This window comes from Pseudidiomarina aestuarii (assembly GCF_048263735.1).
GTDB lineage: Bacteria > Pseudomonadota > Gammaproteobacteria > Enterobacterales > Alteromonadaceae > Pseudidiomarina > Pseudidiomarina aestuarii_B.
Genome location: NZ_JBLXDX010000003.1, coordinates 171,751 through 229,421 on the forward strand (window position 1 = coordinate 171,751; position 57,671 = coordinate 229,421).

57 protein-coding genes and 1 tRNA gene (1 of these 58 running past the window's edge) are annotated in these 57,671 nt (G+C 46.1%); 30 read left to right on the plus strand and 28 right to left on the minus strand.

Annotation, left to right across the window (positions count from 1 at the left end; all coding sequences use genetic code 11):
* A tRNA-Arg gene (locus tag ACN0S4_RS07930) sits at positions 1-77 on the plus strand.
* A 56-nt stretch (positions 78-133) separates the two neighbouring features.
* On the opposite strand, the gene ACN0S4_RS07935 is transcribed toward ACN0S4_RS07930, so the two are convergent.
* From ACN0S4_RS07935 to ACN0S4_RS07950, 4 genes are all read right to left on the minus strand, one after another.
* Positions 134-364 carry a hypothetical protein gene (locus ACN0S4_RS07935; RefSeq protein WP_417657146.1) on the minus strand — a complete coding sequence of 77 codons (231 nt, stop codon included), beginning with the start codon at positions 362-364 and terminating at the stop codon, positions 134-136.
* A gap of 227 nt (positions 365-591) precedes the next feature.
* Positions 592-2,775, minus strand: coding sequence for a S41 family peptidase (locus tag ACN0S4_RS07940; RefSeq protein WP_417657147.1), 2,184 nt, complete (start codon positions 2,773-2,775; stop codon positions 592-594).
* Between the two features lie 103 nt (positions 2,776-2,878).
* On the minus strand, positions 2,879-3,778 hold the full coding sequence (locus ACN0S4_RS07945; RefSeq protein ID WP_417657148.1) for a nucleotidyl transferase AbiEii/AbiGii toxin family protein: 900 nt from the start codon (positions 3,776-3,778) through the stop codon (positions 2,879-2,881).
* Positions 3,775-4,545 carry a type IV toxin-antitoxin system AbiEi family antitoxin domain-containing protein gene (locus ACN0S4_RS07950; RefSeq protein ID WP_417657149.1) on the minus strand — a complete coding sequence of 257 codons (771 nt, stop codon included), beginning with the start codon at positions 4,543-4,545 and terminating at the stop codon, positions 3,775-3,777. Before ACN0S4_RS07950 ends, ACN0S4_RS07945 begins: the two co-directional genes overlap by 4 nt.
* Positions 4,546-5,169: 624 nt before the next feature.
* Between ACN0S4_RS07950 and ACN0S4_RS07955 the strand changes: the two genes are divergently transcribed.
* The 5 genes from ACN0S4_RS07955 to ACN0S4_RS07975 are packed head-to-tail and all read left to right on the plus strand — an operon-like array spanning position 5,170 to position 10,239.
* Positions 5,170-6,357 (plus strand): hypothetical protein, encoded by a 1,188-nt coding sequence (locus tag ACN0S4_RS07955; RefSeq protein WP_417657150.1) that lies wholly within the window; start codon positions 5,170-5,172, stop codon positions 6,355-6,357.
* Between the two features lie 33 nt (positions 6,358-6,390).
* Entirely contained in the window at positions 6,391-7,473 is a 1,083-nt protein-coding gene (locus ACN0S4_RS07960) for a hypothetical protein (RefSeq protein WP_417657151.1), read from the plus strand.
* A 24-nt stretch (positions 7,474-7,497) separates the two neighbouring features.
* Positions 7,498-8,157 carry a hypothetical protein gene (locus ACN0S4_RS07965; protein WP_417657152.1) on the plus strand — a complete coding sequence of 220 codons (660 nt, stop codon included), beginning with the start codon at positions 7,498-7,500 and terminating at the stop codon, positions 8,155-8,157.
* A gap of 8 nt (positions 8,158-8,165) precedes the next feature.
* The gene (locus tag ACN0S4_RS07970) at positions 8,166-9,671 is read left to right on the plus strand and encodes a CsgG/HfaB family protein (RefSeq protein ID WP_417657153.1); all 1,506 of its coding nucleotides are present in this window, start codon (positions 8,166-8,168) and stop codon (positions 9,669-9,671) included.
* A complete protein-coding gene (locus ACN0S4_RS07975) occupies positions 9,655-10,239 on the plus strand; it encodes a hypothetical protein (RefSeq protein WP_417657154.1) in 585 nt (194 codons plus the stop codon). Before ACN0S4_RS07970 ends, ACN0S4_RS07975 begins: the two co-directional genes overlap by 17 nt.
* 305 nt (positions 10,240-10,544) lie before the next feature.
* On the opposite strand, the gene ACN0S4_RS07980 is transcribed toward ACN0S4_RS07975, so the two are convergent.
* Both ACN0S4_RS07980 and ACN0S4_RS07985 read right to left on the minus strand, forming a co-directional pair.
* The gene (locus ACN0S4_RS07980; RefSeq protein WP_417657155.1) at positions 10,545-11,531 is read right to left on the minus strand and encodes a hypothetical protein; all 987 of its coding nucleotides are present in this window, start codon (positions 11,529-11,531) and stop codon (positions 10,545-10,547) included.
* A gap of 111 nt (positions 11,532-11,642) precedes the next feature.
* Positions 11,643-12,512, minus strand: coding sequence for a LysR family transcriptional regulator (locus tag ACN0S4_RS07985; protein ID WP_417657156.1), 870 nt, complete (start codon positions 12,510-12,512; stop codon positions 11,643-11,645).
* Positions 12,513-12,651: 139 nt separating this feature from the next.
* Here ACN0S4_RS07985 and ACN0S4_RS07990 point away from each other — a divergent pair, with 139 nt between their 5' ends.
* From ACN0S4_RS07990 to ACN0S4_RS08030, 9 genes are all read left to right on the plus strand, one after another.
* Positions 12,652-13,290, plus strand: coding sequence for a class I SAM-dependent methyltransferase (locus ACN0S4_RS07990; protein ID WP_417657157.1), 639 nt, complete (start codon positions 12,652-12,654; stop codon positions 13,288-13,290).
* A gap of 24 nt (positions 13,291-13,314) precedes the next feature.
* Positions 13,315-14,178, plus strand: coding sequence for a DMT family transporter (locus tag ACN0S4_RS07995; protein WP_417657158.1), 864 nt, complete (start codon positions 13,315-13,317; stop codon positions 14,176-14,178).
* Positions 14,138-14,929: a PhzF family phenazine biosynthesis protein gene (locus ACN0S4_RS08000; protein ID WP_417657159.1), complete on the plus strand. Its 792-nt coding sequence runs from the start codon at positions 14,138-14,140 to the stop codon at positions 14,927-14,929. Before ACN0S4_RS07995 ends, ACN0S4_RS08000 begins: the two co-directional genes overlap by 41 nt.
* A 1-nt stretch (position 14,930) precedes the next feature.
* A complete protein-coding gene (locus tag ACN0S4_RS08005; RefSeq protein ID WP_417657160.1) occupies positions 14,931-15,956 on the plus strand; it encodes an alpha/beta hydrolase-fold protein in 1,026 nt (341 codons plus the stop codon).
* 28 nt (positions 15,957-15,984) lie between these two features.
* Positions 15,985-16,842: a hypothetical protein gene (locus tag ACN0S4_RS08010; RefSeq protein WP_417657161.1), complete on the plus strand. Its 858-nt coding sequence runs from the start codon at positions 15,985-15,987 to the stop codon at positions 16,840-16,842.
* Positions 16,843-16,926: 84 nt separating this feature from the next.
* Complete coding sequence (locus ACN0S4_RS08015; RefSeq protein WP_417657162.1) at positions 16,927-17,274, plus strand: DUF6249 domain-containing protein; 348 nt, start codon at positions 16,927-16,929, stop codon at positions 17,272-17,274.
* Complete coding sequence (locus ACN0S4_RS08020; RefSeq protein ID WP_417657163.1) at positions 17,267-17,803, plus strand: RNA polymerase sigma factor; 537 nt, start codon at positions 17,267-17,269, stop codon at positions 17,801-17,803. Before ACN0S4_RS08015 ends, ACN0S4_RS08020 begins: the two co-directional genes overlap by 8 nt.
* Complete coding sequence (locus ACN0S4_RS08025) at positions 17,800-18,099, plus strand: hypothetical protein (protein ID WP_417657164.1); 300 nt, start codon at positions 17,800-17,802, stop codon at positions 18,097-18,099. The genes ACN0S4_RS08020 and ACN0S4_RS08025 overlap by 4 nt, the downstream gene beginning before the upstream one ends.
* A 70-nt stretch (positions 18,100-18,169) precedes the next feature.
* Positions 18,170-19,663: a serine hydrolase domain-containing protein gene (locus ACN0S4_RS08030; RefSeq protein WP_417657165.1), complete on the plus strand. Its 1,494-nt coding sequence runs from the start codon at positions 18,170-18,172 to the stop codon at positions 19,661-19,663.
* A 70-nt stretch (positions 19,664-19,733) separates the two neighbouring features.
* Here ACN0S4_RS08030 and ACN0S4_RS08035 read toward each other — a convergent pair whose 3' ends face one another.
* From ACN0S4_RS08035 to ACN0S4_RS08095, 13 genes are all read right to left on the minus strand, one after another.
* Positions 19,734-20,804: a type 1 glutamine amidotransferase domain-containing protein gene (locus ACN0S4_RS08035; protein WP_417657166.1), complete on the minus strand. Its 1,071-nt coding sequence runs from the start codon at positions 20,802-20,804 to the stop codon at positions 19,734-19,736.
* 63 nt (positions 20,805-20,867) lie between these two features.
* Positions 20,868-22,094, minus strand: coding sequence for an aspartyl protease family protein (locus tag ACN0S4_RS08040; RefSeq protein ID WP_417657167.1), 1,227 nt, complete (start codon positions 22,092-22,094; stop codon positions 20,868-20,870).
* Positions 22,095-22,185: 91 nt separating this feature from the next.
* Positions 22,186-23,415 (minus strand): sensor histidine kinase, encoded by a 1,230-nt coding sequence (locus ACN0S4_RS08045; protein ID WP_417657168.1) that lies wholly within the window; start codon positions 23,413-23,415, stop codon positions 22,186-22,188.
* Entirely contained in the window at positions 23,405-24,091 is a 687-nt protein-coding gene (locus ACN0S4_RS08050; RefSeq protein WP_417657169.1) for a response regulator transcription factor, read from the minus strand. Before ACN0S4_RS08050 ends, ACN0S4_RS08045 begins: the two co-directional genes overlap by 11 nt.
* Positions 24,092-24,115: 24 nt before the next feature.
* Positions 24,116-24,676 (minus strand): flavodoxin family protein, encoded by a 561-nt coding sequence (locus tag ACN0S4_RS08055; protein ID WP_417657170.1) that lies wholly within the window; start codon positions 24,674-24,676, stop codon positions 24,116-24,118.
* A complete protein-coding gene (locus ACN0S4_RS08060; RefSeq protein ID WP_417657171.1) occupies positions 24,669-24,797 on the minus strand; it encodes a hypothetical protein in 129 nt (42 codons plus the stop codon). The genes ACN0S4_RS08055 and ACN0S4_RS08060 overlap by 8 nt, the downstream gene beginning before the upstream one ends.
* Positions 24,790-25,668, minus strand: a complete 879-nt coding sequence (locus ACN0S4_RS08065; RefSeq protein ID WP_417657172.1) for a LysR family transcriptional regulator — start codon at positions 25,666-25,668, stop codon at positions 24,790-24,792. Before ACN0S4_RS08065 ends, ACN0S4_RS08060 begins: the two co-directional genes overlap by 8 nt.
* Positions 25,668-26,357 (minus strand): GNAT family N-acetyltransferase, encoded by a 690-nt coding sequence (locus tag ACN0S4_RS08070; protein WP_417657173.1) that lies wholly within the window; start codon positions 26,355-26,357, stop codon positions 25,668-25,670. Before ACN0S4_RS08070 ends, ACN0S4_RS08065 begins: the two co-directional genes overlap by 1 nt.
* A 4-nt stretch (positions 26,358-26,361) precedes the next feature.
* Complete coding sequence (locus tag ACN0S4_RS08075) at positions 26,362-26,793, minus strand: DMT family transporter (protein ID WP_417657174.1); 432 nt, start codon at positions 26,791-26,793, stop codon at positions 26,362-26,364.
* A gap of 3 nt (positions 26,794-26,796) precedes the next feature.
* Positions 26,797-27,423, minus strand: a complete 627-nt coding sequence (locus tag ACN0S4_RS08080) for an NAD(P)H-dependent oxidoreductase (RefSeq protein ID WP_417657175.1) — start codon at positions 27,421-27,423, stop codon at positions 26,797-26,799.
* 3 nt (positions 27,424-27,426) lie between these two features.
* Positions 27,427-28,419 (minus strand): cyclase family protein, encoded by a 993-nt coding sequence (locus ACN0S4_RS08085; protein WP_417657176.1) that lies wholly within the window; start codon positions 28,417-28,419, stop codon positions 27,427-27,429.
* A gap of 17 nt (positions 28,420-28,436) precedes the next feature.
* Positions 28,437-29,075 (minus strand): DsbA family oxidoreductase, encoded by a 639-nt coding sequence (locus ACN0S4_RS08090; RefSeq protein ID WP_417657177.1) that lies wholly within the window; start codon positions 29,073-29,075, stop codon positions 28,437-28,439.
* Positions 29,076-29,244: 169 nt separating this feature from the next.
* Positions 29,245-30,162: a LysR substrate-binding domain-containing protein gene (locus ACN0S4_RS08095; protein WP_417657178.1), complete on the minus strand. Its 918-nt coding sequence runs from the start codon at positions 30,160-30,162 to the stop codon at positions 29,245-29,247.
* A 121-nt stretch (positions 30,163-30,283) separates the two neighbouring features.
* Between ACN0S4_RS08095 and ACN0S4_RS08100 the strand changes: the two genes are divergently transcribed.
* The 4 genes from ACN0S4_RS08100 to ACN0S4_RS08115 are packed head-to-tail and all read left to right on the plus strand — an operon-like array spanning position 30,284 to position 33,259.
* Positions 30,284-31,177: a pirin family protein gene (locus tag ACN0S4_RS08100; RefSeq protein ID WP_417657179.1), complete on the plus strand. Its 894-nt coding sequence runs from the start codon at positions 30,284-30,286 to the stop codon at positions 31,175-31,177.
* A 43-nt stretch (positions 31,178-31,220) separates the two neighbouring features.
* Positions 31,221-31,466: a DUF2798 domain-containing protein gene (locus tag ACN0S4_RS08105; RefSeq protein ID WP_417657180.1), complete on the plus strand. Its 246-nt coding sequence runs from the start codon at positions 31,221-31,223 to the stop codon at positions 31,464-31,466.
* A gap of 18 nt (positions 31,467-31,484) precedes the next feature.
* The gene (locus ACN0S4_RS08110; protein WP_417657181.1) at positions 31,485-32,111 is read left to right on the plus strand and encodes a hypothetical protein; all 627 of its coding nucleotides are present in this window, start codon (positions 31,485-31,487) and stop codon (positions 32,109-32,111) included.
* Positions 32,108-33,259 carry an alpha/beta hydrolase-fold protein gene (locus ACN0S4_RS08115; RefSeq protein WP_417657182.1) on the plus strand — a complete coding sequence of 384 codons (1,152 nt, stop codon included), beginning with the start codon at positions 32,108-32,110 and terminating at the stop codon, positions 33,257-33,259. The genes ACN0S4_RS08110 and ACN0S4_RS08115 overlap by 4 nt, the downstream gene beginning before the upstream one ends.
* A gap of 169 nt (positions 33,260-33,428) precedes the next feature.
* Here the strand turns inward: ACN0S4_RS08115 and ACN0S4_RS08120 are convergent, their stop codons facing one another.
* The 4 genes from ACN0S4_RS08120 to ACN0S4_RS08135 all read right to left on the minus strand — a co-directional run bounded on the left by ACN0S4_RS08120 (position 33,429) and on the right by ACN0S4_RS08135 (position 40,396).
* Positions 33,429-35,210: a S9 family peptidase gene (locus ACN0S4_RS08120; protein ID WP_417657183.1), complete on the minus strand. Its 1,782-nt coding sequence runs from the start codon at positions 35,208-35,210 to the stop codon at positions 33,429-33,431.
* Between the two features lie 215 nt (positions 35,211-35,425).
* Positions 35,426-36,181, minus strand: a complete 756-nt coding sequence (locus ACN0S4_RS08125) for a type 1 glutamine amidotransferase domain-containing protein (RefSeq protein ID WP_417657184.1) — start codon at positions 36,179-36,181, stop codon at positions 35,426-35,428.
* Between the two features lie 142 nt (positions 36,182-36,323).
* Positions 36,324-39,524: a hypothetical protein gene (locus tag ACN0S4_RS08130; protein ID WP_417657185.1), complete on the minus strand. Its 3,201-nt coding sequence runs from the start codon at positions 39,522-39,524 to the stop codon at positions 36,324-36,326.
* Positions 39,524-40,396, minus strand: a complete 873-nt coding sequence (locus ACN0S4_RS08135; RefSeq protein WP_417657186.1) for an ATP-binding cassette domain-containing protein — start codon at positions 40,394-40,396, stop codon at positions 39,524-39,526. The genes ACN0S4_RS08130 and ACN0S4_RS08135 overlap by 1 nt, the downstream gene beginning before the upstream one ends.
* 190 nt (positions 40,397-40,586) lie before the next feature.
* Between ACN0S4_RS08135 and ACN0S4_RS08140 the strand changes: the two genes are divergently transcribed.
* Together ACN0S4_RS08140 and ACN0S4_RS08145 are read left to right on the plus strand one after the other, a co-directional pair.
* A complete protein-coding gene (locus tag ACN0S4_RS08140) occupies positions 40,587-41,906 on the plus strand; it encodes a sensor histidine kinase (RefSeq protein ID WP_417657187.1) in 1,320 nt (439 codons plus the stop codon).
* Positions 41,903-42,580 (plus strand): LytR/AlgR family response regulator transcription factor, encoded by a 678-nt coding sequence (locus ACN0S4_RS08145; RefSeq protein WP_417657188.1) that lies wholly within the window; start codon positions 41,903-41,905, stop codon positions 42,578-42,580. Before ACN0S4_RS08140 ends, ACN0S4_RS08145 begins: the two co-directional genes overlap by 4 nt.
* A 119-nt stretch (positions 42,581-42,699) precedes the next feature.
* On the opposite strand, the gene ACN0S4_RS08150 is transcribed toward ACN0S4_RS08145, so the two are convergent.
* Entirely contained in the window at positions 42,700-44,157 is a 1,458-nt protein-coding gene (locus tag ACN0S4_RS08150; protein WP_417657189.1) for a M1 family aminopeptidase, read from the minus strand.
* A gap of 143 nt (positions 44,158-44,300) precedes the next feature.
* Between ACN0S4_RS08150 and ACN0S4_RS08155 the strand changes: the two genes are divergently transcribed.
* Positions 44,301-45,668 carry a serine hydrolase domain-containing protein gene (locus ACN0S4_RS08155; protein WP_417657190.1) on the plus strand — a complete coding sequence of 456 codons (1,368 nt, stop codon included), beginning with the start codon at positions 44,301-44,303 and terminating at the stop codon, positions 45,666-45,668.
* A 172-nt stretch (positions 45,669-45,840) separates the two neighbouring features.
* On the opposite strand, the gene ACN0S4_RS08160 is transcribed toward ACN0S4_RS08155, so the two are convergent.
* The 4 genes from ACN0S4_RS08160 to ACN0S4_RS08175 form a co-directional block, all read right to left on the minus strand.
* Positions 45,841-45,978: a hypothetical protein gene (locus ACN0S4_RS08160; protein WP_417657191.1), complete on the minus strand. Its 138-nt coding sequence runs from the start codon at positions 45,976-45,978 to the stop codon at positions 45,841-45,843.
* A 93-nt stretch (positions 45,979-46,071) separates the two neighbouring features.
* Positions 46,072-47,418 carry an ankyrin repeat domain-containing protein gene (locus ACN0S4_RS08165; RefSeq protein ID WP_417657192.1) on the minus strand — a complete coding sequence of 449 codons (1,347 nt, stop codon included), beginning with the start codon at positions 47,416-47,418 and terminating at the stop codon, positions 46,072-46,074.
* A 75-nt stretch (positions 47,419-47,493) separates the two neighbouring features.
* Positions 47,494-48,141, minus strand: a complete 648-nt coding sequence (locus ACN0S4_RS08170) for a hypothetical protein (protein WP_417657193.1) — start codon at positions 48,139-48,141, stop codon at positions 47,494-47,496.
* A 2-nt stretch (positions 48,142-48,143) separates the two neighbouring features.
* On the minus strand, positions 48,144-48,827 hold the full coding sequence (locus ACN0S4_RS08175; protein WP_417657194.1) for a hypothetical protein: 684 nt from the start codon (positions 48,825-48,827) through the stop codon (positions 48,144-48,146).
* Positions 48,828-49,246: 419 nt separating this feature from the next.
* Between ACN0S4_RS08175 and ACN0S4_RS08180 the strand changes: the two genes are divergently transcribed.
* The 8 genes from ACN0S4_RS08180 to ACN0S4_RS08215 all read left to right on the plus strand — a co-directional run.
* Positions 49,247-50,104, plus strand: coding sequence for a helix-turn-helix transcriptional regulator (locus ACN0S4_RS08180; RefSeq protein WP_417657195.1), 858 nt, complete (start codon positions 49,247-49,249; stop codon positions 50,102-50,104).
* 136 nt (positions 50,105-50,240) lie between these two features.
* Entirely contained in the window at positions 50,241-51,713 is a 1,473-nt protein-coding gene (locus ACN0S4_RS08185) for a hypothetical protein (protein ID WP_417657196.1), read from the plus strand.
* A 22-nt stretch (positions 51,714-51,735) separates the two neighbouring features.
* The gene (locus tag ACN0S4_RS08190) at positions 51,736-52,374 is read left to right on the plus strand and encodes a glutathione S-transferase N-terminal domain-containing protein (RefSeq protein ID WP_417657197.1); all 639 of its coding nucleotides are present in this window, start codon (positions 51,736-51,738) and stop codon (positions 52,372-52,374) included.
* Between the two features lie 117 nt (positions 52,375-52,491).
* Positions 52,492-53,178 (plus strand): hypothetical protein, encoded by a 687-nt coding sequence (locus tag ACN0S4_RS08195; protein ID WP_417657198.1) that lies wholly within the window; start codon positions 52,492-52,494, stop codon positions 53,176-53,178.
* Between the two features lie 90 nt (positions 53,179-53,268).
* Positions 53,269-54,222 (plus strand): alpha/beta hydrolase, encoded by a 954-nt coding sequence (locus ACN0S4_RS08200; RefSeq protein ID WP_417657199.1) that lies wholly within the window; start codon positions 53,269-53,271, stop codon positions 54,220-54,222.
* A complete protein-coding gene (locus ACN0S4_RS08205; protein ID WP_417657200.1) occupies positions 54,219-55,253 on the plus strand; it encodes a helix-turn-helix domain-containing protein in 1,035 nt (344 codons plus the stop codon). The genes ACN0S4_RS08200 and ACN0S4_RS08205 overlap by 4 nt, the downstream gene beginning before the upstream one ends.
* Positions 55,254-55,323: 70 nt before the next feature.
* Entirely contained in the window at positions 55,324-56,766 is a 1,443-nt protein-coding gene (locus ACN0S4_RS08210) for an amidohydrolase family protein (protein WP_417657201.1), read from the plus strand.
* A gap of 225 nt (positions 56,767-56,991) precedes the next feature.
* Positions 56,992-57,671 carry the start of a winged helix-turn-helix domain-containing protein gene (locus ACN0S4_RS08215; protein ID WP_417657202.1) on the plus strand. 832 nt of this gene lie beyond the right edge of the window, so 680 of the gene's 1,512 nt are visible here — the first part of the coding sequence; it begins with the start codon at positions 56,992-56,994; its stop codon lies off the right edge, out of view.

Below are 57,671 nucleotides of genomic sequence, written 5' to 3' on the forward strand. Positions count from 1 at the left end.
GCACCCGTAGCTCAGCTGGATAGAGCGCTGCCCTCCGGAGGCAGAGGTCACAGGTTCGACTCCTGTCGGGTGCGCCATTTAAAGCAAGCCACTCAAAGATAGAAGTCATTATCATATTTTTTATTAGGACCACTTATTTAGGTATGTGCTGCTGAGTGTCTTCCTTTTTTATTAAAAAAGCCCATATTACATAAAGCGTTACGGTAATTTCTATCGCAACAATAGCTAGAAAGGATAAAGGTTCTACATCGAAGCTTATAGTTTCGCCTCCTTTAAGCATGAGTTCACCACTAATGATTCCTAAAAATGCATGCCCCATGAGAACAAGTGAAGCGATTAGTGAAACCCATTTTTTTGAATCCATAATTATTCGATCCTTTCTTGTTCATCGTTTTGAATTATATCGACTCCTCAGCTAACCACGGGGTCACTCATAAAATCTGAAATCTCGTTGAAAATATAGTGTTATTTCATGGGAGAGGTCACAGTTAATAGACCTAAGCCACTTCCTCTCAAGTATCTTATTATTAAATTTCATTATTCTTAATCAGTAAGAATTGATTTAATTAAAAGTTGTTTTGAAATAAGAACTTACTTCCCTTTCATATGTAACCATTCGATAGCGGTGTCAATGACAACATCACGTCCGCTTTGTAAGTCAGCGATCGTTGGTTTTGTAAAAATATCGGGAACAATACCTCTATGCTGAACATCTTGACCCGTATTATCGAGAACTCTCAACCCGGTAAAGAACACATGCATGCCATTAGGTAATGGCACGCTGCTTACATTTCCAATAGCTCCTGCTGTGGTGCTACCAATTACGATTGAATTCGGCAGCTCTCGCCAGGCCAGTGCACTAAATTCAGACTGACTAAGCGTCGCTTCATCAACGAGAATAGCGATACCGCCGAGCGTGATAATAGGCTCGGATGGTTCAATAGTTGGCGTATGGTCGATCAGAACAACGTTACCAGGAGAGTTTGGATGCACCCGTGCTAACTGCGCGAACGGTAGTGGCTTTTCAGTAAGTCGGCTAGCTAAGTAATAGAGAATAAATTCACTGGGATACCCTCGCACGTCGATAATGAGCTTACCCGACTGCTGAGCTTTTTCGAGGGCTTCGTCAACAGCGTCAAAGTCAACACCCACAACTTTGAGGTAGGTTACGTCATCTTCTAAGGTCTGCACAACATCACCCGGCAAGGCATGGTTTGCGTTGGCGATTGTCTCATATTCAGAAACGCTAACGTCAAATTGTTTAGACTGGCGGCCTATTGTCACGACTGTGGGCTCGTTACAGCTTCGAAAGAGCAAGTTGTTTGCCAATCCATAAAAGCGCGCTTGTTCATTACTTGCAGAATATAGTGGTAACCAGCGTTCGAATAAGTCCTCAAAACTCTCGCCGTCGAGCGCTATAATCTTATCGCCAATTTTTATGTCATGTTGCGGTATATCTTTGTAAATGCGGTTAATGACAACATGCCCCTCTAAATAGCGAACAGTAAACGGCAACTGACACGGTCCTTGGCGAAAAATAGATTCGGTCATGTTGGCGTGGCTATCGTTCACTTGACCTAGAAGAGTTTGAAGGGTGATCAAAAAATCAGAACGGTCGCTGCTCTTAACAACCTGTTTGGTCAAATCTTGTAATGTCGCATACCAACTTTCATTCGACTCATAGGGAAACCAGTACTCAAAAACATTCCATAAGCGAGCTAAAGCGAGCAGTCTCAACTCGTGCTCTAAATAGTTCACTTGAAAATATCCTTCACCAGTAAAAGAAGCCATTTCTAATTCATTTGAAATCGCATATCTACTTTCTGTGAAGGAATGCCTGTTTGACGCTAGATCACTTAGAAGATTAATGACTTTGGGACTAAAAACATCGTCGTTGAGATACCATTGAGAGCTTAGCGATGCGATTAAGTTTTGTTGTATTGCATCCACCTTAACTTCTTCTGTAGCTGGTACACCGATTTTATCTAGCAGAGGTATCAATACGTTATCGAGTTCAGTGCCTGTCACAATCTCGTGCGTTGCTTTGATAAACTCTAGGTCCCAATCTTGCTCTCCTTGTGCAACGCCTGGATGAAAATATTTCAAAAACCCCCAAACTTGAATAAATGCGCTGAGGTCTCGAATCGTCTCATCTTCTAGGCTGCCCCAGTCAATATCAATGGCTACAATATGATCTCTGGCGTTATCGGCCGGCTTCGTCGCTGTTTGATCTGCATCAGCAAATGAGGTCAGTAACTCACCATCAACCCATAGCTCCAAATCGTTAACCCAGGCTTCACCAGGCCCTCCTAATACGGCACCAATTACCAATGACTCAGTTTGCGGGTTTACTTTTTGTGAAATACGAACGCTCTGCCAGTCAGTGTCGCTGGCCCCTGTAATAAATGGTTGGCTGTTACTAAACTCTATCGCCTTCTCGTCTTTATCCTGTCTAAGCAGAATATTTGCACCAGCCCAGGGACCTGTTGCTTTTGCTCTAAGAACGGCACGTAACTCGATGACCTGAGCACCAGGTATGAGAGGGACTCTTCGAATAATAAAACTACCGGAACTCGTACTAATATCACGGCGGTCAAACTTTACGCTAGGTCGTCCGTTATAGAGCACTTCTGTATCGAGAAAAATCGCACCATCAGGTGATGCTGTCCATTCCACCAGCTTGCCTTCGGTATCAGCTTTAAAGTCTAAAAGCTTGTCTTGCGCATTTGCGCAGACGCTTAAAGCAAACAGCAAGATCAGGAGGCAATTTTTCATTATTCTGAGTCTCTCAATATTAATAACTAATTATATTACGCGAAGAAAAGGGTGATGTTAGTGTAATCCCCCCGAAAAACCGGAGCAGTCATAAGTAGAATTCTCAACTCGCCAACAAAGCCGAAAGCTTTTCCAACTGCAGTTGATAAACCTCAGGGTTTTCGTTTTTAAACTTCGCCAAATTCATCAACTTCCATTTTACCGATGGAAATTGATGATAATCATAAACAGACCAGTCCGGTTCTAATTGATTGAAACTAAGCAGAAATTGTTTATCTGTCTCGTTCAAACTCCGACGTATGGCATCCATCAGCTTGTTTCGTGTTGCTTCAAAATCAGCATAACTAAATACAATATTACTCATGCCTTCAAACTGGTTTTCAAAAGCTTTCCTTTGGTCAAGTAAGTTCGGGGCAAGCATTTCATGTGTTGGTCGATTGCTATTAATCAGTGCGAATATGAAGCCCCGTTTGATTTCATCAGTAAACCCTATGTTTTCCAACAATAACTTTGTGTCGAAAAGGTCTCGCGGATGCTGTCTATCCAACGCGGCACAAATTTTCCCACCGTAAAGCTGACCCAATGGCACCACCGGCATCGCACAGAACACGTTGTATTGCTCTTGTGCTGCTGAACAAAGTGGCAGCTTTTTTGCAGGGCCAAGTAAGCCGCGTCCAACCATATTCACTTCAACTTTTATCTGAACGCCTTGCTCACTCATTTGAAGCTTACACACATTTGGCTTGTGCTGAGCCCTCATCGTTACTCGCAACTTATCGACACGATCTTTTATTCGCAGTAGCGCAGCATTGATTGCTGCGAGTGCTTCCGCGCGCACTTCTAACCCAACATAAGTCAAATCAATATCTACAGAAAGCCTTGGCATGTCCTGCAAGAATAAATTGATCGCGGTACCGCCATGCATCGCAAAGCAATCCTCTTTCGCGATTTCCGGCAAAACATCGAGTAGCAGCTTTACCTGTTTTCTGTAAGCTTCATTCATTCCATTGACTCCAGTTCCTTTGGTACAGTGATTTGATATTTCGGAATGTAAACACCGCTCGCTACTATCGCACGCTTACCCAAGCCTAGGTTTATTCTGTTTAAATCAAGGTATTTCATCCAGTCGTGACTTGCTTTCTCGGCCAGATATAAAAATAAACGTTTAACTTTTATTGAGTTGCAGGCTTCTAATAACTTTTGCACGGATGCGGGCCGCAGATTATTAAGGCCCTCCATGAGCTCATAAGCTTCCAATAAGGATTGTGATTTAGGTGCAAGATACAGACACTCCATGATGGCTCGCGCTGGCTCTGATACTTTAACCGTGAACTGTTTATGCGGTATTTCGGTTAAACCGATTTCCGCCGGCAGAAAGCTAGAAAGAGTGCACTTGACGTTAACGCTCCAGTCTTGTTTTTTAAACCACAGAGGCACATGCTCGCCATGAGTGCCAAATAGCTGCACATGCTTTGGGGAGAGCTCTAAATAATGCGCCTTCCCTTGCAATCCTAGGGCAGTTTTTCCGCCAGGATGTAGCGATAAGCCGAGCTGGGCTTGCATCGCATACACCCCACCGAGGTAATCCACGCGGTCGCCATAGCGTATTAAAGCACCCGCTCCGATGCTCTCAAACCACTGGCTTTTTTTATAGCGTTGCTGCAAGTCCAGGCTGTAGCCATTTTCAACAAGCCAAGATGAACAGAGCACGACGCCCAGTGGTTGAAAGCTCAGCAACCGGTTTAATTTTGATGATATATCCGAACTCATAGTACTAACCTGTTGATGATTTCAAACTACAGATTAGTTTATATTTTCAATTATGTCAGTACTAATGGTACTAATTTTTCTAAACTTTCAAACCCAAAAGTCTATCGAGGAGTTAAGGAAATTGTCACCCTACTAAAAATCAGGCCTTACCAATCTCTCATTTTTCGATGAAAGCACATTCCAGATATCAGCTTAAAAACACTTAATCTGTAATCGAAAAATAAATTCTATGAATAATCTTTTACGGAGCACTAAAAGTAAAACGATGACATTGATAATATTCTAGTTCTTATCAGTCTCACAAAAATACGTTATCTCACAGTCCACCCCATCACACGTTCTAGCTCCTCTAACCGCATCTACATTTAATTGAGAGCAATATTTCGATGCATAATTCGCTATTGACGATTCTCGGTCACTATCAAGCTCATAACTAAAACGAATTAGTGTATCGCTTGCTGTAAGTACCTGAATATCAGAATCCAAAAGGTCTTGAGAAGAAGAACAACTTGCCAAAGAGGTCAGCAATAACAAATACACTAAGAGATCTATAATTTTAAAGTTGTCCATCAATAATCCTTAGTCTATGCTGAACATTGTTTACATGGACTTTACAAACTCGTTATGGAAATAACAACAATAATCCGATTCATATTGGGCCTTGCAGTAATATTTAATGTCTCAGTATCGAACGCTGCTGCGGTGCAACCTATTGTAACTTGGGCCGGAGTTGGATTTTCAGGTGACTGGGCAAGCCGAATGGAAACATACCCAATAACCAGTGGTTTTTTTTGTGGCGATACCACCTGTAATGATGATAATTCAATTGAGGTTTGGGCTCGCGAACACATATTAAGATCAGAAAAGCTTCCGAATTACAGCTTTGACTTGCGTGCAGGTTTTGTAGATGAGGATTCCGTTGACCAGATTGGAATTGCTATTGCGATAGCAAATGAGTCGGTGGCTATTGAGGAGTTGAGCATTGATGGAAAACCCTCCTATTTGACCAACTATGTCATTTCCGGAAGTTCACTCTTTTTTGACATAGCAAGTAGTAAACTAATTTTCTCTGTCCCCCTGATAACTCGCTATACGACTGTCTACCAAAGTCTCCCCGATACAGATACACAGCGTAACGTTTTTAAGAATTTGCTCCAGAACAAAACATTGGGCATAAACTTCTTCGACCAAATGTCCCTTCGTCTAAGTGAAGTAGATTTCCAAGCTAAACCTACGGCCTACTTACAGATCACAAATGCTAGCTTCAGTGGCGATTCAAAAGCGAAGTTATCCTCAGATATCAATTTAGCTGGCACAGAGCGCTATCTAGCGACTTACTTTGAGAATGTTTTCGTCAAAGAAACGGGTTACGCGCTCATACCTAACTCGGTTGGACATGCTATCGGTAATAAGATTGCGACGCGGATTCCCAGTGGGGATCTCACTATAGAACTTCCAGAGCCCGGCTATACGATGGAATTTAGCGTGGCAAAGCTTCTGTTTCAGCGTAAACCAGGTAGGGGAACAGACTCTTTTTGTTGGGGGGCGCGAATAGAATGGCGACTCTACGAACTCGTTTTTGGTGAAGAAATGATTGGAACTTCCGATTTGAAAAACGTCAATTGTGCCGTGATAGGCCACGACTCTGTGCTTTCGCATGACTCCGAATATATAAAGCTCATCATGGGTATCCTTGAGCAATATGCAAAGCAATTTAAAAAACAAGAAGCAGACTGGATTAATCGTCATGCCGAAGATCCCAGACAAACAAGGGCTGCGCTGAGCAAGTTAAATGATATTTTCGCTCAATAAAGAGCCTCAAGATGACAACAATAGGTAGTCAGTATGAAACGACACATTTTACTTTTAACTATTCTTTGCGCAGTGTTCAGCTGCCAAATTGCATTCGCTAAAGAAGTGCGTGGAATAGGTACCGTCAAATACAGTTGGTTTAACGATGAGGTAAAACAAGAGGCGATTGAGAAAGCTAAAGAGGACGCTTGGAAAAACTACACAGCGTCCTTTACAGCTGCGCAAATGAGTATGTACCAATCTCAACTCAAAAGTCAGTTTGAAGCCGAACTTCCCGAGTTAATATCAAATATTCGAGTTGAAGCTGAGAAAAATGACAAAGACCAAGACCTCTATAATGTAGCAATCCGAGCAGAAATCAACGATGCACTTGTTGCGGAAATATTCCGCAGCAATTCAGCTGCAGCAAATCAAGATTATCGTCAATCAGCCGATTTTGGTTCGCTCTTCCTCGCCAAAGTAGTGGTCTCTCAAAAAAGTTTCGATGACCGTCGCACTGAAATTGAAAGCACCAAAAATAACTCGAATATTGAGGAAGATTTTGCCAGTGATGACACCTCCTCGGTTGATAACGTCTCAACGAGTGATATGACAGTCCGCGAGACAGGCGGAAGTACCGTAAGCCGCAGAGCACAGTCAGAGTATGAAATTAACGAGGATTACAACGGCTCATTAGCTGACATCGCATTCGAAAAACTAGAGGATGCCGGTTACTTTCCACTCGAGTATGTCGAGTTAACCGATTGTGATGCTCCATTTATAGAGGACGTATATGGGGAGTTTCGTAGCAACGCTGACATGAGTTCCCGTATGGAGAAGTCGATTCGGGATGCAGCAATCGATTGCGGCTGGTCATATATCGGAATAGGTTCAGTAACACTCAGTGGGCATCGAACTGACTCAGCTACTGGTCTTCGAGTCGTGGATGCAAACGTTTCGTACACAGTTTGGAGTATAGAGGATGGTCGAGCTCGTCGTGCGGCCTCAGTTCGAAATAAAACTCATACCGCAATGCATCAAAGCGAACTAGCAGCCGAGCAAGAGGCTGTTATAAAAGCTGCTGAATTTGCTTTGGATAATGTCATCGCAAAACTACAACAAAGAAATGTTCGTTAAATATAGCCAAAGAAGGATTTTACTATGTCAATCAAACTATTAAAGGTCATTGGTTTCACTGCTCTCGCTTTCTCAACTGCCACACTAACGCTACCAACAAGCGCTCAAAGCTTTGGTTTTGGTAAGAAAAGTGAAAGTTCTGTTGATTGGGGAGATATGTCAACACAGTCAGATGCTGCGCTTATTAACCTATATCAAGGCCAGGCAACCCTCTCAGCGGCTGTTGCTGATCTAGCAGATATTCTTGAACTACAGGAAGAAGCGGCTGGTCTGCGCGCTTCAGCGAAAGCTGTCAGCGAATGTGGTGCCAGCTCATGTTCAGATTTTTCTGAAGTGACCGAACAGGACGCTAAAGTTCAAAAGCTAGTCGTTTCGGAACTTGAGAATAAGGCAGACTCTTTATCTGATAGTCAAAAAGTGAAAGCAGGTGAAGCTCTGGAGAAATATGTAACTGGAGGGATTCAATATGCCAAAGGCTTACAAGATGCTCAACGATTAGCAGAAGTTGCAGGTGACGCCCCAATGCTCCAAAAACCTAAATTTCTTGGATTGTTGAAGGCTGTTCCTACGGCGGCTAAGGGCGCCAGTAACATCATTCAAACTGCTCCAACTCTGTTCACCATCGCAACTTCAGCGGATATCAAAGAGCCTGAAGGGAAAGATGAAATGATGAGCATGCTATAGGAGAGCATATGAAACAGCTAGCTAATTGGTTTGCGACACATCGAATCATATGGACGGTGTCTACGATATTCCTGTCTTCCAACGCAATTGCTCAAAATTCTTGCGATGAGATGCTTGAAGAAATTGACGCTGTCAGTGGCGCCGTCCCTAAATTTGAAAGCGGCCGATTAGCTTCTGTTTCGATGTATGGCGAAGGAACATTTACTAGTCCCAAAAGAAGTCTCATCGCCAATGCACGGGCACAAGCAGAGTTACAAGCTAAGTCATCGTTGAGTTCCTTTTTTGAGACACAGCTTCAGCAGGGGTCCTTGTATCAATCATTAATCGATAGCTCGGAAGTAACATCAGAAAATGGAATCACCGAGGGCGAGGCTGTTGAATTACGTAGATCAACATCGTTTATTTCAGAAAACACTTCTGCAGTTCTTAAAGGGATTGTGAAGCTCGATGAATGTGTCGATACCGAAGAAAAATTTGTACTAGTCCGCATGGGATGGAAACCAGATTTCGTCGAACAAATTGGCCAAACCCATAGGGATATAAGCAGTTCGGAATCAACTAGTGACAATGTTAATAACTCAAATCGAGACCTCCAATCACCAGGCATAAAATATATCGAGGTTAACAGCACTGGCTTCGGCCAAAGTTATGATGATGCTATTCGTAGTGCTCTACGTTATGCAATTTCGCAGGTTTTTGGGGAGGCGATTGCTTCAAGTCAAGCAGTCACAACTCAAATCGATAGCATTGAGTTAAGTGACTCAGACAACGATAGTTATGGAATAAGCGCTGAGGGTCGAAGTGTATCAACGACCAATGTAAGTATAAGTTCAGGAACTATCCATAAATATGAAATCATTGACATTACTGAGACCAATGACGGTTACGAAGCCTCGCTGCGCGTTGTACTTGCAGAGTACGAGAGTGGCATTGATACAACGAAACAAAATATCGTTGTCCTTCCGACTCTCTCAAATGACAATCATCATGAGATTGCCGACAGCGTTCAGCGACGTCTTGAACAGGCGTTAGTAAAATCGCAAAAATTCAACTTACTTGACAGAGAGTTTCTCGATTCAGCAGAGAGAGAGCTTGGCTTTATAGCTTCGGGTAACAGCCCAGTTGAGGAGTTATCGAGACTCGGCAATCAAATTGGCGCTGACCTGTTAGTCATCACTGAAATAACGAACTATGTAATTGATGAACGAGAACGTCGAGTCGGTGATCGCATCATGACACGCAGTGAGCTCAATGCTGAAGTTCGATTAAAGATAATAAATCCAGCGACAACCCAAATCATTGTAAGCGAACTAATCACTATTGAACGTCAGCGAGTTCCAAAGCCGAGTCTGAGCAAGTACGCAAGCATCATATCAAGAAGATTGAGCGCTCAAGTGCTGGGTGCGCAAGCTACACGTGAACAGAAAGTAGCTCCACCAGACGTATCTGAAGCGAAAAAGCGTGCGATGGAGCGTCAGAAGAAATTGGAGAAAGAACATGAAGACGATTGGTAAATTAACGACTGCATTGTCAATAATGGTCGTTTCGAATTTAACATACGCAGGCGCGTGCGATGAGATGGAAGCCGAACTAAGTGCAATCTCAGGAGCGGTTCCTAAATTTACTGAGAATGGCGAATTACATTCCATCTCAATGTATGCCGATGCCAGTTTTATTGCACCGAAGCGTAGTCTGATTTCCTCAGCACGAGACGAAGCAGAGCTAAAAGCTAAGTCAGAGCTTACCAAGTTTTTCGAGGAGTCACTCGGGCAAGACACATTAGTCGGAACTTTGAGCGAACAAGTAGAGAAAACTGATTTTAAAGGCAATTCAGAAGCAGTTGCGATAGAAGTAAGACGCGTAGCAAATATTATTACAAGCAGCTCAGAGGCTGTAGTGTCGGGGATAGTGAAACTTGATGAGTGCGTAGATACTGATGGCAAGTTTTTGATCGTCCGCATGGGTTGGAAACCAAACTATTCGGAACTAGCTCAAGATGCCAAAGATACAGAAAGAGACAAGAGCAAAATCAAAGAAGCAAAAAGCTATCGGAAGAAAAGCGAATTGGCTGACGATTTCTAGGTAGAATTATTTCTACCTAGAAACTCAGGTTTTCTCGAGTCTTACAGATTTTTTGTCGTAAGGCAAAGGTCAAAAGTTGAGTTTTCGGAGTCGGTTCCCTGTGACCAATTTTGTCATTAAGTGGTCTCAAAAGTGTCGGTTTTGGCTTTAAAAAGAAACCATAATACCGCTTAACCCCTTGCTACGCCTAGCTTTAACGATTTACTACCGAACCCATGACTGCCCTCCGGAGGCAGAGGATACAGGTTCGACTCCTGCCGGGTGCGCCACATTTGTCGGTGCATATCTCTATAGTACGTACTTTTCTAATGATTCAAGTCATAGGCTTTAGCAGTCTTAATGGCTGCATCAACCAATGTCTCATTATCCGATTGCCGTATCACTCGTTCAATAAATGCGTTCGCAGGTGTTCGGTCGTTCTCACCAGCAATTTTGAGCAAAAGTTTTGCGTACTCGAGATTATCAATGGTCAGTAGTTGGTGCTCTGCAAGAACAAAATGGAGTGCAGTCACTCCTGCCTCTCGGTTCACGTCATCTTGGTCAGCAAACCGGGCAACCAAAAAACACGAATCAAGCCACTTTTTGCGGTCAAACCAATCCACTGGAGGAGCCGACTTGCAGGCGACTAGAAAGTGCTGTTGCGCTTTAGCAATGTTGCCTATTGTCCAGTAAAACTGAGCGACTCGTTCATTAATAAAAAAGTCATCGGGATAGCTCGCGATTGCTGCTGCGGCAACGCTAGTCCCCCACTCAAAATCATCAGTGTTTTGGGCCAAGTTAAGTTGCGCGATACGTCCCCACTTAGCGTCATTAGCAACAATGTCAGCGGTTAATTTTCTTTGCGCAGCTAATTCACCATCTTGGCCAAACGCCGATGCTCGCAGCACTTTATATCTGGGCAGAGCGGATTCTGCAGCCCCAGCACGGAACTTCGCCTGAAGTGCCTTATTGTAATAAGTTCGTTTACGGAAAATATTGACTTGGTGTCCAATACTTCGCCACGCCTCGGCCGCAAAAGCATGAGTGCGGGCCTCATCCGCATACTTCACTTCGTAAGCGCTTAGCCGTTTAATTGCAGTATCGCTATCGTCAGTAAATAGATGGTACAGAACCGCGAGCTCACTACATTCGGGAGACGCCGCGCAGCCCGGATTTTGGATCAAGCTTTGAGCAGCATTCGTCTCCCCCTCAAATAGAGCCTCCTCGGCTTTTTTATAGCTACTTGCCGCCGCAGATTGAGACATAAAAACATATAGCAAACCTAACCAGCATAATCGAATAGCAAACTTCACCTACGCACCTCGTATCATTCGTTCCTTGGGTGCGCCTATACTTGGTTAGCTCAGTTTGTTGCTCAAGAAAAGTATGATGAAAAGAAACAAAATCGTGATCAACGCGCAAATTCAATTGCTCAAACGGTCCGCCAAAAAGTCGTAGACGAATCGTATACGTTGGTTTTGCCGTAACTCAGAATGGCACACAAGCCATGTGCTGTAGTCATAAACGGAATGCTCCTTTGGGAGTAAGCGCTGGAGATCAGGTATTTTCTTGCCAAGTTTGGTGGGTAATAATGCAAAACCAAGACCTAGTTTGGCTAATTCGATGTGACTGAGCTGAAAATCGCTTAAGCACACGTAATTAATTCGCTCTTTCGCAATTCCGCCATCGACCAAAATTTTTGTCAAATAATCCGTCTCGAGAAAGCCAATTATATGCAAGGTTGACTTTGCGTTATCTCGTCCCGAATGGATGGCGCATAACTCTGGCGTACCAAATAGATTCACTTGTGCATCACCAAGCTTCCGAATGATTAAATTTTCTTCAGTTGGCCTAAAATTTCGAATAGCGATATCGGCGTTTCGGTGAATGAGATCGGCGCTATCGTTGGAAACCTCTAACTTAACCTGGAGTGTAGGCTCAAGCTGTTTTAATTCATTAATCAATGCCGGCATGGTGAAGCAGGCATCAACTTGGCTGACGGCCACAGTAACGGTTCCCTCTAAGGATTCGGTGGCGCCTTTGGCTACCAATATCGCATTATTGGCAACGTGTTCCATTCCCTGCAACGCCTCAAGAATACGCTCACCCTGCGGGGTGAGGAACAAACTATTCTTGCTACGCTCGAATAGCACCACACCAAGGCTTTCTTCCAAAGCTGAAACCCGCCGGCCCACCGTCGGTTGACTGGTGCGCAATAGCTTAGCAGCCGCCGTTAATGACCCTGTTTCAGCGGTTACTAAAAAAGCTTTTGCATCGTCCCAGTCAAAGTCCATTGTGATTCTCATTGTCAGAAGATGACTTCAGTATACATTTTTGAATAACCAGCAAACAATGAAAAAGAAAGACCCTCTGTTTGGCGGGTGGTATTTTGCGGTTCATTAAATAAATTATGTGCGATGTGCAACCACCAACATGAGCGAAAAACCTACAGCTGCGCTCTTCTGGGACAAGTTAGCAGCTAAGTATGCTAAGAAGCCTGTACCCGATGAGGCAATCTATCAGCGCAAGCTACAACTTACGCAACACTTCCTATCTGCGAGCGACGTCGTGCTCGAATTTGGGTGTGGCACTGGCAGCACTGCACTTGTGCACGCGCCAAAGGTTGAACGCATCGATGCAACGGATATTTCCCCCGCAATGATCGCTATCGCTAAAGAGCGCGCGCAAGCCGCCAATATTTCAAATGTCTCGTTTGAGGTAGGTGAATTAGAGGACTTTAAACTTAAAGCCGATAGCTATGACGCTGTTTTGGGTCTCAATATCATGCACTTGATACAGAGCCCCGCAAATACGCTACGCGAAGTTCACCGGATTTTAAAAGCGGATGGGATATTTATATCCAGCACCCCACTTTTGAAAAATGAACCTATTTTTGTGCGTTGGATCATTAAGGTGATGCAAGCACTAGGCCGCGCCCCCCACATTAACTTTTTAACTAAAGACGAGTATTTAAAGCAGGTCACCGACACTGGCTTTGAACCTGTTCAGGCATGGATGCCTGACAAAACCAGCGTCTTTTTAATCGCACGAAAAGCTGTAATTAAGATTTAATTAACCGATTATAAAGAGAACAAATTGAAACCTTACTTATACATGATCGGATACGGACTATCCCAAACAATTGTCTGGATTTTAGTGTCCTATCTCAGTCAATCCGTTGCGGTGACAGTCATGTTCCTCGCTCGCAACTTGGTGGGCTTTTTGCTTACTTTTCTATTTTCGGCTAACAAAGCTCTACCGTTGGCCTCATTTAAACGATGGAAGGCACATTTTTTCCGTGCGAGTGCAACGCTTCTTGGCGGTTTAAGTATTTTTTATTCAGTTACCAAAATTCCTGTTGCCGACTCAGTTGCGATTACGTTCTTGGCGCCGATTTTTGGTACAGTTTTGAGCATTTTCTATCTTGGAGAAAAGCTAACAAAAGCAACTCTATTCAAATTAGTGGTTGGCTTTATTGGTGTTTTTATTATTACGGGCTTTAGTGCTGAGGGCGACGCGATTGGCTATGCCGCGGCATTATTTGGCGCCTTTATGACTGCCGTGGCATACGTTTCGGTAAAAAGTTTGTCGGACACCGAGTCGCCACAAACGATTTTGTACGTTTCTTACCTTGTGATGGTCCCTATCTCTGCCCTGCTGGCAATTGATGGCTGGGTTACCCCGACGAACACACAGCTACTTTGGCTACTAGCTATCGGTACAGCATTCTATTTGGCCCAAATTTTTATGGCGAAAGCGTTCTCCCTAGCTCCCGCAGCGAAGGTCCTTCCTGTCGACTACTCGAGGATTATCTTTTCAAGCGTTTTAGGGTTCGTTTTTTTAAACCAATCGATGACCCTGAGTACATACATCGGTGCTGCTGTCATCTTACTAACTGCCACATTACGAGAAAAAGATATTGAAAAACTATCGTATCGCCGTATTTTCAAGCGCCCCTAATGCTGGCAATCATTGTCTTGTTTTCTTAGTAAGCAAAGAACTCACTAAGCGCGAGATGCAATCGGCAGCTGCAGAAAACGGGCTTTCTGAAACAGCGTTTATTCACTTATTGGGTAACAAGGCAACCCTGCGGATTTTTTCGCCTTTATGCGAGATGCAATCGTGTTTACACGCGACTCTCGCGGCTTGCTACGTCATGCATCACGAAGGGCTCAATTGTGAATTGCATTTTGGAGATAACGTTGTAACGCCTCGATACATCGGTGGCCAGTTAGCGCTACGCGTCCCTTTGCTCCCAAGTGAAGCCATCGAGCAAACCGCCGCTCTCGTTTTACGCAACCATTTTTTAGATGCCTCGTCACTTTGGCCTGTAGCAACAGCCAGTCAAAAGTTACGTTTACTGATCGAGTACGCAGATGAACAGTCTGTCAGAGCGATTCAAGTTTCTTCTTTCACGGATATCGCCGACGCTTTTCCTGATATTGAATCATTCTTTGCCTATGCCGCAACCGGTCTACCCAATACCTTTATTGGGCGAATGTTTGCACCACAACTTGGCATCAGCGAAGACCCAGTGAATGGCAATTCATGCATTGCACTCGCCTCAATACTATCGGTACAAACTGATGACTTAGGCGTTCTAATGGTACGCCAAGCGCAGCAATGCAGTGTCGAAATGACCATCGAAAACAATAACGCTCTGGTTACAGCCAACTGTTGCTTCGCCGAGCTTGAAAGCCGAGACCTGTAAAATGAACAATAAATTTAGTTTTTTAATGTATTCCGTGGCTCTATTTGCGTTAAGCATCCTATCCAGTCCAAGTGCCGCCGAAGAAAAGCCTTCCGATGAACCCTTTCATTACTCAGTAAATCTTCCGCAGTCGTATAACGACTCTAATCGCAGCTACCCTGTAATTTTTCTTGTCGATAGCGGCCCTTTCTATAAAGGCGATTACTTCAATGAAGCCGTTGAAGCAGTTCGGCGACTTGAAGAATTTCATGAATTCCCACAAACGATTATTGTGGAGGTCGAAGTTAAACAGCTCTGGCGTTATGTTACACGTGACCGAAACATGCTCAGCGAGTGGCTCAGTTCTGAACTAGCTCCGCTTATTGCGAAGCAATACCGAACTCTCAAGCGTAATAGTATTGTCGGTTTTTCGTATACTGCAGGCGGACTAATGAACTCTCTCGCACTTCGCGAAAGTCCTTTCACCACTATTATTAGTTTGTCACCGGTTTTTGATTCCATCAGCGATATACCTGAGGAATTAGCAAACGGCAATATGTTACCTCAACATTACGTGGTGTTTGGCAATGAGAGTCACCGACTTATGCAATTCTACAAACCGCTACTGGATTCTCAGAGCAACGCCGACTTATCCATCATTTCTCTACCACAAGAAAACCACCAATCAGCTCTCATTCCGGGATTGCGTGCGGCCCTTTTACAAGCACACTCAGATTACCAGCTACCCAGCTACAAACAGTTCACGCAACGCGATTATAAAGTTCAAGACTTAATGGAGATCCTAAAGCAGCGGACCATCGACTATGGCGCGGCACCCGAGTCATCTTTGCTTTCAGAGCTAACACTCGCAGCAGCCAAAACCTACACTCAGTTGGGCAAGTTTGAATTAGCTGAGCAACACTGGCGCTTCACAGAATCCGAGCATAAGTCTTACTTCATGACGCAGATAATTGCAGAGTTCGAACGCAATAATCAAACAGACTGGGCTGCGCGCACAAAAACCTTGAGTCAAAAGCTAGGCCTTTAGAGTTGGCACAATTGAGAGTGGAGAAAAAATGTCTTTTTTAAAACAAATATGGGCTCTTTGCGTCGTACTAATATATACGATGCTTTGCCCGAACCTTTGGGCCGCAGAAATCGAAATCGACGGTGAATTGTTCGAAGTTAATCGCATTAACCAACATGTAGTTATTGCCAGCCAAGCGTTTGGCGCAACACGAATCAACTTCGGCATCGTCGTGGGTTCGGATGAGGTGGTGTTGATCTCATCCATGATGCGACGGAATGCACAGTCTATCGAAGAGCTCGTTCGGCACATCAGCGGAAAACCCATCAAGAAAGTTTTAATTATTGATTCGGATCCTTTCCATCATCATGGCAGCTCCTATTTTCGTGATCGGGGCGCCACGATTATTGGTCATGAAAACCTCACTGCTCAGGGAGTGACGATAGATATTAGCTTCTCAGAGGAGCTTCTCATCGATGCTGGCACAGAGACCATTCGCATGACCCATTCAGCAGCCCACACGCTCGATCACGCCTTCATCACTTTAGAAGAAAGTAACGTCGTTTTCGCCGGGGATGCTCTACGCAACGACTGGCTTATTTATGCGGGTCCCAACGGCTGGCCTGCGCATATTTCGGCCTTGCGCAAGATAGCTTCTGAGCAACCTGAATCAAGAATATATGTTCCAGGCAACAGAGGACAAAAAGTCAGCAGCTCTGCTGCTGAACTCAACAAAATCATTGATATTTATGAAGGTTTCAACAAGTTGTCTCAGAAGCTGGCGAGCGATGGCTTATCTGCGAAAGCTATCGCAGATCATCAAGGCATCAAATCTCTATTGCAAGAACTGGAGCGTTACGACGAGTTCGCAACTTATACCATCCACCATGTTGAAGACATAAATTAAAACTATAATCCAAGGTGCATCTAAAGCGTAACCTCAACGTGTCTATATACCTAGATGACTATTTAGAATTTATAAGGAACTTCTATGTCTGAGCTTTGGATACCTGTTATTGGCATTATTTGTATAGCACTCGTGATCATTGCAAGCCTTTATTTAGGCGCGCGTGAGAAACAACAATTACACACAACCCTGCAGCAGCACCTCCAAAACGGTGGTGAATTGTCGCCAGCTTTACTCCAACAACTTGGTGCTAATGTGGATCAAGCTAAACGTGATTTGCGTCGAGGTTTGCTGCTGACAGCCATTGGCGCCGCCTGTTTTGCCGGAGGATTGGTCAGCGGGAACTTCGTTGTCGGGGCTGTTTTTGGTGTCTTTCCACTGTTCGTCGGCTTGGCCTTTTGTGGCATCACGCTGCTAAGCAAAAATGAATGACCAAAGCCTAATTACACGCGTTTTACTGAACGATGACCAACATGCGTTCACAACACTCGTGCGTAATTATCAGCAGCCCATTCGCCAGTTTCTCCGACGACTCACGAAGGGCAACTGGTCACTCGCTGATGACCTTGCCCAACAAGTTTTTATAGCTGCCTACGATAAGTTGGCTTCGTTTCGGGCCGAGGCGAATTTTAGTACCTGGTTGCATAGCATAGCCTATCGCGCTTTTTTGAATGAAATGCGCAAAGCGCACTATCAGCGAGAATCTGAGCTTACAGATCAAACATTTAGCCCAGCGACTCACGCCAGTGCTGAAAATGAAATTTTGGTAGAACAGCTCATGGCACAACTTTCAGTTCCGGAGCGCACCTGCATGACGCTCGCCTTTAGCGCTGGTATGAGCCATCAAGAAATCGTCACCGTGACTGACTATCCGCTAGGCACCGTCAAGTCCCATATCAATCGAGGCAAGCAGAAACTAACCACTTGGTTAAAAGAATCTCAAACAAGGAGCACCGCATGAATGATTCCTCCGAGCAAGACTTCACCGAGCTACTTGCGTACCAGCAAACAGATTCAGGCGAAAATTTTGTTGAGCAGGTCACCGAAAAAGTAACCCACAAACGCAAATTCCGTCGCCGCGTACTCATGTTTGCTGGTGCAGGAGCCATCTTAACAACAGCGCTGCTCGTTAGTGTGTCAAAAGCCTCAAACTGGGACGCCATGGCAAGCTTCATCAGTCAGTCACCGATGCTTATTTTCGGCGCTATCAGTATTGGCTTGCTAAGCGGTTTATTGCTTCGCGCAGACGCAAATTAAATCCTTGCATCCAAAAGGTACTGTCGGTGTTTCTAATAGATAGTCATTAACGAACAATTGGAAACACACAATGAAAAAATTTGCTTATGCTGCCACCATCGCGGCAACATTATCACTAAGTACTTATGCCAATGCTGATGGCGTCGATGAGGCTGCACTCCAACGACTTGATCAGCAGTTACCAAGCACACTCGAACAGCTCTACCAGAAACATCAACTCAAAGGCGATCTGCTACTTGCAGTTGTCGATAAAAGTGGGCTGCGCTATTCCTACACGCTTAACGCCCAAGGTAATGAGCCAGGAAAAAACGGACTATCAGCAGATACACCATTTTTGATTGCATCACATACCAAAGCCTTTACCGGCACTTTAGCGCAAGTCTTGGCGGCCGGAGGTGAATTCCAACTGAGTGCGCCTATTGAAACCTATTTGGCTGATGAGATAACTCATCCAAAAATCGCAAGCGATAGCATTACCGTCACTCAGTTGCTCAACCATACAGCTGGCTTCACCAGTATTATGCATACGTTTAAAACTGCCTTTCTTGGTTACCAGACCGAAGCTGAGCTAATTGAAGCGCTCAATACAGATACGCTAGTTGCGCCAGCTGGTGTGTTTAGGTACTCCAATACGGGGCCTATTTTGGCAGCGCGCGCCATGGAAAACGCAACCGGAAAGAGCTGGAAAAAGTTAATGGACGAAAAGCTATTTTCGCCGCTTGGTATGCATCACACCAGCTCAACATTAAGTGCTTATCCTGCAGGCGCTATTTTACCTAGTATCGAGGTTGGTGCCGATGGCGAGGTTTTGCGTACCGGACTCTTCAAAACAGATGGCACTTTACATGCCGCTGGCGGCAGCGTTTCGACCTTGGGTGACATGGCCAAATGGCTGCAGTTTAATTTAAACCAAGGTGACGAGCTTTCGGCGTCCGCTGACTTTTTTACGCCTTTGCACGCGCCAACCACCAGTCAAGAAAAGACCTACTATACCTACGAGCGAACCGGATACAGCTTGGCATGGGACATTGCTAACTACCATGACAATACTATCCTCACCCGTTTTGGCAGCTACGCTGGAATGAGCTTTCATGCGTCATTTATGCCTGAGCAAGGTGTGGCAGTGATCGCCTTTTTCAACGACCAGCGTGGGTATGTACTTCCTCATCTAGCGGCAAACCTCGCCTATAATTTGGTTATCGCACCTGAATTGGCACAGTCGCGCTATGCGGAAGAAGTGAAAGGCGTAGAAAAAAGTATTGCGCGTGAACAAGCAAATGCTCTGGCCCCTTCAGCTCGGGTAACCTTTACCCCAGAATGGCAAAGTCACCTCGGCACTTATATAAATACCGACGGCTGGCCGGCAATCACTTTAACTGAAAAAGACAACCAAGTTTGGCTGAGCAGCGGTGTATTAGCTGGGCCTCTGTACGCAAATGAAGAAGAAGCGGGAAGTTATATTGTCAACCTCGGTTCACTGCGTCGCCCTATTAAGCTGTCAGTATCCGAAGCTGGAGAGGTCACCTTGATGAATGGTAGCTTGGAATACCTGAAGCACAACTAAAGTTGCAACTTTTTAAGTGTTAGAAAGCTGGAGAGCTTGACTTCTAAAAGCCAAGCTCCTAGCTTTCAGCCTACCGATTTTTTGAAACATTCGCCAAGCGTAACAAATCGATTCCTTTACCGATCTCAAAGTCGATCATTGCCACCAACGCGTGGGTAAGAACTGTTAAACTTTTAACTCGGTATTGAGAGCTTAATAACTCGCTTTTAGCTGTCTCGTAGCCTGCTGCTTCATAGCGCATCAACACGTCAATCGCACGTTCTTCCTCGGTTCGAGGACGATATTTCGGGGTATAGCCAAGCTCTTCTACCACTAACTCAGCGACTCTCCAAACCGACCAAGGGTTCTGGCCTGTTATTAGTTTTCCGTCGTGAGCCACATTCTCAAGATACCGGGCCCCCGAGATAAAATTCCCGCCCCGTTCTTCGAGCATGTCCTCTAACAGGAACGGAAAAACTTCACTCGCATTAGGAATGATGAATAATTCTTCTTCATTGGTAAACCCACTAATATCTTTGCCAGCTAACAAGTAACTTCCATCGTCTAACCGCACGTTTAAAAGCGCCGCAGGCCCATGGCATACAGCGCTCACGACACGGTCATTTTCGTACATTGTTCTGACAATTCGTTGTATGTCCCCATTGTCAGGGAAGTCAAACATTGTGCCCTTGCCGCCAACGAAGTAGACCGCTTGGTAATCAGTCGGTTCGATATCGGCCAAAGCAATAGAGTCGCTCAATTTTCGCTGTGAATCAGGGTCATTCAAGAAAGCGTAATCATAGATATCCATATCATCGTTATCCATGACAGCTGGCGGGTTTCCGCCCAATGGACTGGCGATATCAACCTCAAATCCATTGGCTGTAAATACCCAATAGGCTCGAGCCAGTTCGGTGAACTCAAAGCCGGCTTCTATCTCGTCATTTGCCTCTCCAACATTGGTCACCACCGCAAGTATCTTGCCTCGATATTCAGGTCGTTCAGAATTGAGGTAATCAAGCTCGCTTTTTTGCGTGCTCTTTACTGATTCAATATGCGCTTTGTCCGGCACAAAACCTTTTATCCAGCTTTGTAACCCCAGGAAGCTAGCGAATAAGACGCTAATGATAACGATTAAAATGACGATCAACTTTTTGATCATAGATACTCTCCTACTAAATAAAGCAGGAGAGTAACCTCAATGAAGTAAAAAAATAGTGAAACGCTATGGTGTTGAGAAACCGGGGATAGGTTTAAGTACAATCAAATGACATTGCTTATCGCGAATACAAAGTTTTAGCTCACCAGGTGTGTTGGCAATATCTAACCAAGTCGAGGTGCTAACTCTGCTAGTGGGAATATCGTTCATACTCTCGATGACATCGCCAACTGCAATAGACGAACCTTCGGTGGGAAAACCGTTGGCAACGTTTCTGACAATAAAGCTTCCATCAATTTGCTCTCTTAATTCAAGGCCCGAAAGATTAAAGCGACTTGAAAAAGGTTGCTCGGAATAGGGAGTAAAGCTAATGGTTTGACTTAGATAATCAATGCCAACTCGATAATGCGCAAACAGTGCGCTCCCGATGACATTCAGATCATCCTCGTCTTCAGCAAAAATGAGGTTAGTTTTGACGCCCTCAATTTCAAGGTCGCCTATGCTTAGCTTAGGAAGACGAAACCGCTGATGCGCTGCTTTACCACTCAAACCAAAGTCTGCAGCTTCCACCAATGGCGAAGGCAACTGAATTTCTCGGTTCTCGACATAAGCAGTGTTGATTTTCAAATAGTGGCGGCTACCCGTATCGATTTTGACATCGATTTCGCTCTGCTTCTGGTCACCAAAATCAAGCGTAACCGGAATACTAATCTTTCTTGAACCCGTTTCGAATCCAAGAACTGTCGATTCTGGGCTTTGGGCTAGCGAAACATTTGAAATAGTGACTTGCTCCGCCTGATAATCGAAAACCCATGCAAAATGTTGCAAGAAATCGTTCCCGATGACTCCGTCAAAGATCATTTCTTGGCCAGAAAGGAAATATTGACTTTGGCTCACTGGGACCACGGCAAAGCTAAAATTCTTAACGCTTACGGGGCCAATATTTACCTCGGCAACCTCGGTTTTATATCCCACCGAAGATTCATCATTACCCCAACCAAAAACTGGCAATTCATAATCGCGCTCGAAGGCCATGTTTCGGACTTTTTCTGTGTCAAATAACATGGAGAACGAAAGTCCGGTATCAATGTGCATAAGGAACTGCGTTTCACCATCAATCGATATCAGCACATGAGGTTTTACTCCTATGTACTTGGTGTCGAACGCATATTGCTGCTGTTCTCCCTGCCACACAGGTTGAATATCGTCATTTTCTGCACGCATTTTAAAGACGTTAACTAAACTACAGCCCGACAGCTGGAGTAGCAAAATCACTGCAAATATCTTCTTCATAACTGTTACTCAAATAATCGAAGGAAACCAATAATGAAGTCTATTGCTAAAGAGGTGAAAAACAGGTGAAGTCAAAAAACGGGAGAAGGTGTTAGATTGACCAATAAAAAGTAATCGAGAACTTATGCGAAACCAAAGAACAGTCACATTTCCACTCTTGCGCTGCGGCAATGCGCTCTACCAAGTAGAGACCTTGCCCTATCCCCTCACTCGTCTTGCCTTTGCTCTGACGCGACAACGGAATCTCGGGAACGGAGTCTGCTGAATTGCTAAATCGCCAATAACTTTGCGTAGCTTCTATGCTGATCTCGGGACTTTGCGCATAGTTGACAGCATTGCCTATCAAGTTTCGGATCAAAACAATGCATAAAGCCTTATGCGCAGTGATTTTTAGATCATAGGGAACGTCAATTCTAAAGTCGAAGCGTTCAAGTTGCTCCTCACTAAGCGTGTTCATCAATGTCTCTTCAATCAACGCCCGTAAATAGAAGGTTTGCTTCTCGACCACTTCAGCTCTTGCCAAAGCCATCAAGGAATCGACACAGGTGCTCACGTAGTTAATTTGCTTTTCCTGCTCCGACAGTTCATCGGGCGTTAACGGCCGACGCTGCTGAAGTGTCAGATAGTTTTTAATTACTGCTATTGGCGTACGGAGCTCATGGCCTACATCGCGAGTAAAGTCACTCTCTCGTGTAAGAGCGCCCTGTAAAGAAGAAAGTGTTCTTTGGAATGACCTTGCCAAGTTTCCTATTTCGTCCTGCCGCTCAACCTCCAGCGAAGACGAGATTGCCTGTGGCTGAGTCGTCACTAGTTCAGATAAATGAATCAGTGGCCTAGTGATTTTGCGCGTTAATCCGTAGGCTATTGCAAAGGCGATAGTAAATGAAGCTACCAGTAGCAGGAATAATAGTAGTGACACCTCGTTCAGGATTGAAGGAAGCGCAAGCCAAGACGTCGCATTAAGAAAGACATAAGCCGTCATATCCTCAGACAGAGTCAACGTCTTAATGTGCCAATGTCGCTGTTGCTTGTCAGTGACCTCCTGATCTGCAGACGATGCAGAAGCCAATAGTTCCTGATACTCCAATGGCATTGGTTGATTCGATGTGAATACCGCAACGTGGGAAAGTCTTGACGTCAAACTCAGCCCGTCTTTATAACGCTCTCGTAAATAATCAACTTCATCATTGAGCACGTTCTCAATAACTTTATCTTCTGTGGCGAAGCTGACAACGAAGGCAATACCAGCGAACATCACCGATATGAAGCAGCTAAAAGCTAGCAATAGGACAAATACCTTACGCCGAATGCTACGCTTCATCAGCCGCTCCCAAATCCAGTCGATAACCTAAGTTTGTCACAGTTTTCAACATTGGATAGTCAAAACCTTTGTCGAGAATGTGCCGTAATTGATAAATATGCGACTTCAGCGCATCAGTTTCAGGGGGCTCATCACCCCATATTCGATGGATCAGTAAAGCCCGACTCGCGGGCTGAGGATGCGCTTCAACTAAGGTTTCCAGTATTTGGAATGGGATTTGTCCTAGATGAAGGGGGTGACCATTTCGATGAGCGACGCGCGCTACACTATCCAGCGTAAGCGGCCCAACTTTCAGGACTTTTGGCTGATATAACTGATGTCGCCGACACAGTGATTGGCATCTCAGCAACAGTTCATGTAAGTCGAAAGGCTTGGTTAAATAATCGTCTGCACCAGCCGTAAAGCCCTCGGTTTTATCAGCGATCGCATCCCGCGCTGTGAGCATAAGAATCGGTAGGTAGATAGCTGACTTTTCCCTGATTGATTTAGTCACCTCAAAGCCATTCGAGTCGGGTAGCATGACATCCACAATAACTAAATCATACGTTTCACTTAAAGCGAGATGCGTGCCATGACGAGCTGTCATCGCATAGTCCACAACCACACCGTTATCACCAAGAAACTCGGTGATTTGGCGTGCTAGCACTGCATTATCTTCAATAAGTAACGCTTTCATGTTAGGTCCCGGCAGCTCACGTAGTTACCTCATACGTTGTGCCAATGTCACAATGCGTTGCCCTAAATAAGCGGCGGTAGATTTATCCGCTTCATGCACTCCCTCGCCATTGACGTGCGCGACCACGCCAAGCTGACTACCTAGACGATTAACGTTTTGCTTGGTGTAGCCATGCGCCGCATCAATGCTGACCCACAACATGCCTTGCTGGCAGGCCAGTGTGAAAAAATAATGTAAGGTGCCGGATTGATCGCCATTCGGCGCACTACCACAGGTAAAGCCAGCAGCTAATTTATTCGCCCACAATTGTTCACACCACAATTCACTGGTGGCGTCTGCAAACGCTTTAAACTGACTAGCTACCCCACCCATATAGGTTGGTGAGCCAAATATGATGGCGTCGCATTTGCCAAGCTGAGTGAGCGTGTCTTGATCAACAAAACGCCCATCAACGAGTTGCTTTTTGTCGATGCGAAAACGCATCACCTCAACATCGCCAATGGCATTAGCGCCATGCTCAATTTGCTGAGCTAAGGTTTCCGTCGCTCCGGTTGCACTAAAATAGATGATGCCCAATTTAATCATGATACTTTCCTATCTTTTGCAACGCACCATTCGCGTGCTCCATATCCATGAGCGATGGCAAAAAACAAATTACTGCGTAAATCATCTGTACACCCTGCCAGCGCGAAATGTTACTACTCATCTTTTAGCTCTTCCGTTACATAGCTTGTAAATGCTTTGACCACCTTGCTGGAGGCAAGCTCAGGGCGTACAGCCAGCTGCAATGCGACCGTGCGCATATGGCCGTTATCAAGGTTGAGTTGGACGACGTCAGCGTCATTTTTATGCTCTAAGAACCATATTGGTAGCCAAGCAAAGCCAGCTTTGTGCTGAACCCCCTGCCAGGACTGTTCGAGATTACTGACCGTTAACCGACTAACAGCTCCCAACCAGCCTGAGTTAACGTTACCTCGCAACCCAGCATCGCGAACCACGAGCTGACGATGTTGCTCTAGCTCTTGAAGTGAATGTTTTTTATCTCCAACCATTCTGTGATCTCTATGCGCAACAGCGCAAAGATCGACGGTTGTCGCAAGTTGTGAGACGTAACCTTTGGGAATGGAACTCGCGATACCTACATCAACCGTGCCATCATCTAGCAACTCACCACAGCGTGAGAGCGCAGTTTCATGGAGTTGAATATTGAGATCAGGGAAGTCAGCGGCAAGTCTTGATAACGCTCGCCATAGCTGCGAGGCAGGGAATAAAATATCCACAGCGAGATTAAAAGTACTGCGGATTTCGCTGTGCTGTGAAATCGCGTCATGTTCAAGAGCATCGGCATGACTTACCAATGTGCGCGCCGCGGCTAGCAGGCTTTCGCCGTAAGGAGTCAGTACCGCTTTTCGCCCAACCACCTCAAACAGGGGCTTACCGACCGTTTGTTCGAGCTTTTTAATGCTATGACTTATGGTTGACTGCGTTTTATAAAGCGCATCTCCGGCTTGCGCAAAGCCTCCATTATCGACGACAGCAATAAACATACGCCACTGTTCTAGAGATATACGATGCATTACTTTCTCCAAAAGGTTATCGAACCTGTTTCCTGAAAGCCCAAACGTCGGTAGAGATTGAGACCCATCTCCGAGGCCTGTAAAGTCATGACTTCTGCGCCCCGCTGTTGCGCCCACTTAATGCAATGCAGCATCACTTCAGTCGCGTAACCTTTACCTCTGAAAGCGCTAGTCACAGCCACTTGGAATACACCTATGGTTGTGCCCTGCTGATAGAGGAGCGCGGTCGCCACCCGCTCGCCATGCACACGTAAAAAACCTAATTTCACGCCCTCTTCGCGAGCAGCTCGTTGCAAAGGAGCAACTTCCATAGAATAGCCAAAACCTTCACTGCACATTTGCTTGAAGGCGCCAATGCCAGCCTCGTCATGACTATCGAGTAATTCCAGATCGGTTCCCACAGCAAGAATTTGATGTTCCTGTGGAGTCAGTAAATGCATGAAGGTAAGACTGACGTCTGCTTGCAGCCCTTCCGGCCCTCTTTCAGGCGCGGATATCAATACTAGCTGCTGAGTTGAGTTTAGCTCGTTTTGTTGCAAACTCAGCAGTGTCTGTTCTGTATCCAGCGAATCATGCCAGACCCGATGCGGCCAACTCGTCGAAAACCATAAACCGTTCTGTTCCTTCGCACCATAACAACGCCAGAGATCGAGCAAGTTCATGTAGTTTTTCTTAAGGTATGTCTTCATTTGATTACCTATTTAATAAGACTAGGCCAACGACCATTGCACTTAACCCGATTAATTTGGTTTGGTTTAACGGCACTTGCGGTAAACCAAACCAACCAAAGTGACTCGCGACTACGGCAAGAACGAGTTGCCCGGTAAGTGCGTAGGACATCATGGCTCCCACCCCCATTTTGGGGATCAAGAAGTAGAACAGACCGACACCGGTTGCGCTCATAATCCCGCCTAACCACAGATACCAAGGCACCGCACGTACTTCGCTCCAGTTTGGCCATTGGCTGGTAAAGCTAATAAGCGCAAGACCGCTGACCAAAACACTCAAGGCAAATGCAACCACGGTGGCCATCAAAGAGTTCTTCAATAAAACACCGAGCTGACTGTTGATTCCCGCTTGCAGTGCAATGAGGGCGCCAGCGAATAACGCCATTAGCAATAACATGTCCTAGATCTCCAAGCTAAAATCGTTTATCGGTAGGCGCACTTTACGTTCAGCGCTGCTCGCATCAGTGTCCGCGCGCTCACCTAACGCACAAATCACTGCACTTCGGAGCCCCAGCTCTGTAAGGCCTAATACCTCGTCAAAGCCCTGATTTTCAAAGCCTGCCATCGGGCAAGCATCGACTTGTTTCAGTGCAGCAGTCGTTAATAAGTTGCCCAGTGCAATATGCACTTGATTCTCGGCCCACTGCTGAAGTTGCTCAGCAGACATTGACAACATCACGTCTTTGACGTGCTGCGTGAAACCCGCCAATGCCCCCGCTTCAAGACCACGTTCAATTTCTACATGAGCGAAGTGTTGCTCGATGAACTCAGCATCAATCGTGGTATTCACGGTTAGAATAAATAGGTGCGAACAATCACGAACCTTGGTTTGCCCCATCGCATAAGGTAGTAGCTCACTTTTCACCTCTGGTGACTTAACCACCAGCAGCTTATAAGGTTGCAGACCATAAGCAGAAGGACTTAAGCGCGTGGCTTCAACAAGCTCTGCAATAGTTTCGTCCGATAATTGCGTATCACTGAATTCACGCACGGCGTAACGCCAGTTCAATGCTTCTAAAATAGCCATGACTTAATCCTCGTTAGTCTCTGTAGTCGACGTTTTGAATGGGAAGGCAAGCGGACGCAGCGGTGCTGCATCAGCACCACGTAATTTCAATGAGCCGCCGACAAAAGCAAATTCATAAACTTCCGCTGCAGCAAGTTCTTCCAGATTTACCAGCTCCATAATAGGCACGCCTAGTTGGGTCAAAAGGTATGTATGGACGGGAACATAGTTACCTTCGACCTCTGACGGAAAGGCTTCAAAGCTGAGATTATCAGCACCAATGATCATCGCTTCACCCTCTTCAGCTAAATACGTCGCTGCTGCCATACCTAAGCCTGGTGAATTGGCCATGAATTGTGCTGCTTGCTCGTAATTTTGCATGCGTCCAGTGCGTAATAAGACGACATCGCCCGCCTGCAATTTCACCCGCTGTTGCTCGAGTGCTTGTTTAATGTCCGCAACCGTTACCCGATAATTGTCGGGCAACATGTCGAGCCCTTTTGCTTTAGGTAGGTCGATGAGCACACCACGCGCGACTAATGGCGGAATAGTTTCCGCACCGCTGCGTTGCCAGCCCTTGTCGCCAAGGTGTTCATCAGCGTTGAAGTGATTGTAGATTTCACCATCCAAGCCAAAGTGACTGAAAGCATCAATGTGCGTGCCGGTGTGGGTATACATAGACACGGCGCTACCCGAGTAGCTAACATGCTGGTTGACCTCTTCGCCCATACCGAGCACGTCATCAACCACTGCGCCACGTGGCGTATGGGTCATCCAGAATTGATAATGCGGATCGCCAGCAGCTTGCCAGCTCGGCATCCCGACAAAATATTCGACCGATAGGTCGTAAACATTTCGGGCATCAATGTTCGCCATGACAGCCGCTTGGCTCTCCGGCGTCATCATATTGAGACGACCGATTTCGTCATCCTCGCCCCATGGACTGGTGCCCACATACTGTTGGGCTGGTGTCGCTTGCATAGCGACAGCAAGTAATGCGCTTACTACGATATTCATAGTTCCTCCTCCGCATGTTAGCTTGCTACATGCGTTGCAATGAGTTGTTCAAGTTGATCAAATGTGAGTGTTTGCGAAACAACTTTCGTGTCATCAATGACTAATGAGGGAATCGTACGGATACCAAAGTTTTCGGCACGCAATTTGTCGTTTATGACCGCTTGTTTGACTTTTGGCGAATACAAGGTCGCCAACAATTCGGGGTAGGTAAATTCTTGTGCTTTGGCAATGGCGTTGAGTTCTTGAACGTCAGCTATATTGCGAGCTTCATACAAATGCGCACGTTGGACTGCATCAAAAAAGTCCCAATGCGCTTGCTGTCCACCCAACTTTTCAATCGCTTTGGCGTAAAGTGCCGCTAGATAACCCGTTGGATAATCAAAAGGTGCAGCGCGCATGCGTTCAATATTGATCAGTTCTGGGTGTTCAGCGTAGCGCTGACACTGCTCCCAATGCTGTAGGATTTCTTGCTTGGCTTGCGCCAGCGAGCCGAATCGCGCAATCATTTCGCGTTCGTTGCGCTGCAGCACAAAAGCGCGGTGCACAATCTTCACAGGGTATTTCGCAGCGATTTTACGTAAACGGGGTGATAGCAAATAGCACCACCCACATACCGCATCATGAAAAAACTCTATCGTAGTCACAACTAACCTCATTCAGTATTTCTGACGGCTATAAGGTTAGTGCGGTGTTGATAAACAAGAAAATGACTATTATCGATGCTACTCAACGAAAAAAAGCATGTATCGTACTTTCCCGTTTAAACAAGAAGTTAGCAGTTCGACTTCACTCGGTGAAAACCACTTTCATTGCATCGGTTTTAGTTTAATAACCTGGGTTTGCAAGTCTTTGTGCGTTTTCACATAGGTAATTTGACAACGCCTTCGTGGCCTCGGAAACTCCCTTTCGAGATGGCTGCAATATCGATAGTTGAGTGGAAGCGGTAATCCATTCTGGCAGGACTCTTACCAAGGAGCCTTTGGCTATCTCTTCTTTACAAACATAAGCGGGTAGTGAAACAAGTCCCTGACCGCGCTCGGCAGCGCGTTTCAATGTCCACATATCATCAGAGCAGAAATGTGGACGATAAGCGACTTCAACAATGGGTTCTTGTTTATGTTGTAGCGACCAGCTCTTCTCGATCGACTGCCAGCCAAACCCTAAAGCACTTAAGCCGATAATGTCAGTTGGGCTAGCAATAGCAACGTTCAATTTTGCAAGAAAGTCGGGACTCGCAAAAAGGTACCAATCGACTTTGGCCATTTTCCTTTGGATGTAACTCGAATCAGGTAAGGCGCCCTGATGCCCTCTTATCACCATATCGAGCCCTGCAGGGATAATATCAATATACTCATTTGAGGTGTTTTGCTTGACGATGACCTCTGGATTACGCTCCAAAAAATCAATCATCAGTTCTTTTACCAAGAAGTTAGCCACGCCCACGGAGCTACTCAAACTGACTGTTCCGGCTATACCTTCACTGATACCTGACATAGCGTTTTCCGCTAGCTCCATCGCGTCAATAACGCGACGCGCTCGCAGGTAAAACAGCTCCCCTGCTTCAGTCGTATTAAAGTGTCTCGACGTTCGTTGCAATAATCGATGCCCCAACCGTTCCTCTAACTTGGCAACGTGACGGCTAACTTTTGACTTGGAAGTGTTCAACGCTCGTGCAGCACTCGAGAAACCTCGGTTCTCGACTACTTTAACAAAGTAATAGTAATCATTGATATCAATCACCATAGAGCTCCCCCGGCTCAAATGCGTTCTATTTTTAGAACGCTTTGTTCATTTTTTAGCCATTTATTTGCTTGCTACCGCCTTCTATCATTAAAGGACACATTGCATATAAACGGAGTGCATCATGACTTACTTATCAACAGCGCGGAATGAAGGTCAACAACTATTCAAATTGAACAAGAAGGTGATTGGTAGCCCGTTCACCGTCGGCGACGCTTTCAATGCCTTGGCCTTTCGACATGCGAATTATGATATCGGATTCGACCCACTCATTATGGTCGATCACTATACCATGACGGGTACGACATTTGGCGCGCACCCCCATGCAGGCCTATCAGCAGTATCGATCATTTTTGAAGACTCTGTTGGGAAATTTCATAATCGTGACTCATTAGGTAACGACTTTGATATTAACCCAGGTGACTTGTATTGGTTGAAGGCTGGCTCCGGCGTCTTTCACGACGAGGAACCACGCGAAGGAGCTCGGATTCATGGTCTTCAAGTGTTCGTTAATATGCCTAATGAGAAGAAAAATGACACACCGGAGTCACTACATATCAAGGCTGCAGACATGCCTATCATTGAAAGCGAAGGAGCACGCGTACGCATACTCCTTGGCTCTTGCAACGGCATAACATCTAAACAGTCACCCTCAACGCCGCTAACAATTCTTGATGGCTCAATTGAGAAGGCGAAACATTTCACCTTTGCCGTTAACGAAGGTGAAGACGCTTGGATTTATGCTATTTCGGGCGCGCTACAAATAGAAGTTGGCTCATCCAGCGTGACTTTAGAAAATGGCGCTTCTGTTTCGCTAAAAAGCGAAATAAACGATTTACGTGTTCATCTTGCAAATACTGGGAGTGAAGTCGCTCGATTCGCGGTGTTGTCCGGACAACCGCTAAACGAACCATTTTTCCAGCAAGGTCCGTTAGTCGCTGCCGACCCTAGCTTTATGGCTAGAACGTTAGCGCGGCAAGCAAAAGGTTTGTTTGGCACGATTCCACCTAAAGAATAAATCTGTCTGGGTTATCTGATTAACGCAACGTACGAGGTGAAGTATGAGATTTTTAGAAATTAAACGCATGTCATTGGCCGCTATTTTAATGTCGGTCCTGATGTCTGCGGTTCTATCGTTTTACTGGGCCCTAGTAGATACATCAGCTAACCAATTAGCGCACCACTTTGCCCCGTTCATTGCTAAATGGGTTGACTCATGGCTGATTAGCTTTGCCATCGCCTGCCCTGCAAGCCTTGTTTTTGCACCCATGATCAAAGCTTTCACTACAAAAGTAATTGTTGAGTAGAGCTAAGGAGTCGTTGACATGAATCATTTAGATGAGTTTCAAAATGCTTGGGACAATCCTGAGTTTGTAAAAATTGAGCTAGCTCCGTTAGATGTCAATCAAGTCCTTGCGCGTAGTTACCGAAGCACTCCAAGCCTAAGCATGACCAAAACCCAATTATGGGACATGGAAACGCACAAAGCCTCTCGCCCAGACTTGTTTATTCCCTCAGTAATTAAGGCCGGTTCAGCTGCCTCGTGGGGTTATTCTCGAAATGGCAAGGCCGATTTGTTCACGCGCGTGTCAAAGCAACGTTTATGGCTTGATGACAGTTTCTACGGAACTGTCATTGAGAGTGTTCGCGTTGACCATACAGCAAAAGTAGTCACCTTTATCGGCGAAGCGCATGCGAACTCTCCAGAACATGGCGAATTTAACGCCACTGATAAGCAACCTCTCTTTCATGTGCAGCATGGCGTCATAGGAGACGAACACAACCCTCAAAACACATGGAAAATCGTACATCTGACGTCGAAAAATAGGTCGGCCTTAGAGCGGCTATTTGAAAAAATGAATCACGCTCAATTATTGCCAGAATATATTGAAATCTATCTTCGAGAAGTTACGAAAATCAATTTACAGCGTATTGCTGAGGAAAATTCATGAAACACCTTTACCTTTTTCTGGTACTCACCACTTTGAGCTTGCTTAAGCCAAGCTTTGCAGATCCAATCGAGCAACTGCAACTTGCAGATGTATTCGAAATCGAATCTAAAGTAACCGAAGAAACGATTACTTACTACGTTTCGCTACCAAAGGGTTACGCGAGATCTAACGCAGACTACCCGACTATTTTCGTGCTAGATGGTGGTTATAACCAGTCACATGTGGTCGGCAGTCACGAAGTTTTGGTACGTACCGGCTACATGCCACCAGCGATTATCGTCGGTATCGTCAGCGAAGACCGGACGTATCACTTTGCTCCAACAGCAAGCGAACAATACCCGACCGCCGGCGGTGCGGAGAAGTTCACACGGTTTATTCAGACTGAACTCATCCCAGAACTCCAGACAAAACATCGGATGAATGACCATCAAGCGGTTGTCGGTCACTCTTTTGGCGGCCTTTTCGCTGCTTACAGCATGATGAACGACCCAGATTTATTCGATAGCTACGTAATCATTGCCCCAGCACTTTGGTGGGATGGAGAAATGATGCTCGCGCAAATGTCGAGTATTGAGCCATCTACTTTATCTGATAAGCGTATTTTTTATGGCATTGGTGAAGATGATGGCTATGGCATGAAGCAAGAAATGAAGCGATTTATTGATGCCACGCCAGAGGCAACAGGCCTCGCTATCTCACAGCGTCAATTCGAAAGCGAAGGCCACATGTCTGCCCCTTTATTAACTACTTATTATGGCTTCAAGCACATCTTCTCCGACATGCTTTTATCCGCCGAGCTGAAAGAAAACTTCTCGTCTGAAGCCTTTCTTGAACATGAGGAAAACGTTGCAAAAACATACGGCACAGAAGCTAAGCAGTCCGCTGAAACCTATGTATTTCTCGCGCTCGACTTAATGGAGCAAGAACGCTATGCCGACGCTGCAATTGTTTTTGAGCGCAATGCCGACGCGTACTCAGACTTCCCCAACAGCTGGTTTTGGCTGGGTCAGGCTTATGAAAAAGGCGGTCGATTGAACGAAGCTCTGGACGCTTATGAAAATGCCATCGAGTTAGCGGAAAAGGGACGTGGTACCGTCGCAACCTATCAAGAGAGTGCTGCCAGAGTCAGGGAGAACATGCAAAACTAATTGTGTCACTAACTGAGTGATGGCAAATCCCTCTCAACCATCTCAATAATGAACTGTATTTCTCATGGCATTTCGGTGAATTAAATGCGGGGGCAAAATTGCCCCCGCTGGGATGTGCAAGAGTAATAATACTTAGCGCAGTGTTTTTTTCATAATGATGCATAAGCTGTTAAGGGTGTGCCATGTGCAACACACGTTTTAGAAAAGCCACCTCCTGCTGCGCATAGAACATTTGGTTTTCCAGTCTCCGCCAACCATGGCCCTCGTTTGGCATTCGAATGAAAGGAGCCTCGACGCCGTTTTTTCGGAGCGTTTTAACCATGGTTTCAGTTTCAGAGATATCAACTCGTGGGTCCATCACACCATGCGAATAGAGTACCGATACGTTAATGTTATCGGCTTGTCGAATGGGTGAATACTGCTGGTAGTAAGCCAACCATTCGGGAACGCTTATGTCGCCGTATTCGATGATATCCGCCGCTTTGAGTGATGGTGATGCAATCTGTAATGCAGTAACCCAGTCCGAGACACCAAAGCGCGCGACGCCAGCGGTGAAATGCCCAGGGAAATTAGCCAACGCAGCATTTACTGCATAGCCACCATAGCTGCCGCCTGCAACGGCAACATTATTCCCATCGATAATCCCTGATTCCGCCAAGTAAGCATGCATATCGATAAGATCACGAATACTGTCAAGGCGCTTCTTGCGATCATCGAGCGTCATGTAGGTGTGACCAAACCCTGTTGAGCCACGTACGTTCGGTCGAAATACAGCAATTCCCTGATTTACCAAGTATTGGGTCATGGCATCAAAAACCGGTCGAGACTGCTCAGTTGGCCCGCCATGAACACGGAATACGGTGGGTGGCGGCGTCTCTGAATTACCATGAGGTAAATATAAAAGCCCTTGCAGCGTTACACCATCACGGGCCTTCATGCGGATACTTTGCGGTTGCACCAATGACGACTGAGGGACACCCGCTAGGCTCGCCGTAAAGACAGGATGAGCGACAGAAGCAAAGTCCCAACTGTACATCGACCCAGGATCGCGCCAGCCGTCGTTGGTAATTATCGCTTGCTTGCCGCTCGTTGCGCATTGTAATCCCTTCACGCCGTCCGGTAGCTCAGGAAGCGAAGGATCCTGCGCACCTTTCAGACTTTTGATTTGAGGCTTACTCTCACCATCGACATTATTGGTCCACATGAGGAATTGATCGCCATGGCATAGCGTTACCTCTTCCATCTCAAAATCATCTTGTGCCACCCAGCGCATGCCAGATTTCAAATCATAAAAAGCGACGTTCTGGTATTCCTGATTGAGATTGCTAGCAAAGTAAAAGCCCTTACTGTCACGCGTCCATGCAAAGCCGCCATTCGAATGATTTGCTCTGCGCTCAGGTTTCGAAAGCGTAGTTAGCTCCTGTTTGTCGATGTCAAAAAGGTAGAGGTTATCTGAGTCTGCCCCGACTCGTTCGACCATCAAAGCCCATTTACCGTCCGGCGACACTGAAGCAATAGATAGCCCCATCCGCCCCTTGTAGACCATATCGATTTCGCCAGAAACGAGATCCGCAACATACAAATCAAACTCGAGCCCATTACGTTCCGTACTCGCGTAAATAATAGTGCTCGGATCGATAAACCCACCAAAAAACCGGAAGCCTCCCGCGACAGCAGGTAAGACTTCGCGCTCAGAGAACGTAGCTACATCAAGGAGAAAGTAGGACTCCTGCTCGTTGCCATTGTTGTCCGCCGCATACAGAATTTGGTGCCCTGTTGGCGCCCAGTAAAAATAGCCTGTTATACCGCTACCGAAAGTCAGTTGCTTAGATTGTCCACCGGCGACTGGGCGCAGCCAAAGCTGACGATTGCCAGTGACCGTTGACACATAGGCAATATACTCACCATCCGGTGACATTTTGGTGTAAGAAGCACCTTGACTGTCCGCCACAATAAGACGACCAATCTCAGGGGGTGATGTGCCTGCAAGACCTACATCAAACGTGATCGCTTGAGGTTCAATTGCCTCTATCGAGGCATCGTACCCTTATGTGCCCCCGGCTTGTGCGCAGACCTGACTACTAATGAGTAGCCCCAAAACAGACACAAAGATGTGGCTTTTTTTGTACAGATTACTGTTCATAGCCATCTCCATCTGTGCGAATCTTAGTGCGACTCTTTCAAGATAATCATTTCTTTCGCCACTAAAGCTGCAGACGGCAAAAACATGGTAGATACGATGCGCTGATCAATGACCACTGCGCTCTTGTCTGCAAGCGTTTCTTTGTTTAGCGCGATTGCCCCATGTTTATTAAGTTGATCCTCAATTAGAAAAGGCAATAAGGTTCCCTGCTTAGCCCAGGGTTTACTGGTTTCTGTAGAGTTTGGAAAGCCAGCAACCTTTTTACCGTTGACCAAATAAGAACCGTTAGACAGCTTCACGTTAGCAATACTTGCTGAGCCATGACCGCCTACACCCACGATGCCATTTGCTTCGTAGATCTCCGCAATAATTGACTGAATTTCTTCGTCACTTGCCACATCGAACATGACTCCGTAACCACCTCCCGAAAAGACACCCCAGTAATCGCTGGGATCGACGTCACTTGGCTTAAGGCTGTTCTTCACCTTGTTGCCAAAGCCTTCGTATTTGATGGTGTAACTGATGATGCCCAATGGGTCTCTTGAAAAATGTACCTGGCCTCCTTTAGGCGAGACAAAGTCGACTTCATAGCCATGGCTTTTGAACACATGATATGGCGGAGCAACTTCAAAAAGGTCATTTCGCGCATCGTGCTTCTCAGGGTCGCCCATATCCACCGCGTTGGAAACGACGATCAGAACCTTTCTTTCAGGCTTTGCTTCTGCGGGAGCAGAGATAACAATCACGATACTGAGCATAAGTAGGTAAATAAATTTCATTCTTCAATCCTCTTTCAAAATTATTCGGCAATTTAGATGCAAGCCCTTCTTAGCTTAATGCCTTTAGCGTGAAGACAATGTGAAGCCCAAATCACAATACCTGTTCGTGTACCAAGTTTAGACGTGAAACCATTGGTTCACCTTACTTAGTCTTGAATCGCGGCTCGACAAGCAAGCGTTCGATGAGTACTTCATGCTCGGGCGCCTTCGCAACTAATGCATCAACAAAGTCGAGAGAGCTAGCCGGTGGCTGCGGATAACGGTGCTTTTGGGCAACTTCGGCAAGCGCGGCCAGTATTGGCTCATCACCCATTTCGGCGCGCAGTTGCGCAAAGACTAAGGTCGCGCGCGAATACCTATCATGTGGGCTTTCCGCACTAATTAGGCTGACCATCGGTTGGTTATTAAAATTCTCAGCATGGGTATAGCGCTCGCGCTCATAATCGACCAACGCTTGCATGGCGTCGATGCCATAGTGGCGTTCCAACATGACAAGCTCAACATACTTGGCCATCGATTCAATTAGGAAAGAATTGTCTTCATCCACGCCATTTCCCAACATGTGACCAAACCATTGGTGTGCGGTCTCGTGCACGGCACGACGATACGCATGACTGAACGGCTGGCCATCATCTTGTCGCGCGCGAAAACCGATACGACTGCCAATGAGAACGAGCTGCGGTAGCGCATAACCAGAAGGCCCCAGATCCGGCGTTTCGATGAAAGTCAGCGTTTTCCCGGGAAAGCTCCCCATCGACCCAGACAGGAACGCTGTAGTGTGCTCCATCGCTGCAAGCGTCATAGCGACGTTGCCACGGTGTTGGGGTAAGTGTGCAACTTGCAAGATCTGGTTATCGAACGACTGCTTGCTAACTTCTGCACGCGTTGCAATAAAGGCTTGTACCCGGCGCACTGGTTCTTGCGTGGTGTACTTTCGATACACCCGCTCACCCTCTTGCCATTCAGCGACCAACTCGCCCTGACTAAAGGTTTGATAGCCCTTTGGGGCACTCACCAACGTCGTCAATTGCGACCAGTCATAGCGATCTTTGCTTGCGTCGCGCGCTCGCAGCTTTGCTTCTGTAGACGACTCGCTATGTGGCGGTAAGCCGTAGTTACGGCGAAAATCATTATTGGCAATTTCTCTAATTGGTAAGTAACCAAGCTCAGGGAAATAGGGGATCGCTCGCAAGTACACAAACTCAGAGGTCATTATCTTATGACTCGGTAGCGCCTGATAGCCGCTTTGTTGCAGCTGCAACGAAAAGCGCAAAGTCGTGTGTTGCCCAGGAGCTAGTGCGGCAGCTAATTTAAAAACATATTGCCCTTGTTCCTGGTCGTAGATCATCTGACTTGGCACCAGCAGTTCAAGCTCTTGCAAAGGAGAACGCCAATTTTCACCCACAAGAATAGTATCAATGGGTTCGTCATGTGGATTTGACAGGGTGTAGGCGCCACTTATCTTCACACGGCGTTGTTGGGGAAACATCTCAATTTTGGTGTCGACGTTGTCAATGTTAGGCATCGGTAAGTCTGCGAACGACTTGTAGTTGCGCTCATAATCAGCAAGTAGCTGCAGTAATTCTGGCGATGCTAACACCTTGCCGTCCTTTGCCAACTCCTGCTGAATTGAATAACCTTGCCCCCCTGTAAGAATTAGTAAGGTGACAATTACCGACACATTAACCCGGCGTACGAAGCGCGTGGATACATCCACCGTTCGCCAAAAGACCAAACTCACCAACGTCATAGTTAGCAATAACCAGAACACACTGAAAGCCCAAAATCCATCTTCGTTGGCCGCATAGCCCAACATAACGTCGGCACTGCTGAGTGGCGTGGTAAACAAGCCAAATAGCGGATGTGTTAACCCCATCAACGTCGGCAACGGCGTAAACTCAAATAATAAAATCAACAGGCTAAGGCCAAGCGCAATCACGCGGTGTTTGATAAGGCCTAAAATCGCAAGAAACGTGATTCCCTTTAACGCCAAAGGTAAACCCGCGAAAACTATAAAATAGCCATATTCAAGCCACTGTATAGAACTGCTATGTAGCACTTGGCTCATCGCTGCAGCTGCAACCGTCAGAACCAAAAAATAGCTCAAAACTGTGAGTAAAACCGCAAGGCGACTGGCAAAGCGCACTGCCAACGATACCGGCAACGACTCACTGACCAAGGCAAAATTATGATGGTGATCGCGCCAAGTAAGTGTGTAACTCACGTAAATCATTACTACCGAACCGAACAAAGGTACCAAGTCCCACATAATTCGATTGATGGCATCGAGACTTAGCCCATGCAAGGTCGCGCCAACTTCGGCAAAATCTAGCGCTGGATACACTTCTGCAAACAGAATCATCATCCACAGCAAGCCCAGAAATAAGGCACCCGGATGCAGAATCAATTGGCCGCAATTGAAGCGCACTAATGCCATTAATTGCGTTATAAAACGCGGTGAAGTGGCCACAAAAGCCAGCTTCGATGCTCCCTTCTTTACCGGCTTCAATTGCGCTTTGTCATTACCTCTTGCAGTCGCTTTTTTAGGCGCCTTTTTAGACACCGAAGACGACTTGCGTGCTGTGCGTAACGCTAGTGCTACAAAAATTCCAGAAAGCGTGATTATCAGTATTCGATTCATAACCAACACCTGCCAGTCGATATCCTTCTCGAATAGCGCCGTCAAACCAAACCAATCAAGATAGCTCCAAATCTCTTTAAAAATTAGATCGGGGGCTTGTGCACCAGCCATTAATGGAGAGCCACTGGCACTCGACAGCGCCATGTAGGCCACAAACAATATAAGGGCTAGCAGATAAATAACGATAGCCGGCGCTGCTAGATTTCTTAACAACCAATACATAGCGAGAAATAGCACAAGCGCGGGCATCGCTAATACTAGAAGCAGTCCTTGCATATGGAGGAACACGCGTACTAACTCCATCAATGACGGTAGCACGTGTGCTTGCGTCAAAAGACCGCCGAATAGACCACACACAGCGATAAAACAAAGCGCGTAAATCGACAACACAAGTCCGACAACGACTTTACCTTGTAGCTTCACTCGCTCGACGGGCAGGGCCTGGGTAAGCTCAGCCATACCGCTCAATTGGTCGCGAAAGAGCACTGCGACGCCCAGTATTGCCGTGACCCATGGAAGCGCCATCATACTCAAGGCTCCCGTCACTTGCTGCAGATGGAAGCGCTGGAATAATTCTGCTTGGGAGGCGCTAATTCCCTGCCCGACGAAATAGCCGAACATTGGAGCAACCAACAGTAAGACGAGAAAGAGCGGCTGTCGCCACTGCAAGCGCAGTTCTGAGCTAAGAATCTGACGAAACATTAATACTCTCCCCATGCAATACCATTTAAATGGAGGAAGTAACGGTCTTGTAGGCATGGTTTCGCTGGCGTCAGCGCTGGATGCGGCTGCGACTCAGCGAACACACGATAAACTTGCTGGCCATAATGCAAGTTCTCAGTTAAAACATGAGCGTCGGCAGGCAGCTTTTCGATAGCGATAGCACCTTGCCAAACCTTGCCCTCTAACGACTTAAATAACGAATCAGTGGGACCACTGGCAACAACCTCACCTGCGAGCAAGATATAGGTATTGGCACAAAGGTGTTCGATATCTTCAACGATATGGGTAGAGAGTAACAACAACCTGGTTTTCGCTACTTCATGTAGCACTTTATGTAGGCGCAAACGTTCAGCAGGATCGAGTCCTGAGGTAGGCTCATCTAGGATCAACACTTGCGGATTACCCAGGAGCGCTTGGGCAACCCCAAAACGCTGCAACATGCCGCCGGAAAAATGACGTACTTGGCGTTCAGCAGCTTTTGTTAGGTTGGTTAGCTCCAGCAAGCTCTCAATTTGCTCTTGGCGTAATTCCGTGTCATTAAGTCCTTTGAGGATCGCAATGTGCTCAAGCAATGCGCGGCACGAAATGTGCGGGTACACACCAAAATACTGGGGTAGATAGCCTAGTTGACGGCGCAAAAATAAAGGGTTGGAACGCACACATTCGCCGTTCATTTTAATTGAGCCGCTATCAGCCTCTTGCAGCGTGGCAATCGTTCGCATCAAGCTTGATTTACCAGCACCATTGGGGCCCAGCAAGCCTACCATGCCTGTGCCTAGAGTCATGGAAACCTGCTTTAAAGCTTGGGTTCCATCAGCGTAGGTTTTTGAGATTGAGTCAAGTTGTAACATAGTCGCTCCTGTCTGTTGGACAAGAGACTAGAGAGCAACTTGGTGTGAAGAAAGCGAAGGATGTTGAAGGTACTGGATTTCATGATGAAAGTGCCTTTCGTCATTAAAATTGAAGCCTTTGTCAGACAAAAAGTGAGACTTTCGCATAGACTAGGTAAAGTGATTAGAAATAAATCTTATGAGCAAAAGCATGAGCAAGCTGAATTTCACTGGACTAAAACACTATCGTTTGGCCGTATTACTTCCTCTGCTGACGGCTCTAGTTATTGAAGTCTTTCTGTCATTGCAAGCGTCCAGCGGATCAGCTCTTAACGCATTCAGCTTCGCACGCTTTCTCTTGCTCGCTGGCATTTTAATTTTTATCTATTGGTTGCATCTTGTTTTGCAACGATCAAGCCAATCAAATAAGCGAATGGTATGGTTCCGCTATTTAGCCTCTCTCGACGCTGCTCTCGTTGTGTTATTGCTGGTCTGGACTGTATTTATGACGAGTCTATTTGTCTACAATCCAGACCCCATGCGTAACCAGCCACTTGAGCCAGTCTTTGATCCCATTCTGATATTGCAAGAGTGGCAACTTTCACTGCATTACTTTTGGCAGTTCGGAGTGATGGCAGCGATTATCTTTTTTTACTACTGGATGAATCGCTACCAGTTTATTCGTAAAGTGCTTGCGCAGCATGGCGTTTATGTTTATCTGCTCAGTAGCAGTCTGTGGTTGCTACTGACTTATCCTGTTTTTGCATGGTTGGTATTACAGCTGCCGCTTACCATCCCTGAACAGTCACTATTACCGTCCGAAGACCATAATATCTTTGCCGCCATGAACCTATTTGCGGCGGTATCCATTTGGGCATTGACCGCACCTGTCATACTGGCGTTTGAGCGGCAGCAAGGCGCAAAAGAAGTCGCTGAACTCAAGCAACAACAAGTTCAGGCTGAGCTTAAAATGCTGCAGCAGCAGGTGAACCCTCACTTTCTTTTTAATACCTTAAATAGTCTCTACGCGTTATGTTTAACCGGCGCTTCGAATGCAGCACCTATGCTATTAAATTTAGCTGACTTGCTGCGCTATGTTGTCTATGAGGGGCAAAAGTCCCGCGTTTTACTCTCAGAAGACTTGGACTATTTGAAGAACTATATCGAACTGCAACGCATGCGCCTGGGCGACCGTTGCCAGCTTACTTGGCAGATTGATGTTAGCGACACGCAGGCTAAAATCGCACCCTTATTGTTGGTTATGTTGGTCGAAAATGCATTCAAGCACGGCATAGAGCCGAGTGCCGCGGCGGGTAGAATTGACATTCACGCCAACCTCGGAAAAGGCGAATTTGTCTTTTCCTGTATGAATAGCCTCGCCGACAGTGCCAGTGCTAAGCACAAGCACAAGCACGGTATTGGACTAGAAAATCTGCGTCGCCGTCTGCAACTGACCTACCCCGGACAACACAATTTAACGAGCCAACAAAACGGTTCACTATGGCAAGCTGAGTTGAGGATTGTATTGTGAAAGCCCTAATTGTCGATGACGAGCCTCTGGCGCACGATGTGCTCTTACATTACCTGAAAGAATACGACGACATTCGTGTGGTTAAACAGTGCAATAGCGCTACTGAAGCGCTGAGCTATCTTGCACAACACCAAGTTGATTTGATGTTCCTAGATATTCAGATGCCGGGCCTGTCAGGTGTCGATATGCTGCGCGTGATGGCAAATAAGCCACAAGTTATCTTATGCACAGCCTTTCAAGAATACGCAATCGAAGGTTTTGAGCTGGATGTCACTGACTATTTACTCAAACCTGTGCGCGCCGAGCGTTTTGCGCAGGCAATCGAAAAAGTGCGACAACGTTTATCGAGCACTACATCGTCTAACGAGCGTCAGAGCGTGGTTCTCCGCGTCGATCGTGAAGACCGAAAAGTTTGGCTCGATTGCATCGAATGCTTTGAAAGCTACGGTAACTTTGTCAAAGTTTGGCAGGATCAGCAGTGCTGTCTCACTCACGGGCCTCTCAAAACTCTTGCAGAAAAACTTCCGTCCGGAGATTTTATGCAGGTGCACAAGTCTGTCTTGGTCAACAAAGCTCATATTATCGCGAAGGACGCAACCAGTCTGACACTGAAAAGTGGCCGTAAGGTTCCGATTGGTAAATCATTCAAAGCTGACTTGGCTGACCTTTGGTAACCTAGCCAACCTTGCAATTACACACCGAAAGAACCGCTCCATGACTGCCCTTCGGAGGCAGAGGACACAGGTTCGACTCCTGTCGGAGTGCGCCATAGTGATTCGATGCGAACCTCACTCTAAAAGCAGTTTTCTTGTGCGCTTTGGATTAATTTTTTCTCTCCATCAGGTTTGAAACAGCTGGTTTGAAGAGACGTCCAACTCGGTAAACTCCCTTGCTCAATGAAGTTTTTAAGTTGCTCTAAATTAGCAGGCGCTAGGTGAGGTTTCACTGATGCCAAAAATCGCTCCAAGGTAAAGGCTTGATTCCACGTTCCATCGGCTAACCAGGCCTTAATAAGTGACTCAAGGTTTGTAGAGCGGAGGCTATGATCTAGATAAAAAGCCACTAAATGCCCTCGTTGATAAGGAAGCATTTGATGGTCAAAGTCGCTCCAGAATTTCTCTGCTATATCTTCGTTGCTCGCATTCTTTGCTGGGTTTTCAATGAGTGCTGTAAATGCTTCATTCATGACCGTCACATATTGCTCCTGCGACAGAATTTCGGCATGCAATAAAACTTTATTTGTCAGATAGTTGGTGAACCCTTCTGTGAACCATGCTAATTCTCCAACAGGGGTACTGAGCTCTGGAGAAATGCGACTTCCAATCCATACATGCATCATTTCATGTGCCAGTAGATTCACGATTGGACTGCCATTAGGTTCATTCAATTCAAATATCGTCGATGGATTGAGGAACAATGCAAAGTTATTATGCAGCAGTGTCCCACTAAACATATAGCCTTCACTCATTGCTTGTCCTGCTGAAATTGCACTGACCCAGTAGAACGGAAAATCGTAGTCACCAAAAAAATCACGCTCAGCCTGTGTTATCGACGCAGCGAGATCTGCTAAAAGCGCGATATTAAAATTCCAATCCAAGCCCTCGTCGGGCCTCCGTTGTAATGTGATGTACAGGGGCTGCCCAGCGACTTCTCTTTGCTCAATTTGAATATCCCCCATAACAAAAAGTGCGCCTCGCAGTTCGCTCATACTAACTGAATCTTTTTTGAAATCATTAGCGCCGACAAAAGAGTTGAAAGCGGCGGTATGCGAATGAGGCAGCCATGTGAACTTGAGTGAAAAATCTTGTTTGTAATGACTCGGTAGTAATAACGCCGAGTGGCCAATCAGGTGAATCATTTCTGCAGAAACCAACGGACGAAAGTAGGCTTGGCCTTCCCCCTCCTGCTGCAGGCTATTAGATGCTATCTGGTATTGAAAGCTGATGGTGGCGTTTGGATCGTGATCTACCAACCACCCATCATCGCCATCCTGTTTTAGCTCGAGAATCGACCCGTCCAAATAACTAGCCTGAACGCCCCGCAGATGATCAGAGAGGTTTTCTAAACCCGCCCAGCGACTAAATTCCAACTCTGTGGTTCCGTCAGCATCGCCTTGAAAGGTGATATTAACTAATGCGCAGCCACTATGCGGTTCAGTACCAATTTGAAGTTCTAAATGCTGCTGCTGATTAGTAGTTGCTGCTGCAAAAGATGAAACAGAAAGTAGAAACCAAACAAAGAAGTATCTCATAGCGAAGTTCCAAACGATTTTTGAAATTACCAAATATTAGCACTGGTGAAACAGCAACCTGTAATCCCTAGTTACAATTATATCTTCATGCAAAGATATATTTTGGTACACTGTACTCGAATTGATGACCAATAGGAATGAGCATGATCAATAAATTAGCGATGAAAATTTTGGCTATAGTCTTCTTTTGTCAGCCTTTTATGACTGTAGCGGAACCAGCAAGTAACGAGCAGCAATATCGGGAGCAAATAGAAGAGTTGGCGCGGGCCTATCAGTCGGTTTACGGCTTCTCCGGCTCTATTAAGGTCGTCAAAGGCGGTCTACCGATAGTTGAGAGCAGTTATGGACTGGCAGATAGAAGTTTCAATATTGACAATGCGATTGATTACCGATTCTCCATCAACTCCATATCGAAAACTTTTACAGCAACAGCTGTGATGCAGTTGGTTGAGTTGGGCGAAATTAATCTAAATCAAAGTGTTGGTTCTTACCTTCCGGAATTGAACGCTGACTGGAAAGATGAAGTCACCGTTCATCATTTATTAACTCATAGCAGCGGACTACCTCGAGAATCTGGAATCCAATGGTATGACGAACTCACCCTCGAACAGCAGGTCGTGAATTTGATCAATAAGCAGACGTTGTTGTTTGCTCCGGGGACTCGCTATGAGTACTCGAACTCAGGCATCACGCTGTTGGGAAGAATTATTGAGACCGTATCAGGACAGAGTTTCTCTAACTACATCAATAACCAGATTATTAAACCACTAGAACTTACTAATACTGGCGTATATGAAGGACGCAAGCTCGTGAAAAAGCAGGCTGTGCCCTATCGAATCACAACAAATGGCGTTGCCAGTGCCCAGCGCGCCAAACACTTAGGTCAAAATGCCGGTGGTGGGATGTATTCTACTGTGAATGATTTATATCAATTTGTGGTCGCTCTGGAAAACAACCGGTTATTCTCTGCAGAAACTACGCAGTTGATGTTCAAGCCTCAAATTCAAATAGACGGTGGTGACGCTGCTAGTTATGGCTGGACACTCAAACCCTTTGGCGATAAGACCTTGGTATTTGCATCAGGGAGTGGATACGGCACGAAGAGTGTGATGGTCAGAGAATCGACGTCAGGTGATTTTATCGCCGTTACCTCGAACTGGGGAAACACACCGATTCTACAACTGATGGCTGGGTTATTTTTAATTATTAATGACTTAGACTATGACCTGCCCGATCAAAAAGCGCTAGCCCAGCCGAATGACTATGTGGAGTTTCTCGGTACTTATAGATTTGATCCTAGTTTACTCAAAAAGCATTTGATGACCGACAGTGACAGCATGACTTTGCAAGAAATCGACGGACTCCTTTTTCTCAACGATGAGCTATTAGCCGACAAGCAAAATGGTTTTCTTGGTCTTACTTATACCGACGAAGTAATGATTAAAGTCGATACAAAGTCTATGACGATCAACATTAACGGTAACCAAGTAATCGGTAAGCGCCAGGACTAATGTTAAGCATCGTTATCATGGCTTACGTGACCGCTTGTTACAAATATCGGTCGTGAAGAACAACCCGTCGAAGTTCAGTGAATAGTGTTGGACGAAAAATGGCCGCGCATTGCGGCCATTTGATCAAAAGCTCAACACTTAAAAATCACGATAATCTTATTGAGTAACAGATCTATCCTGAAAAGGTTTGGCTGACTAACTTAGAAAAGTTCTCTTTCTGGTAATCTTCCATTGATGCGTAAAATGCGACACATCCAATGACTAAAACTAGAGCGATGTATGCAGCGGTTCTTTTAAAACTTTTATTCATATGCAACTCCTTGATTGTGATTTGAGGTAAAAATAGTATTTGTGTGTTTTGTGTGCGCACTTCGGAATTTGTTCAACACGTATGAGCGAAAATTTAATCTGTCCGTTCAGCGCCTTTTGTCAGTAAATACTCAACAATAGCCGTCTGCCCCCGCTTTTGGGCCGTCATTAATAGCGTATTTCCTTGTTTGTCACGCAAATTGATATCTGCACCGTGTTCGAGCAGAAATTTGACGCGTTCCAGCGAGCCGTAAAATCCGGCCATATGTAATGCTGAGTCGCCACGTTCATCTTGCTGATTGATGTCTAACCCCGCTTGTAAGAGTTTAGCTGCGAGCTCATCGGCATCATCATGAAAATACTGCCACATCAGCCGGCTTAAATAATGCTGCTTTCTAAATCCGAGATGAGTGACGTCTGCACCTGCGTCGATCAAATAGTTAAAAAACAGGCTATTGCCTTGCTTAAGCGCGTAATCAAGCAATGGCAACCCTTGTAGCTCTGCGTTTAACATAGCCGGCTGAGCAGCAATGAGTACTCTAAACAGATCTAAATCTTTCTTGATGAAGGCGTGAGTGAGTAACTCTTCGGTTAACGCTGATGATTGGTACCAACAAGTATCCTGCTGCATTAACCTCAACGCTTCGCTCTGATTGCCTGAGCGCAACAGAGCGACAAGCGGATGCTTTAGTTCTGGTTGCATTTCGTTGGCAGCAATTTGCTCTTTCAGCCAATTCAATTCAGTTGAAATTCGAGAATAGTACTCTATGGCACCATAAGCCCCTGGCCTTTCAGATTCCTGGCAACAACTAACACCGGCAAGATAAAGAGTGCCGTTTTCCAAAATGAATGCCGGGCCGCCGCTATCACCAGATCCGCTAACACCCTCAAGATTCGTTGCGCTATCGCCCTGGTTAAACTCAAAGGTCAGCCACTTTCCATCTACCGAAGTGATGGTGTTAGTCGCTGCTCGCAACAGATTGTCATGCTGAATATCACCGATGATTCCATTGCCCGTCGTTCCTCTCCCAGCGATAGTAATCTCTTTATTTAGTTCGTTACTCTTGCGATAAAGTGAAGCTTGCTTCGCTTGTTTGAGTGGCCAACGCAGTTGTAATAATGCTAGGTCGGGCTCACCGACTTCGGTAAAGCTAGGGTGCCTGATAATTTTAACCACAGAGTAATCGTGACCTAAGTGCTGAACTTTAACTGGGTATTGCTCTTCTGGATTTACACAATGTGCGGCTGTAACTAGCCAATAATCATTGATTACAGTCGCGGTGCAACGGTCTAAAAATGCAATATAGGGTGCAAACTTGGTTGCGTATTGCTGATAGGCACTATCAGCTTTGTCATGACGAACGACAACTGCCTCCGACGCTATTGACGTAAGCACCAGCGTTGAGCATGACAAAAGCTGAAAAACTTTGCGTAATTTCATTGTTGAGAGTCTCGCTGTCCGATAAGTGATGACGCTGTATGCCGCAACATTACAAGCATATTGAAAACAACACGTTTAATGAGCAGGTATGATGATTTCGTCGTCATGATCAACAGCACTCGGGTTGGACCATCGATAATTGCTATAGATTCGCTTCATCCGCTCTTCAAAAGGCATCAGAAATGCCGAGCCCTGCACGATAAGTTCATAGTTTTTTAGAACCATGGTTTGCTCAGTCAGAGGAAAGCACTCAATCGCAAAACTCAATTGATGAATTGTGGAGCCAAACGACGGCGAAAACGAGCCATCGTTGGTGAGCGTTATGCTTATTAACTGTTCTGTTGTACTTGATATCTCAGCAATACCGTGCAAATTTTCATAAACGTCGGGGTCATCATCTGCCGTTGGAATCGGCCGAAATGCGAAAGTTTTTGTGCCCTCGGTATCGCTAATCGCGCCAATATTGGCAGGAATCATTTTTTTGAAGTGATCACAGTCTACGTTGCCAAACACTTCGGCTTTATCGTTATGTATTAGACTTTGAATTTCATCCCGGAAACTGTCGTTATCTGCACCGATAACGCGAACTAGTGGCTCACCTAATTTGTTGTGCACAACAGAAAGATTCACATTCGAACTGCCATTGGTGATGTGAATGTCATAATCAAGGTTTAGGCGTTCACTGGTACTCATAGTCGCCAGCAAAAAAATCAAATGGCGCATGTTTAACTATCCTTGTGGCGACATAACACCACTCCAACCCACACAAACCAAACGATTTGAGTTAATCCAAAGGCTTCTTTAGTAAAAGGCAAACTTGGAAAAACCGTAAGGACGCCAAATGCGCCGACGAATAAGCCTACAACACACAGCGGTCTTGAAAAGATAGGCGAACGCAGACCAACAATACTTAGAAGTAGTACCCACATACCGCCGACCAACTCAATTCCACCGCCAAGTGCATTCACAATCATGGTGTAGCTATAAAATAGGATGGCTGCCGCCTGTGGGTCTTTTAAGTTCAATGCAATCATGGTGTTCATGCCCACCAAGGCGATCATTCCCGCGCACATCATGAGCACGACCCAGATGAAGCCAAAAAGACTGGCGCTGTTGAGCAAATGCTGACTGACGCCCAAGAACCTGTTATGAATAACTTGCACCGCAACGAGTAATAAAAATCCAAAAATGAAGTAGCCCAACAGGTAAGCAATACCAATAAGATCCTGCTCGGCCATTACATACGTAATTCTCTCCGTGATATCCGGGCCTTGGGGAATGGCAAGCAATGCACCAAAGATGATAAACATACCGAGATAGCAGACCGGCATTAAAAAGAATGCGAGCGCCCCAAAGCGAGATAGTTTCGAGTCACTCACCTGACAGTGACGCATCGTTTCAATCGACATACTGAACCTCATATTCGTTACTAAAAATCAACGTTCATGAGACGATAATACGAGATGGTTGCAGCCCGTTCGTCCTTCCCACGTAGGAAAGACAGTTTGGGCAAGCTCTGTGCTATGCTGATTTTTTTAGGGTAAGTGCATCGACATCTATGTTAGCTATCTTCTTTTCTTCGATCGCCATGGCAGTGGCCGGCTTTGCTATTTTTCATATTCCTAAACGTCGGTCGAGGGGACCTCTGCTGCTGCTTTTAAGTTGTCTCCTTTACTTGTCCTCAGGTGCAGTGGTGTTTGAGTTAGCACCAAACCTTGTGCACCTTTATGTAAGTTTTATTCCGGTTGTATTTTTTCTATTTCTGCCAGCGTTTTGGCTTTACCACGATGCAACTATCACAACTGATTCATGGTGTTGGAAACCATTGATGTTGAAGCACTTTGCCATCGTGCCGGTCGTGTTATGTCTGAGTATTGCGCTCGCGCTGCTTCCGACGAAAGACTTTCAGCAGATGTTTTTCGCGTCAGAACCAGTCGATACACCATGGCTTATCACGTTAGCTATGGCGTTTGCTTTCTTCTTAGTGGTCTGGTTCCTGCTCAGTTGCGGCTACGTATTCAGTATTTTTCGTCGTACATTGGCTTATCACAAAAACATCCGACTCATATACGCGGATGAGTCAGGACGTAAACTTAACTGGGTCATTATTACGTCTGCCCTTATGATCTTGACGTGGGTCTACGCCCTCGTTGTGCTCGCGCTAGAAAACAGACTTGCTCACTTGGGTATTTCAGAGACGGGAGTACTCGGGTTGTTGTCGCTTATCGTGTGGTTAGTGGCTCACAACGGCATCAAACAACAGACTGGATTCGGTGAGACAACAGAGGCGAATACAGAAATAGCGTACGTGATAAAAGCACAAGCCTATGAACGCTCGGCACTGCGTAAGAAAGATTTGCAAAGAATTGCAGCGAAAATAGAAACCGCTGTAGCGCAAGACCAGATTCATCTCGAATCAGACCTGAATCTCGTCAAACTGGCGAAACATATTGCTGAGCCGCCCCAGTATATTTCCCAAACATTGTCGCAGCACCTCAATACCACCTTCTTTGATTTTATCAATAAAGCAAGAATCGACGATGCACGACAGTTATTAGCCACGACGGACCACTCCGTACTCGACATTACCTATGCGACCGGTTTCAACTCGCGCTCGGCTTTCTATAAAGCGTTTAAAAACTACCTAAATCAGACCCCAAGCGAATACCGAGCAAATTGCCCCTAATGCTAACTGTCCTTCCTAGGTGGGAAGGACGAAATGCCTGTTTGCACTCCTTACTATCGCCGTACTCACCTTCACAAAAAGCTGACATTTAGCATGCCACACTCACGGGCTCGCCAAATTTGAGGTATATCCAATCATGCGTTCATCACTTACACGACTACTCTTCAGCTGCGCTTTGCTTTGTGGTCTCTCCACAGCAGTCGCCGATACAACCCGTCCAACCAATGTTTCTACGCAAACTATTGTCGATAAAGTCATAGCAGCCTATGGCGGCGATGCACTCTTGCAGGCCGACAGCATTAAAGTAATTGATTACAACAAAGGCCCGTGGCCTGGCGAGGGTGAAACGCCCACTATTCCCGAGTTATGGCGAATCAATGAAGAACTGACGATAGACTTCGTGGGACAGCGCAAAAGTTTGCTGTCTTACCGCGTGCCGCGCACCACAATAGACTTGGAGAAGTGGATTCAGCAGGGTGACCAAACCATCGTTTATGACATCCTGCATGAGAAATACTCCGAGCAAAACTGGGCCAACTTTACGCGCCTCGGAGCGTCACTTGAGCGCAGCAGCGATACGTTGCATGCTCGGCGCTTGGTGAGTCTAAAAGGCCAGCTAGACTATGCGGGCGATGACTATTTCCGTGGGCGCTTGCAGCACAAGCTGACCCACCTAACCGACTCTGGCGAGCGCTATACCTACTTCGTCGACCAGGCAAATGGGCTTATCCACAAGCTGCTGCGCCATCACCCTCGCGCCGGCGAGCTACTTTATGTCTTTTCCAATCATAGTACCGATAGCAAGATTGCCTTTGCCCGCGACATGAACTTCTTTGTTAATGGCGAGCTGCGCTTAACCTCAGTACACCGTGCAATTGAACTCGACCCAGATCTCGAGGCCGCATTTCAAGGCTTCAAGAATTTTACTCCTTGGGGTGAAACAATTGACGCTTCTGAGCTAACTGTCAAAGAGATTTCCGATGGCGTCTATCAAGCCGGCACCGGTCGTGCACTTACGGTGTTTATTGAGCAAGCAGACCATTATATTGCAATGGGTGCGGCGGATGCCTTAGCTGAGAATTTCGCTGCGGTGAAAAAGCTCTCTCAACAAGAGAAACCTCTTAACTACTTTGTCGTTACACATCATCATAATGCTAATGTTCGCGGCTTAGACAACGCCCTCGCTTTAGGTGCCTCATTAGTAGTTGCTGAACAGCATAGTGATTCGATTTTAAGCCATATCACGGTCGATGAGGTCGACAACAAAATCATTTCGGTGCCGCCACGAGCAGCATTTACGTTGGGCAATTTAAAGCTCTTTGATATTGCCACCGCGCATTCCCGCCATTACTTATTGGCCTATCTACCCGCCGCCAAGATGGTGCTTGCAGAAGACCATTACGTCACCGATTTAACAACCTCGAAACCCCGGATCTATCACGATATGGTGCGCTTTGCTGACGTTCTCGCTGAGCTCGATCTCGCGGTGGAGACGCTAGTAGATATTCGTGGTTGGCGCCAATTCAGCATGGAAGAATTCACGCAATGGACACGCGACTTTACGCCGAAAACCTGCCCACCAGGCTACACGATTTGCGTAAACGGTTAAGATGTTAGCCATAGGAACGCAAATGAACAAACTGATATGGGTTGTCGATTCGCCATTCTCACGCTCGATTAAATGGTTAATGTTGCAAAGAGAAATGGATCATAGTGAGCACTTGCTCACTTGGGACAATCTGGAAAGTGACCGTTTGCTAGTCGAGTACAATCCTAAGTTACAAGTTCCCACCCTCATCACTAAAGAGGAACCCATAAGCGACTCGCTGCTGATTATACTGCACTTGTTAGGACACGAGTGGCACCGCACTTCGGATGCCAAACTGTTTCGCCTGGGCGATTGCGACTTCGAAGCGACACTGATTTTTTTGTTTCGCGCGAAGCTGCTGGAAGGTGAGTTTGGCCCCAGCCGAGAAAGCGAATTGATGCGTGAAGCCGGCGTAACGAACTACCAAAAAAGCGTTGATGTACTGCTTGACCATTTGTTGGTTAACACAGGGAAGGTCGAAGTGAACGTGGGTTTAGTTTTGGTTTTCTCGATGATACTCATTGCACGTTTTATCGGCCAATCTGATGCTATGCATGATTATCGCTTTGAGGAATTACTGCAGCTCAATGATGCGCTAGCTGCTGATCCCCATTATCAAGAGCTCGCGCAAAATTACCCTGGTCACCAGGGTCAGCAATGGCCATTTTTTCTCGTCGCCTAACGAAAAGCATTAGCCGACGCAGAAATTGTCGACAATATATTGGTTATAAGTCGAATTTATTTCTTAATATCCGATTTGATCTATATATTGTCGACAAATTTAACTGATTGAGTCTTTATGCTTTTTAACTTCTTTGGCACTTTGAATTCGATTTTAATTGTAGTGAGCCTGATTGGTGTCTTCTCGCAAGTTAGGACGGTTTGGCTACGTAAGAGAGAAAGCCGGCACGGAGCAACTGAAATTCTCTCTCTAAATAAATTCTTTGTTAGCTTTTTGGCTTACTACTCATTTTTTGTATACGGCATGTCGATAGAGCCTTTTAACCACTTTATTGTTTGGCCGAGGTTGATAGCCGCTCTTTTAGTGGCTGTGGTTTTGTATGAAATATGGATTGACCGAAAAGCGATTACTTCCCTCAGCCTTTTCGCTTTAGCCATTATATTGCTCGTGTCAGGAGTCACCTTTGGCCTAATAACAGATGCCTACACCGATGATGGACGCAAGCTAATGGCGGCAATGATAGTTATTATTACTATTTTTCTTGCGCAAGGTTATATCCATCAAATCATGCTGGTACTTAAGCTAGGCAGTACTGGAGCACTCGATATAAAAATGAGTCAACTCATTCTGTTGATGGATTTTTCGACAATCGCATTTGCATTTGTTTTGGGGCTTGAGGATGGTTGGCCCTTGCTGCTGCTCGCCGTAGTGAGTGCTTCTACAAAGATTATTATCCTTTATTTGTTTCGGTGGGTCAGGATAAGTAAATCTGCAGAGCGCAAGCGTCTAGCTGCGGCTCAATGATGTTAGATCAAGCAATAGAAAAGTTCGACAAATTAGGCTCTACTTAATTACCAAGGCAATAGTTTGCTCGTGACTTGACGGAGAACCCTTTTGAACTTTGTACGTTTTATTATTCTATTACTTGCCAGTTTCAGTTTGACCGGATGTACATCACTCGTTTCGAGTTATTTACAATCAGCGGATAGTTTCAGCTATGACTCGATTGGCTCCCCTGAAGAAATTGCGGAGCTCGGCTTTACTAAGCGTGAGCATTGCTCCGCTAACGAAGACCGTTGTACCTATTACTTTATCGGTGAGCCGCTCACAAGTCGGCGTTTGCAATACCAAACTGAAATTTCATCAGCGCGTTCCACAACCGCTGTTGAGCTATCTGTCACACGAGATAATCTGCCCGTTTATGCACCAAGCACGATTGTGTTGATACATGGATTTCGTGCATCCAAAGAGTTCATGGTAAATACCGCGCTCTACTTTCGCTTCCTAGGGTTCAACGTCATCGTTCCCGACTTACTCGGGCATGGTGACTCTGCTGGGGCAAAGACTTTTGGTGTCATCGATAGCTATATAATTAATGAAATCATCGCCAAAGAGCATGTTCCTCAACGCAACCTCTATTTGCTGGGCAACTCAATGGGCGCGGTTGCGGCTACCCGTATTGCGAGCATGCGTGATGATGTTCATGGCCTGATCTTGCAGGCGCCTATGCTCAATTTTGACGAGGCTGTACTGCGCTATTCTAGCTCAAATTATCCATTCCTGGCCGGCCTGATTGGTGAAGATGCGATTCTCAATGGGGCCTCATCAGCGTTGGCCGAGGTCAATTTAACCGCCTCTGATACCAATATTTTACCGATGCTTGCGTCGCTATCGGTACCCACTCTCATTTTGACCTCGTCGGCGGATGAAGTTTCCCCTTACGCTGCCTTTGCCCAGCTCATGAGCGAGCATTTAACTGTTAAAAACCTTCCGAACAGAAACCATCCTAGTATGGCGATTGTTGGCAATGACAGCAGTGAGATTATTTTGAACTGGCTTGAACGATGATGCTTGCACCTATCGAACTACTGCCGGTGAATAGTGTTCAGCTACTCATGTTATTTGTGAGTCTACTGGCAATCGCCATGCTACGGGGACAGCCTCGCTATACCGGTTTGGTTTTGGCATTTTTGGTGCAAGCACTGGCTGTGCTCTTTAATTTTTTAGAAGAACTGCGGTTTGTCCCAGTGTTCGTTACGCCAGCCATGAGTCTTGCCGGTGGCCCAAGTCTTTATCTATTTGTCAGGGTCTTGGTACGACCGGAACAGCCGCTGGTATGGCGTGATGCCGTGCATTTTGTGCCGGCCCTTATTGCCCTCTTTTTCGCAAGCCATATCGGCTGGGTTCTCGCACTCGGCGCATTAAGCCAACTCATTTACCTCAAACTATCACTGGTGCTGTTACTGCGTTATGAGCGTGCCATTAGGGAACGCAGGGCTGACACCGAACGCTTGCAACTGCGCTGGTTAATGGGGTTGCTTTTCACTCTAATGGGCTTAATCGTCATTGAAATCGTGCGTGCCAACCTGCAGCCTTTCCTGCCCTACGAACTGCGTAATCAGTGGTATTTCATCGACCAAGTCATTTTACTGTTATTGCTCGCCGGTTTTCTGGTTGGGATTGTTCGGCAGCCTGAACTTTTCGATGATTTGCGCGAGTTTGAGGAAGCTGAAAAAGTAAGCACCGAAGCTTCGAATGAGCAGGCCGTTAGTCTCTTCACCGAAATTGATGGCTTAGTCAAACGTGAAGAGCTCTTTCTCAAACCGCGCCTAGCGTTGCAAGATATCGCCTCTCTCACGGGTCTCAATGCAAAAGATATCTCGTGGGCAATTAACCACGGCGGACAAACAAGCTTTGCTGATTACATCAACCAATTACGCATTGCGCAAGTGGTTGAGATGGCGCAATCGCAACCGCAAAGGCCACTGCTGGATATCGCGCTAGACGCTGGTTTTAGTTCCAAGTCTTCTTTCAACGCGGTATTCAAAAAACAGACAGGAATGCCGCCCAGTCGCTATTTAAAAAGTCTAGAATCTTGATTCTGGTCGCTAGTAGACAGACCGCGAACTAGGCTACAGGCACAAACAACAGTGCTTGGAGTCTACCCATATGAAAACTAGCAAATTGAAAACCTTTCCGCGGAGTTGTCTGCGCGGCACTGCGATACTCTTACTCTCGCTTTTTACCCTCGCAGCTTTGCTGTGGCTTTATCAAGACCTAGAGAGCGGTGAAACTGAGCTGAATTTCGATAAATCGCAAAGTTTCGTGCTTACCAACGTCAACGTGCTGACGATGAATGACCAGCAAGTGCTTTCGAATCACGCGATCGTGGTGCGCGATGGTGTCATTACGGAACTAGGCCCGATGACGAAACTCAGCGCCGATGACCTATCCGTCATTGATGGCAAACAAGCCTACCTCATGCCGGGGCTTATTGACGCTCACGTGCATGTTTTGGACCGTAGTTACGCCAAGTCAGCGTTAGCTGCTGGGGTAACCACTGTGCGCAATATGGGTGGATTTCCTTATCACCTGAAATGGCGTGACGAATTGGAAAAAGGTGAGTGGTTTGGCAGCCGCATGGTGGTATCGAGTCCTATTTTTAATAGCCTCGAACAAGGTGACCCGCTAGCACATTTCCGCGTCAACGATCCTGAGCGGGCGCGTCAAGCAGTGCGCGATTACATTGCCGAAGGCTACGATTTTATTAAAGTCTATGAAGGCCTACATGCGCAAACGTACAGTGCAATTTTAGCCGAAGCGAACACGCTTGGGGTGATGGTTGCAGGGCACCCTTCGTATGACTTAATGCATAAGAACCTAGACGAACATGGTGCACTGCGTACCTTTGAGCACAGCGAAGAAATCTACGATGGCTTTTTAGCGCAAACCTTTAACGACAAAAAAGCCGGAGCGGCAGCGCAGTTTTTTGTCGACCACAATGTTGCGCTCGTGCCGACCCTAGCCGTTAATCGAGAGCTGACCCGCCTTAGCAACGAAAAGTATGAATACCTGAAGCAGACCGACCAAGCGGGAATCACGCCTTTCGCGCGCTTTATTTATGAGCAAACATCGTTTAAGCGTTGGCTCAATGCATCGCCAGAACTCGCGGCCTACAATCTGGAGGTTGACGCATATCTGCATCACCTAACGCAACGCATGCACGAGCGCGGCGTCACGTTAGTGTTGGGCTCGGATGCCGGTGCGTTAACTGGATTGCCCGGTCCAGCCACAATCGATGAGATAGAACTGATGGTTGCCGCTGGTATTCCAACCCATGTTGCTCTGGCTGCAGCAACAATCAATGCTGCACATAGCGTCGACATGGATCAACAACTTGGCCGCATTGCGGTAGGTTTCCAGGCAGATTTAGTGGTTTTAAAAGAAAACCCAGTAAGCACCGTACAAACCCTACGCGACCCACTCATGGTGATACAACAAGGTCGCGTGTTCGATAGCAACGATCTCAATCAACTGCGAGATGAGGCGCATCAACATTCAAACTGGCTGTTGAGCGTCGCTCGGCATCTGAATTATCTGCTGTTCGGTTAGCCATAAACGAGGTACTAAAACGACGCTCGCTAAATGTCGACTCGAAGTCCTGACTCGATTTGCGTTCAGTTACAAATAAATAGCCGTCCTGTTGTGCGTAATGCTCTATGCTTTGACCGGCAACGTTGGTCCACACTGCAGTGGTGAGCTGTCGAAACTCACGTTTGTCGTTGCGCAGGTTGAGTGTTTCAAAGAGTTCATAGGAAAAGGTAGGAAACCCGTTAGATGGCCCAAGATAATGCAACGCCCGTCTATTTTGACGACGCCACCGGCACCTTAGTCTACGCTGATGAGCGCATTGAATTGCGTCCGAAAACCTATGCGGTAGCAAAGTTCTTAGCCGCACAACCACAACAAGTGTGTGCAAAAGAAGCGATCATGAATGCCGTGTGGGAAAACAGCTTTGTTGAAGATCAGGCCGTCTTCCAATCAATTAATGAGATCCGGCGGAAATTTGCACCCACCGCGGTGGTTCAAACGTATCCACGGCGAGGCTATGCATGGCTACTCCCCACTACCTCACAACCTGCCATTCAATCACAATCGCAAACGCAAACCTCTGCTAAGCAGTCAAAACCGCGCTGGCTGTTTTTCTCTGTTCTTGTGGCTGTATTAATGGGTTCAGTGACGATCGGTTGGTTTTCTTTCAGCAGATACGGCGAGAAGCCTTCGTCGCTGCAGGAAGAGTCACGATTCAAAGCGACCGAACACCAAGCCTTGATGGTATTGCCTACGGATTCTTCGGCGCTCACAAACGAAGACCGCGGGCTTGGCTTTGGCGCCCTGCAAACGGTTGTCCAGCGACTACCGAGCGAGAGCAACCGAACGGTTTTTCAAGCCAGTGATGTTTTGGACATCATGGACCGTAAACCGGCTGCAAAGCCAACAGATTATTTTTCAGTTTC

Coding starts and splice junctions, on each gene's coding strand:
- ACN0S4_RS07935 (WP_417657146.1), bottom strand. CDS start 364: ATGGATTCAAAAAAATGGGTTTCACTAATCGCTTCACTTGTTCTCATG.
- ACN0S4_RS07940 (WP_417657147.1), bottom strand. CDS start 2,775: ATGAAAAATTGCCTCCTGATCTTGCTGTTTGCTTTAAGCGTCTGCGCA.
- ACN0S4_RS07945 (WP_417657148.1), bottom strand. CDS start 3,778: ATGAATGAAGCTTACAGAAAACAGGTAAAGCTGCTACTCGATGTTTTG.
- ACN0S4_RS07950 (WP_417657149.1), bottom strand. CDS start 4,545: ATGAGTTCGGATATATCATCAAAATTAAACCGGTTGCTGAGCTTTCAA.
- ACN0S4_RS07955 (WP_417657150.1), top strand. CDS start 5,170: ATGGAAATAACAACAATAATCCGATTCATATTGGGCCTTGCAGTAATA.
- ACN0S4_RS07960 (WP_417657151.1), top strand. CDS start 6,391: ATGAAACGACACATTTTACTTTTAACTATTCTTTGCGCAGTGTTCAGC.
- ACN0S4_RS07965 (WP_417657152.1), top strand. CDS start 7,498: ATGTCAATCAAACTATTAAAGGTCATTGGTTTCACTGCTCTCGCTTTC.
- ACN0S4_RS07970 (WP_417657153.1), top strand. CDS start 8,166: ATGAAACAGCTAGCTAATTGGTTTGCGACACATCGAATCATATGGACG.
- ACN0S4_RS07975 (WP_417657154.1), top strand. CDS start 9,655: ATGAAGACGATTGGTAAATTAACGACTGCATTGTCAATAATGGTCGTT.
- ACN0S4_RS07985 (WP_417657156.1), bottom strand. CDS start 12,512: ATGGACTTTGACTGGGACGATGCAAAAGCTTTTTTAGTAACCGCTGAA.
- ACN0S4_RS07990 (WP_417657157.1), top strand. CDS start 12,652: ATGAGCGAAAAACCTACAGCTGCGCTCTTCTGGGACAAGTTAGCAGCT.
- ACN0S4_RS08005 (WP_417657160.1), top strand. CDS start 14,931: ATGAACAATAAATTTAGTTTTTTAATGTATTCCGTGGCTCTATTTGCG.
- ACN0S4_RS08010 (WP_417657161.1), top strand. CDS start 15,985: ATGTCTTTTTTAAAACAAATATGGGCTCTTTGCGTCGTACTAATATAT.
- ACN0S4_RS08015 (WP_417657162.1), top strand. CDS start 16,927: ATGTCTGAGCTTTGGATACCTGTTATTGGCATTATTTGTATAGCACTC.
- ACN0S4_RS08020 (WP_417657163.1), top strand. CDS start 17,267: ATGAATGACCAAAGCCTAATTACACGCGTTTTACTGAACGATGACCAA.
- ACN0S4_RS08025 (WP_417657164.1), top strand. CDS start 17,800: ATGAATGATTCCTCCGAGCAAGACTTCACCGAGCTACTTGCGTACCAG.
- ACN0S4_RS08030 (WP_417657165.1), top strand. CDS start 18,170: ATGAAAAAATTTGCTTATGCTGCCACCATCGCGGCAACATTATCACTA.
- ACN0S4_RS08035 (WP_417657166.1), bottom strand. CDS start 20,804: ATGATCAAAAAGTTGATCGTCATTTTAATCGTTATCATTAGCGTCTTA.
- ACN0S4_RS08040 (WP_417657167.1), bottom strand. CDS start 22,094: ATGAAGAAGATATTTGCAGTGATTTTGCTACTCCAGCTGTCGGGCTGT.
- ACN0S4_RS08045 (WP_417657168.1), bottom strand. CDS start 23,415: ATGAAGCGTAGCATTCGGCGTAAGGTATTTGTCCTATTGCTAGCTTTT.
- ACN0S4_RS08050 (WP_417657169.1), bottom strand. CDS start 24,091: ATGAAAGCGTTACTTATTGAAGATAATGCAGTGCTAGCACGCCAAATC.
- ACN0S4_RS08055 (WP_417657170.1), bottom strand. CDS start 24,676: ATGATTAAATTGGGCATCATCTATTTTAGTGCAACCGGAGCGACGGAA.
- ACN0S4_RS08060 (WP_417657171.1), bottom strand. CDS start 24,797: ATGAGTAGTAACATTTCGCGCTGGCAGGGTGTACAGATGATTTACGCA.
- ACN0S4_RS08065 (WP_417657172.1), bottom strand. CDS start 25,668: ATGCATCGTATATCTCTAGAACAGTGGCGTATGTTTATTGCTGTCGTC.
- ACN0S4_RS08070 (WP_417657173.1), bottom strand. CDS start 26,357: ATGAAGACATACCTTAAGAAAAACTACATGAACTTGCTCGATCTCTGG.
- ACN0S4_RS08075 (WP_417657174.1), bottom strand. CDS start 26,793: ATGTTATTGCTAATGGCGTTATTCGCTGGCGCCCTCATTGCACTGCAA.
- ACN0S4_RS08080 (WP_417657175.1), bottom strand. CDS start 27,423: ATGGCTATTTTAGAAGCATTGAACTGGCGTTACGCCGTGCGTGAATTC.
- ACN0S4_RS08085 (WP_417657176.1), bottom strand. CDS start 28,419: ATGAATATCGTAGTAAGCGCATTACTTGCTGTCGCTATGCAAGCGACA.
- ACN0S4_RS08090 (WP_417657177.1), bottom strand. CDS start 29,075: ATGAGGTTAGTTGTGACTACGATAGAGTTTTTTCATGATGCGGTATGT.
- ACN0S4_RS08095 (WP_417657178.1), bottom strand. CDS start 30,162: ATGGTGATTGATATCAATGATTACTATTACTTTGTTAAAGTAGTCGAG.
- ACN0S4_RS08100 (WP_417657179.1), top strand. CDS start 30,284: ATGACTTACTTATCAACAGCGCGGAATGAAGGTCAACAACTATTCAAA.
- ACN0S4_RS08105 (WP_417657180.1), top strand. CDS start 31,221: ATGAGATTTTTAGAAATTAAACGCATGTCATTGGCCGCTATTTTAATG.
- ACN0S4_RS08110 (WP_417657181.1), top strand. CDS start 31,485: ATGAATCATTTAGATGAGTTTCAAAATGCTTGGGACAATCCTGAGTTT.
- ACN0S4_RS08115 (WP_417657182.1), top strand. CDS start 32,108: ATGAAACACCTTTACCTTTTTCTGGTACTCACCACTTTGAGCTTGCTT.
- ACN0S4_RS08125 (WP_417657184.1), bottom strand. CDS start 36,181: ATGAAATTTATTTACCTACTTATGCTCAGTATCGTGATTGTTATCTCT.
- ACN0S4_RS08130 (WP_417657185.1), bottom strand. CDS start 39,524: ATGTTTCGTCAGATTCTTAGCTCAGAACTGCGCTTGCAGTGGCGACAG.
- ACN0S4_RS08135 (WP_417657186.1), bottom strand. CDS start 40,396: ATGTTACAACTTGACTCAATCTCAAAAACCTACGCTGATGGAACCCAA.
- ACN0S4_RS08140 (WP_417657187.1), top strand. CDS start 40,587: ATGAGCAAGCTGAATTTCACTGGACTAAAACACTATCGTTTGGCCGTA.
- ACN0S4_RS08150 (WP_417657189.1), bottom strand. CDS start 44,157: ATGAGATACTTCTTTGTTTGGTTTCTACTTTCTGTTTCATCTTTTGCA.
- ACN0S4_RS08155 (WP_417657190.1), top strand. CDS start 44,301: ATGATCAATAAATTAGCGATGAAAATTTTGGCTATAGTCTTCTTTTGT.
- ACN0S4_RS08160 (WP_417657191.1), bottom strand. CDS start 45,978: ATGAATAAAAGTTTTAAAAGAACCGCTGCATACATCGCTCTAGTTTTA.
- ACN0S4_RS08165 (WP_417657192.1), bottom strand. CDS start 47,418: ATGAAATTACGCAAAGTTTTTCAGCTTTTGTCATGCTCAACGCTGGTG.
- ACN0S4_RS08170 (WP_417657193.1), bottom strand. CDS start 48,141: ATGCGCCATTTGATTTTTTTGCTGGCGACTATGAGTACCAGTGAACGC.
- ACN0S4_RS08175 (WP_417657194.1), bottom strand. CDS start 48,827: ATGTCGATTGAAACGATGCGTCACTGTCAGGTGAGTGACTCGAAACTA.
- ACN0S4_RS08180 (WP_417657195.1), top strand. CDS start 49,247: ATGTTGAAGCACTTTGCCATCGTGCCGGTCGTGTTATGTCTGAGTATT.
- ACN0S4_RS08185 (WP_417657196.1), top strand. CDS start 50,241: ATGCGTTCATCACTTACACGACTACTCTTCAGCTGCGCTTTGCTTTGT.
- ACN0S4_RS08190 (WP_417657197.1), top strand. CDS start 51,736: ATGAACAAACTGATATGGGTTGTCGATTCGCCATTCTCACGCTCGATT.
- ACN0S4_RS08195 (WP_417657198.1), top strand. CDS start 52,492: ATGCTTTTTAACTTCTTTGGCACTTTGAATTCGATTTTAATTGTAGTG.
- ACN0S4_RS08205 (WP_417657200.1), top strand. CDS start 54,219: ATGATGCTTGCACCTATCGAACTACTGCCGGTGAATAGTGTTCAGCTA.
- ACN0S4_RS08210 (WP_417657201.1), top strand. CDS start 55,324: ATGAAAACTAGCAAATTGAAAACCTTTCCGCGGAGTTGTCTGCGCGGC.